This is a genomic window from Bacillus sp. LQ16 (genome assembly GCF_057784645.1).
This window is the reverse complement of sequence record NZ_CM173491.1, coordinates 675,344-733,014: the sequence shown is the minus strand read 5'-3', so window position 1 is coordinate 733,014 and position 57,671 is coordinate 675,344. Positions and strand designations below refer to the sequence as shown.

Here is a 57,671-nt window from a genome sequence, read left to right as displayed (position 1 = left end):
TGATGGCGTTGTACATTACGGATTCCGTTACGGTTTCTTAGCCGCTTCAATCGGAATGATCATTGGACAAATTTTATTTACAACACTCTCAAATCGCTTCCTTGGTAATATCGGTAAAAAACCAACTCGCGATTTACAAACAGCTGCTGGACAACCATCAGTAGGAGATACACCGTTAACAAAAAAAGAAAAACAACGTACCGCAGTTATCGTCATTTTAACATGCTTCGTTGTCTTCTTCTGGGCTGGCTTTGAACAAGCTGGTAGCTCATTAACATTATATACAAACAAATTTGTAGACCGCTCTGTGTTCGGATGGGAAGTTCCAACATCTTGGTTCCAATCGGTCAATCCATTATTTATTATTTTGCTTGCTCCAGTCATTTCTGCATTATGGGCAAAACTTGCAACTCGCAAGCGCGGTGATTTAAAAATCCCAACTAAAATGGGACTTGGGATGATCTTGCTCGGTATCGGTTATATCATTCTCGTTATCGCTACATTAAAAACAGGTAGTGATGAACATAACATTACAGAAAAAGCAAACTTACTATTTATCGTCTTTACGTATCTTTTCCATACGTTAGGTGAGCTATTCTTATCACCTGTCGGACTATCAATGGTTAGTGCGCTTGCTCCGGTAAAATTAGCATCTTTACTAATGGGTGTATGGCTAGCAAGTTCAGGTATCGCCAACATTTTAGGCGGACAACTTGCAAGCTTCACAACTTCACTTGGATACGCTGAAGTATTCACAGTTATTGGCGCTGTGGCAATTGTATTAGGTTGTGTTTTATTATTAATTTCTAAGAAATTAGTGAAATGGATGGATTAAAAAAGATGAGGAATTTCTCCTCATCTTTTTTTATGCTGTTTTACCTTTTTCGATTGCTTGTTCGTACAGCTCTTTATGTTCTTTATATTCACTTGGTACGAAACTCTTATAGAAGAATGAGAACCAGCTGTCTCCCTTTTTATACCCTTCTTCTCGAATTTCCGCTGCTTTTTTATTCGATTTAAATCCTTCAGTAAACCATTTCTTTAACAATTCATTTCTTTCATACTTAGCAGGAACTTTTAAATCATAGTTTTCAAATGCATACTTATAGCCAGCTTTTTCTACTGCCTTTTTTGTAGATTTATAGCCTTTTTCATACGCTGTTTCATATGCCTTCACGTATACTTCTTTCTCTCTATTTCCAGGATTCTTTTCAGCTAATTCTTTCCCTGTCTTTTCCCCTAATTCAGCTTGCTCTTTTTCAATTTTTTCTACTCTTTCTTTATTCCCTACTTTGAACCCGTCTGCAAAGTTTACCTTAAACTCTGGAGCAACTTGACTATCGTCCATCGTCTCTTGCGCTAAACCTTGTTCTTTTCCTTTTTCAAAATGCGTTTTCTTCTGCTCTTCTAAAGACCATGCGGCTGCATAAGTCGCTTTAAACGCTTGTTTATATGCATCAGATTTTCCAGCTACATGCACTTCTGCATCATTTTTTCCTGCTTTAAAATCAGTTTCTCCATTCTTTTGACCTTCAAGTTGACCTTTTTCCATATCAGCTTGGCGCTGCGCTTCCTCTTGTTTACGTGCCTCTTCAGCTTTTCTTTGTTCCTCGGCTACACGTTGTCTCTCTTCTTCAGCTTTACGCTGTGCTTCTGCATTACGTTGTTTTTCAGCCTCAGCGTTACGCTGTGCTTCTGCAGCACGTTGTTTTTCAGCCTCAGTATTGCGCTGTGCTTCTGCTTGTCTCTCAGCTTCTACAGCACTATTATTATTCTGGCTAGGAGCTGGGCTCGTTGCACCACTACTAGAAGCGGGTTTATTGTGATAATGATATTCCCCGTACTGTAATCCCCATTTCTCACAATTTGTACGACACGTATGTCCGCCATTAGCATCTGTACGCCCTGGATGCGCATAAGCTGAAATTGGAGCTACCAATAACGCTATACTCGTTGTTAAAAGAAGTTTCTTCACCTGTTGTCTCACTCTTGTTCCTCCCAAAATATAGAATTCTAACTTTATTATACATAAATAGAAGAATACTTAAATACCAACCAAAATATTCTATTATTTCTCAACATTAGTAAAAAAGAAGGTGAACTCTTTAAAGAGTTCACCTTCTTTTTTTACTTCTTCGCCTTCGTTCCTACTAAATCACCAGCAACAACATAACGCTTAGAATTATCCTTTACAGATACACATGTAATAAGTGTTATCTCATCTTTCCCATGATCCTCTACAACTTCCCACTTATCAGGAGTTACTTCAGATACACCAGTAACCGCATACTCATATTCATTTTCATTGTCATACAAATAAATTTTATCGCCTTTTTTCAAAGAAGCTATATCACTAAATAAAACACCTTTTTTAGACATGTTATGTCCTGCTAGTGCGTAATTCCCTTTTCCCATAACTTGATTCTCTTTTACTGTCGCTGCACCTGATAATAAGTTTTTTTCAGTAGAAGCTTTCAAAACAGGCAGTTCTACTGAAACACTTGGAATCGAAATACGACCAATTACTTGTTTCTTATCTAATGATGCATTCGCTACTTCCGCCAAGTCTGGTTGATTAATTTTGGAAGCATCTACAAATTCCGTCTCATGCTTTTCATAATCCATCTTTTGAACAGCCTGCACATTTTCAGTCTGTTTCTTTTCAGCCTGATATCCATCATAAAATGGCTTTCCAATTAACACGCCACCTACAACAAATAGAAGGATTGCTACTATACTATAAATTCTTTGCTTATTCATATACAATTCCTTTCCCTTACAAAATCTTACTCTATATAAAATGATAAAATAATATCGCCATATGTACAAGTATTAGCTAAAAAGAAACCTTCTTGCCGGTGCAAGAAGGTTTCTTTTTAAGCTAATTTATTTCTGTATAGTGATACGTGAAATACTGTCATTTGAATAAAGAAAATCGAAAATAGAATATATAATGGGTATCCAGGAAGATATTCATTAATAATAGGCGAAAAAGTTAAAAATCCAACTGCACAAGGTAACACAAACCATAACGATACAAATGTTGTTCGGCAAGCTTTATCCGTAATCGCTTTTTCACGTTCATCTTCTAGTGGAAATAATAATGGATACATCCAAAAAGATAAATTCTTATATTTTTTCTTTTGAATTCTATAAAAAATTGTAACTATAATTGCTCCAATAAATAATAAAATGAATGGTACTCCATTAACCGCTACTTCAAACGGGAATTTCTCGTTTTTAATTATATCTGCTAACTCTGTAATGACACTATAAAATTCAACAAGTGTCCAGCATGCTAAAGCAGTATAAAGCACGTTTATAATATAAGAAAAAACAATTCTATTCATCCTCTTCCCCCTCCTTATTTAAAACAAACACATCTTCCATCTTTAACTGAAACACATCACAAATCGTAAGTGCTAATAACAACGAAGGAACGTAATCCCCTTTTTCAATTGCTGCAATTGTTTGTCTCGTTACTCCAACCTTTTCTGCTAATACGCTTTGTGTAAAGTTAAAACGAGCTCTTAATTCTTTTACTCTGTTTAAAATGGTCAAATTTACCACCCCTCACCATCATTGTATGCTATCCTTAACAAAATGTAAACTCAACTTAACATTATTCTTACAAAAAAATCCAACTTTACGTATTGTAAAGTTGGATTACGTTTTAGTTTAAAATTGTAAGCTTAACATTTTTTCTGCCCCACTTACTAGACGAAGCTTTATCTGGCATTAAAACATCAATTTTGTGACCTTTAATCGCGCCACCAGTATCTGCTGCAATTGCTTCTCCGTATCCTTCAACATATACACGAGAACCTAATGGGATAACAGATGGGTCCACCGCAATCAACTTCATTCCTGGGTTTGCAGTTAGATTATAGCCTCCCCATGCAGAATATACTTGTTGACCTGGTGCATAGCCATTTTCACCTGGATCTGCTGTATAAGCTGTTGCATGTACATAAAGTTCTTTCCCACCAGCAGTTGGCTTAGAAGATGGTTCAGGTTGTGCAGGTTTTGCAGGTTCTACCTTCGAATTATTATTAGCAACTGGTTCAGCTGGTTTATTAGCTTTTTCTTGCTTTTGCTTTTCAGCAATTTCCGCTTGTGCTTTCGCTAAAGCTTCTTGCTCTGCTTTTGCAGCCGCTTCTGCTTTTGCACGCTCTTCCGCCGCAATTCTTGCTGCTTCTTGTTCACGAGCAATTGTTTCTTGTACTGCCTTCATATTTGATTCAATTTTAGCTTTTTCTTCCGCTGCTAAATTAAGTTGACTTGCAACCTCATTATATTTAGCTTGAACTGTTTGTAAGTTATCTTGACGTTTTTTCAAGTTATCTTGCAGTTCAGCTTGCGCTTTTGCTAATTTTTGTTTGTCTACTACTAAAGATGCTTCTTTTTCGTCAATTGTTTTCTTATCTTCTTCAATTTGACGAAGATCTTGTTCTTGTAGACGTAAAATTTCTTTATCAGCTTCTAGAATAGTAGAAACTGCGTTCATACGTTGTAAGAAGTCTGCAAAGTTTTTTGACTCTACTACAACTTCTACTACTAAACTTGTATTTGAGCTGTTTTGAACAGAAACCATACGTTTTCTCATAATATCTTTACGAGCAAGGACTTTATCCTCTAAAACGACAATTTCTTCCTTTTTTTGTTCAATCTGCTTATGTGTTTCATCGATTTTACGTTGAATAGCAGCTTGATCCTCTTTATTTTTTGCAATTGTATTATTTAAATTATGTAGTTCGTTTTCGATACCTTTAATTTCTTTACTAACAGCTTGCTTCTCTTGCTCTTTCTTTTGCATTTCTGCATCGTTTTGTTGCAATTGCTGTTGCATGTTGTTAAGTTTCTCGTCGTTTGACTCTGCTTTAACAGCGACTGTACTAGAAAGACCGATAATTCCTGCTAATACTAGACAGCTGATTCGCTTAAAATAGTTCATAATCCGACTCCCTTCTTATACAGTTATACATGATTTATTTTACAGTTTGTTTACAAAACGATTAAATACAGTTTATTTTTCGTGACGAAAAAAAGAGAATTATGAATAAAATGTAATAGATTCTTAAATATTTAACAATTCCTATATTTAAAAAATACAAAAGATGCTAAAATCCAAATATAGAGAAAATATAACTTTCGAAGGCGGTTGAAATAAATACATGTTTACTCAAAAAAAATCACTCCAACATACAATTGCTCAATTAGAAGAGCGTATACAAGAATTAGAAGCAGAATTAAAACAAAAAGATATTGAAAAACAAGAGACTATTTCTACTATCCACGATCGTGTACAAAGCGTTGTCCAAGAGCATCAACTTGTAAATAACCAACACAATACACTTCAAAATTTAGTTCAACAATTAAGTTCATGTTTCGAAAATGTTTCAACACGTACGACACATTCCAATGAGTTAAATAATGAAATGTTGCAAAAGGAACAAAGCTTAATTCAGTCTATTGCAGAAATTATTGACTGCTCTAATGAAGGAAAAGAATCCGTTCACCGCTTACTTATTGTAATTAATAAATTAGGTGAACAATCCCAACGCACGTCTAATAGTATGAATCATCTAAGCGAACGCTCAAAGGAAATCGAGCAAATTGTAGAAGTCATTCAAAACATTGCAGCACAAACAAATTTACTTGCTTTAAATGCGAGTATTGAAGCCGCACGTGCTGGAGAACACGGTAAAGGATTCGCTGTCGTTGCCAATGAAGTAAGAAAACTAGCAGAAAGTACAGCAGAAAGTACAAAAAACATAGGCAACTTAACGAAAAAAATTCAAGAAGAAATTGAAAAAGCATACGATAACACAAAAGATAATTTACATTTAGTCGATGAAGGTGTAGAAATGAGCGCCGATACAAACGCTAGAATTGAAAATATTTTAGTTATGATTCAAACGTTACAAAATGGTGCTACAAATGTTATTAAGGCTATTGAAAACCAAAAATCTTGTAATGATGACATATTACGAGAATTCGCTAACACACAACAAATGTTCCAAAAATTAAATACTACTATTATGAATCATATTCATGATGCTGAAAAAGTCGATGTTCAATTGTCTAAAAGTCTTCAAGGAACAGTAAATTCTTAATTAAAAATAAAAATCCCTTATACTGCTATGAGGGATTTTTATTTTATTTCGAATATTTATTTCTTTTCAATATTCATCCATATCTTTGTTATAATGGAAAAGTTGTTTCTTTCAACTAATAAACAAGGAGGTTATTATGGAACAATTTTACTACGTTTTAAAATATTTAATTCTCGGTCTGTTCCAAGGACTAACAGAACCAATTCCGATTTCTTCAAGTGGTCATCTCGTTTTAGCACAACATTTGCTAGGACTAAAAATAGAAGGGTTTAGCTTCGAACTACTTGTTAATTCAGCTTCATTATTAGCTGTATTACTTATTTATAGAAATGATTTAATTCGTCTAACGAAGAATGGTCTCTCTTATATATTTACAAGAGCAGAAGACGCAAAATCAGATTTCTTCTTTATTATTTATCTTGTTATTGCAACCATTCCAGCAGGTGTTATTGGTGTTTTATTTAAAGATTACATCGATCAGTACTTAAAAGGTGTGAAAATGGTTGGGATTTCCCTTCTTATTACTGCTGTCGGCCTTTGGATTATTAGAAATTTACGTGGTCGTAAAAATGATGGCGACCTTTCTATGAAAGATGCAATCATCGTCGGATTAGCACAAGCTTGCGCACTGATTCCCGGAATAAGCCGATCTGGTGCCACAATTGTAGCAGCAATGTTACTTGGTATGAAGCAAGAAACAGCTCTTCGCTTTTCATTCTTACTATACATCCCTGTTAGCTTAGGTGGCTTATTGTTAAGCATTACTGACATTGCAAATGATCCAAATCTAGACACATTATTCGTGCCATATGTTGTTGCATTCATCGCAACATTTATCATGACGTATATTTCACTAAAATGGTTTATGAACATTATGGCAAAAGGAAATTTAAAATATTTCTCTTTCTATTGTATTATCGTAGGTGTACTTACTCTTATTTTCTTATAAAATGAAACTTACAAATTGAAAGCGAGTCATTCTATTACACTAGATGACTCGCTTTTTTATACCTGTATTAAGTTAAAATCTATCATTTACTTTGAATTTTCTGAATAGTATAATATTATTTAAGTTCACTATTATAGTAAAGCTATCTTTCCTACTATTATCGTAAAAGAGGTGTTTATATGTTTATTGTTACTAAACTCATTCATATTAAGTACGGATATGAATGTGAGCTTCTTTATGGGCTTAAACAATATTATCCTTCTCCCGGAACGAACGGTTGTATTAACATAGAGTTTTCACATGTTCATCGTACAAATGATAAGACAGAATATATGATTCGTATGTTATGGAAAACACAACAAGATTACCATACATGGCTTTCGCAAAGAGAAAGAAATGTAACTTTGAAGCGCAAAATACAAGGCTATATCCTTTCTTCCAAATCAAATGCTAGCTATGTACATTAACGCTTCTCTTTTTATTCCTTACGAGGGGCAAAATGATAAAGTGAAACTTTAATCAGCTCTCATCAATCGGGCTGTTCACAAATAACGAGATAAGGCCCCTCTTACTTTTCATACTGTAAGAGGGCTTCTCTTATGCATACACTTTCTTCTCTTGACAATACAAACGAATAACATGTTTATTTTGTTGAAATACATCATGCGTCAGACGAATAATAATAAAGTTTCTTTTTGTTTGATCATCATGAACAAAAATCTGTTCTCCCTCCTGAAAACGCCATGCACTTTCAAAAGTCGTAATATGATCCCCACTTACAGAAAAAAGTTCATATCGCATCTCTTGTACCCTCTCTCAACTTATATAATCATAATATCCTCATATTAAATTTATTATAACTTAATTCCTATAAAATTAGTAATTATTTCTATTTCGAAAGATTTTAACTTTGTATTTAAATATTTTTAGCGCTATAATGATAAACGAATTTTCATTGAAAGGAGTTTTACTTTGACTGCATATTTATTTCCAGTAAAAACAGCATTTATTTTATTTCCCTTTTTAGCAATGTTTCTTTTAATCCCTTTTTTAATATTTAATTATCGAAAATACGGTTATTTAAATAAATGGCGCTCATTTATTTTATACTCATTATTACTTTACTTATTAAATGCCTATTTTCTTGTTATTTTGCCGTTACCACAAACGTTTGATACTTGTAGCCTACAACCAGCTAATACACAACACATGCAACTCTCACCATTTTATTTCATACAAGAGATTAGTAGTCATACATCGGCAGTTTTAACGAAACCAGCTACTTATTTCTACTTATTAAAAGAGTCTGCGTTTTTACAAGTTGCATTTAATGTTCTATTAACTGTTCCATTCGGTATTTACTTACGTTATTATTTCCGACGTAGTTTCTTACAAACAATTTGCATTTCCTTTTTCCTTTCACTATTTTTCGAGCTAACACAAGTGACTGGATTATACGGTATATACAATTGTGCATACCGATTATTTGATATCGATGATTTGTTTTTAAATACATTAGGTGGCGTAATTGGTTTTATCATTGCACCAATATTTACGTACTTCCTTCCGAAGACAAACGAGTTAGATAGTCATATTGATTTGGAAACGAAACCAGTCGGATTCATTCGTCGCCTTATCGCGATGCAAATTGATTGGATTTTCTTATCTATCGTCGTACCTGTCGTTAAAAACAAAGGAAATTCTTTCTTCGTTTCTAATATGCAATCTTACACGAATATGTATGAACTCATTTTCATTACGTGTTCAATCCTTATTTATTTTATTCTTATTCCATACTTTACAAATGGAAAAACAATTGGGAAAGCATTGCTTCGCATTCATCTGAAAGGAAAATCAGATCGTATTACATTAAAAGAACTATTTATTCGCTACGGTATATTTTATTTTGCGTTAGGCGGAATCAATTATATTCTTTCTAGTAGCTCTATGTTAAATCATACAGAACCTTTAGTATTACTCGTTACATTGTTATTCCTATTTATCATTAACGGCCTATTCATTATTCATGTTTTACTGCATGTATTTAGCCGTGATAAACTACTATTTTATGAACATATTAGTCATACAAGAAATGCAATTACACTAAAAAAAGCTGACAAATAATTATTTGTCAGCTTTTTTATATACATAATGTGAAACTTTAATCAGTGGGGGTCTTACTGCCCAGCAAATAGCGGGATAAATAACTTTTCTGCATAAGGATTAAAAAACATTCCAAGTTCATCTAGAGACTTCCTCGCCTGTAAAAACGAATGAAACTCTGGATATATATCTTGTAATTGCTCATACGATAATGTATGCATTTTCCCCCAATGCGGACGCCCTTCATACTTCAGAAAAATTTTTTCCACTTCGCCAAAGTAAGCAGCATATTTCATACCTTTATACATATGAACAGCGATATACGCTGAATCTCTTCCATAGGCTGGACTAAGCCATATATCATCACCTTTCACATAGCGGCATTCGATCGGGAAGTGCACCTTATACTTTTTCTTTTCAATAAGATTTGAGATTTCTTCTACAACCGTCCTCATATACTTTGAAGGAATGCTATACTCCATTTCATAAAATGGTACCGTACGTGATGTAGCAAATACTTCATAGCTCGGTCCAATTATTTTTGTGTTTGGTACAGCCTTAGCTGATAATCGACTCACTCCTTTACTTATAGAAGGAAACCATTTACACCCTTTAGATAGCAAAGAGAACATCCTATTTTCAAGTAACTCCACCTTTAGTTTATGCCATTTCAAATCACTGCCTGTATGCGTTGTTTCGTTCGTAAGTTTTACTTGTACTTCATCAGAATAAGGAAAAACAAAAAATTCAAAGTGACGATGCTTCTTATACTCTTCTAGTTTATTCATTACAGTAGATAATGACTGTTTTTCACTTTCATAAACGAGTGAATACGCTGGAATAACCTTCAATTTTATCTTTACAATGATACCTAACATTCCAAGTGACAACTGAAACGCTCTCCAATATTCTACGTTCTCAGCTTCCGAACAAACTATACTCTCACCATTAGATAAAACGGCCGTAATCTCTATAACTTGTGTTGATAAACTCCCAAAGGTAATACCCGTTCCATGAGTCCCCGTACTAATCGCTCCTGCAATAGATTGTGAATCAATATCCCCTAAATTTTCTTGCGCATAACCTTTTTCCTCAAGTAACTTCCCTAAATCATATAACTTTGTTCCTGCCCACACTTCAGCGACCATCTTCTCTTCATCAATATTCACAATGCCCTTCAATTCATCTAAAGAAACTAAAACTTCTTCGGTTTGCACAAGGGGTGTAAACGAGTGTCCTGAACCAACAACACGAATTTTCCGCCCCTTTTTTCGTGCAAGCCCCACTACTTCTACTACATCTTGTATACTTTCTGGATACATCGTATAATGCGGCGTTCCTTCTACATTCCCTGTCCAATTCCTCCACTTTTGTCCCTTTATAGAAAGCATTGGCCATCCCCCCGATATGTTGAATACTCCCCAACAATCTCTCCTTTTTTGACACGATACAAAAAAGGAAAGCGCTCACATAATTCACCAGCCTTACTATGACGAAACAAAATGGACTCTCCTATATCCACTCGTTCCTCGCCGCTATAAAAAATTGGCGTTTGTACCTCGCCAGCACCTTCTAAAGCTAATAGTTTTGCACCCTTCGGTCTCCAAACTTCAGGCTCTTTATCTTTTCCAACTGCTCCTGAAGCAATATATCCACCACCTAGGCAAGTGTAAATAAACGGGACTGGTTTACGCACAACTGGTAAAGCAAATCCGACCGCTGGATGAAATTTCACCTCTTTATAATAATCAAACAGCTTCGGAGAATAAAAAGCAGAACCTATTGTAATCTCTGAAACTGAATTATCTTTCTCAGTTGTTTTTATGCTTCCTGTTCCGCCTCCATTTACAAACCTTAGCTCAATACCAAGTTTTTGTATTGCTTTTACAATATATTCTCTTCTTTCTTTCACTTCTAGCACTGATTTCTGCTTTAAATACGAAATCACTTTACTTTTCAGCCATTGATTCGGTATATGGTCTCCCACCCCAGCAATTTGAGCTTCATAACCCATCACACCATCTAACATTAAATATGATGACCTTCTCACCTTTTCTACTACTTTCAACGCATCCTGCACATTTTTTACTGGGGATCTTTGTACACCAAAATGAAATTGAAAGAAACGACTACTCATATCAATATCCAAACAAACACGAAAACATCCTTTAGATTTCTCAGCAATTTTTTCTAAATACACAATATGCTCTTCACAATCCACCATACAAGTTATAATGAAACCTTTCTTTGTTAGCAAACTAATTTCACACAAAGCTCTTTCATCATAAGCAGGATATCCGAGCAATAAATCATTAAATCCTTGTTCTATTAAAAATAAAACCTCTCTAGGTGAAAAGCACATAATACCTTGAAATCGATCATTTGCAGCTAAAATCTTTTGCATAATCGGAACAGAACGTAACGATTTACTCGCTATACGAATCTTCTTATTTCCACTTAACTCTATAATCGATTGAATATTTCTATCTAAAGCCACTTCATCCAAAAATGCACACGGTAATGGAACTTCTTTAAAAATTCCTCGATCCACATTTTTCTCTCCTCTTTTCAATATGTCTTATACATATTGGAAAGAAAGTATGATTTTCCTGTTTGTAAATAAAAAAAGTTTCTTCTTTACGAAGAAACTTTTTGAAACTACTTCATAGAAATAGTCGCCTCTACTGGATAATGATCAGAGTAATCATTATACGTATATTTTTGGAACCACGATGTAACAGTCCATTGTGGAGATTTCGGCTGTAACACCTTATTCTCTATATACGATGGGTTCGCATGGTCTTTGCTTGCAATAATATAATCTAAATATTCGGCAGGACTATCAGGAAAATTATATTTTGCAATACTGTTTGTCGTTGCATCCCAAGTCGCTGTATGTCCAGTATAAGATGGTACAGAAGCGTTCAATGTTTTAAACATAGATGCATACTCTGAATCATTATTGTTCTCTGCATTTATCTTATTTACGTTCATATCACCACCAATTAACACATACTCATTATTTGGTATATTTTTATTTTTAATAAAATCTTGAATTTCTTTTAATTGGTTCGTACGTACAGATGCTGGTGAAGTTTTTCCGCACATACTATCTTCAGCCTGCAAATGCGTCCCAATCACGTGAACGAAACGATCATTTTTCTTAATTTTCGTGTATACAAATCCTTTATTCGATAAATTATCTGGCCCGCATCCTTTTGCAAATACATATTGAATCTTTTCAGCGATTGGCCATTTGCTCACAATCGCAACGCCACCATCTTCAGGAGTTGAAGATGAATAGTTTCCTAACGTTTTATCCCATTCGCTTCCACTACTACGACCTAATACTGCTGTTTGATTTGGATATTCTTTCTTCAAATTGCCTAATAAACGATCTGAAGCGCTATTATCAAACACTTCATTTAATATAACAACATCTTGATTCTTTATATAATCTGCCGCCCCGATTAAATCAGCACGCTCAGTTTGTCCCCAGTTCGGATATAAGTTTGTTGATAGCATATATACATTATGCGTCATCACTTTTAATGTATCATTTTGATTTGTAGATGCTTCTGCTTGAGCTGAAGTTCCGCTATATAAAGCTCCTAAACCAACCCCTAAGCTAAGTACACCTTTTAGCAATTTACCTTTCACGTTTCATACCTCCATGTATTGTATAGTAATAAAAAGGCCAAATACTCTATTCTGAGATTTGACCTTTTTCAAATACTTAACGATTTCCGTACGTATCAAACCAAAGCTGAATGTATCCAGCAGTAACACGTTGTGCATCCATTAAACGCTTACCTGTCATTGGTGTAACTTCAGCGCGCCATTTATCTGCATATTCTTGTGATACAGCTGCTCTTACGAACCAATCTTTCGTATTATCATTTACAATGCCAGCGTAATCTTGTTTCGCAACTACTGCCGCTCCATGAATCCAATCTTCTGGATTCGTACCTTTCCAGTTCCAATATCCATTTCCATCCGTTACTTTATAATTATCTTTTATCGTATCTACAAAGTTTTCATATTTAGAATGGAATCCTTGTGGATACGAAAGGTTCGTAAAGTTTGCCGCATGCATCGGTTGGTTTACATCCCCTAAATAATGAAGAGATAAGCCTAAATAGAAGAATGCTTGTTTCATATCTTTATTTTTGTAAGACTCACCAGCTAATTTAAAATATTTAGCTCCAGTTTCCTTTGCCTGCTTTGCATACGGAATATAAGTTTTCCCATTGTCAGGGTCATAGAAATGTGAAGCAAATGTGCTATTATCATAATAAGGATTTTCATAGTCAGCAGCATAAATACCGTTCTCTAACTCAGTACGCCATTCATTTAATAGTGCAACTCGATCTTGTTTTACAAGTGTTGTATTACGAGACATAATATCAATTGCACGGTTTACAATCCATAAATGAGAATTCACGCCTTCTTTATGTTTATCTTCAGCAGACCAGCGTGGAATAACTCCAAATCTCTGTCCCCCATCATTTTCATGAGCAAATGCAACACTTTGTAATGGAGCAACTAATGTAATAGCTGCCGCTAAAGCAAGTACTTTCTTTTTCATATAAAATCCTCCATTTTATAATTGAATTATTGTAAACATTTTGTTAGGATCCTATGATGTCGTCCGGTTAACCTATGACTAGAATATCCCACCTTTCACGAAATTTCTATCACTAAATTAAAATATGCAAATGTTCATATCATTATAACTTTATACACAGTGAATATAATGAATGAATACACTTTCATTTTAATAAACTATTATTAAGGCTTGTCTAAACTAATGTAAAAAAAAAGTAAAGCATCTGAATGCTTTACTCTTTTTTTCTATTCGATAATATACTTGGCAATTGTACATTAACTGCTAACTTATGAATAAATCCAAACACTAGTCCAATCCCTATAAATATGTATAATATCGTAAATATCTTTCCGAAGTCAGTTTGGGGACTAAATTGCCCATCACCGACAGTAGTCAGCGTCACAACGCTAAAATATAAAGCATCCAGAGGACGTAACCCCTCCACTGTACTATAAAAGATTGTACCAGATATTAATGTCAAAATTGTTAATACGAATAACACTTGAAATTCTTTATCTTTCCATGCTCGCAAACAAGCTTTTAGCATCCGTTTCAATGTCAACATAAATGAAAGCATTAGACTTCCCCTTCCAAACAAAATACCTTTAGTTACAGGAAAGTCTATCACCTTTCTGTACAGAAAAAAAGTAGCCCTCTTCTATTTCTAGAAAAGGGCTACTTTTTTCGATTCTATCTTATTTAGGTGAAACAAGAATTTTCACTTGGGTTTTATCTTTTACAAGTGCTTCAAATCCTTCTTCAACAACTTGATCGACTGTAATTTTTTTCGTAATTAATTTCTCTGCTTGAATTTGACCAGAGCTAATTAATTTAATAACAGCTGGGAAGATGTGACGGTATCCTAAAATACCAATAACTTCTTTTTCTTTTAATACTAAGTTATTTGGAGTAATTGTTGCGTCTTTTTCCCATACACTAACAATTACAGTTTGTCCTTCGAAGCTTGTACTTTCAATCGCTTGGCGTAGTACAACTTCAACACCTGTTACTTCAAAGCTAACATTTACACCTAAACCATTTGTTAAGTTACGAATTTCAGCTAACACATCTTGAGTTGCTGGATTTAATACATAATCCGCACCTGCTAATTTCGCTAACTCTTGACGTTCTTTAGAAAGTTCAACTGCAATAACAGGAGTTGCTCCTGCTGCTTTAGCTGCTTGGATAACAAGAAGTCCAATTGGACCGCAACCAAATACCGCTACAGCTTCCCCTTCTTTTAATTTACTTTGACGTACTGCATGAACTGCTACTGCTGCTGGTTCTACAAGCGCACCTTGTTCATACGTCATTTCATCTGGAATGTGATGAACCATATCTTCTGGTACTACTGTATATTCAGAGAAACCGCCGCCTTCTCCGCCAAGACCGTGGAAAACAAGTTGTTCACAAACATTGTAATGTCCATGTTTACAAGCTTCACATTTACCACAAGAATAAATTGGCTCTACAACAACGCGGTCTCCCACTTTATGAGATGTAACTCCTTCACCAATCTCTATTACCTCACCACTAAACTCATGACCTAAAATAACAGGTGCTTTCACATGTGTTAATGGATGTTCTTCTGTTGGAATAAAAATAGGCCCTGCTAAATATTCATGCAAGTCTGTCCCACAAATACCACACCATTTAACTTTGATTTTCACTGTTCCTGGTTTTACTGTTGGTTCTGGTACTTCTTCTACTCGTACATCACGTTGATTATGCCAAAGTAGTGCTTTCATTTTATACATCCCTCTCTATGTATATACTTAACCTGGTGAAGTTTACAATTCTATTATAATACTTCTATCCATATATTTCAAAAAAACAATCACATTCCCACTAATTTTTTACAAATAACGTTCAATATTTTGTCACTTTGTACTTTTTTCCACATCTGTTAATTCAATTTCATTGCAGGTGAAATTAGCATTGTGCCATAATAGCATAGGAGAGGTGAATATCGCTTGAAATATTTTATTTACTTTATCGTTATCGTGGCATTTTTAGATACATTTTCACAATTACCTATTATGAGTACTTTCGCTCAAAGCCTTGGAGGAACTCCTCTTATTATCGGGCTAGTTGTCGGTATGTACTCATTCGCTAATATGATCGGTAATATTATTGCTGGAGCCGCTGTCGATAAATTTGGTGCAAAAAAAATCCTTTATATAAGCATGGGAATTACGAGTTTCATAGTCTTGTTATACACCGTTGTTCAAAGTGGTGAACAACTATTAGTTGTGCGCTTTATGCATGGATTTAGTGATGGCTTTTTAATTCCTGCTGCCTTTACATTTTTATCAAAACAAACAAATGCAAAAAGACAAGGAAAAGCAATGGCTCTATCTGGTGCTGCTGTTGGAACAGCCGCAATCGTAGGACCTGCTTTCAGCGGTATTATGAAAGCAACAGCTGGCGTAGAGTGGGTCTTCATTACTATTTCTATTTTAATGGCTCTTGGTACGATCGTATCTCTATTCTTCTTACCAAATAACGTATCAAGAAAAGATACATCAAGAACGCAAATGATGAACAAAGAAGATATGGTTGAACTTTTAAAATCAGAACCGTTATTACAAGCATATATTGGTGCTTTCACATTAATGTTTTCACAAGGGATTGTCACTTATATGTTACCAGTAAAAGTTGAGGCATTAGCGCTTAAAGCATCTACAACAGGCATGATGTTAAGTGTATTCGGTATTACTGCTATCCTCTTCTTCTTGCTTCCAACAAATCGTATTTACGATCGATTTAATCGTTCGAAACTAATGCTAATCGGAATTGCAGTTATGGCATTCGCATTATCTTTACTCGGATTATTTGCTACAAAAGGTATGCTCTTTATCGTAATGATGATTTATGGAATTGGATTCGCAATCCTCTTTCCGTCTATTAACGCTTTACTCGTTGAAAATACTACAGACGATAATCGCGGAAAGGCATTCGGATTATTTTATGCCTTCTTCTCATTAGGAGTTGTTGCTGGCTCCTTTACAGTCGGCGCAATCGGAGCATCACCTAGCATCAGCTTCATTATCGGGACAGCATTTTTATTAACATTTGCTGGGATGATTTATGTAAGAAGCAAAGTAAAAAAGACAATGATGGGATAATCCATCGTTGTCTTTTTTAAAATGCATATTGATATAATCCGTAATATAATGGAAGCGTTGGAATAATGCCAATTAATTTAAATATAAAAGGTAATGGCTCATCTCGCTCTTCATATAAACGAAAAACAAAAACTGCAGTTAAAGTCCAAATGACGCTAAACAAGAAGATACATTTCCAAACAATTGAGGTTAATATTTGTATATCAAATACAAAACCAAAGAGCCCTATCCACGTAATAATAGATACTACAAAGTCAAACTTTTGAATTGGTGTTTGAAACATACCCCTTACTAACGAAATAATAGCTAACATTGCTACAATAACTAAATATATTTTCCAAAGCATAATGATAATCTCCTATTCAATTTAACTTTTAACTTTCAGCAAACCATATTTAATAAACAATATAGCATTATATTTTTCATAGAAATAATACAATGGATAACAAAATAAAAAGAAAATAAGTACAGTTGGTACATTGTCTACAATAGAAAAATATTTTACTAGTAATTCCTTAATACTCTCTCCAATAATAATAAACAATGGAATTATACAAATCATCGCTAATATTAAACATGGGGTTACCCTTATTTCTTTCAACTTCACCTTACAATGTGGACACCTTAATGAAAAAGGATGCGGGAGATCAATAATATGCTGTACAGTAATATCCCCTTCACACTGTGGACATCCAATTACTTCTTTCATTTATCGCTTACTCCTTTCTATCTATAAAAAGAGCCCTATCGAATAGAACTCTTTTTGCCCAATATATTACTTTTGTGTATAACCAAATAACAATGTAAATAAATTGAGCCGTAAAGGCAATAATACATCTCTTCTTTTAAACAGAAAGTTTATAAATACTGACGATACTTCGACAATTTCCTCGGAAATATTTCCTTTCCTCACATAATTTGATACACTACACATGAATAAACACTTGTATTACATAAACTAAAATAATAACTTACTGTACAAATTAAAAAGCACACTCTTCATATGAAGAATGTGCTTTTATGTTATTAACGTTTAATCCAAACAGCGCCTGCCGATTTATCTTCTGCCTGTCCAACAACTTGGAATTTAAGTCCAAGGTTTGGAACTTTTCTTCCTGCATCTGCAATTTGCTTGTTACTATATACTTTTGAATCATCAAAAGTTGTAACACCTTGTAATCCAGAATAGTTAAACTGACCACGTGTTAATGAATTTACACTCCATGCTGGTGTTTTATCAAATGAAAATGCAGCATCTGCAATTTGCATGCCCGTATTACCGTATGCTGGTTTTCCGTTTAAATTACCAACTAGCGCTTCTGGATGAGAATCTACAACACCAAGGAATCCTTCACCTGGATGCACCCCAACCCAGTTATCTTTGAAACTATCATCTGCATACCAAACGACAAGACCTGTATTATACACTGGACCTTTTCCTGCTTTTAAACCATTATCTGATCCCGCATAGTTTCTCCACTCTAAGTAGTAATAATGAGCTTTCTTCTCTGTCCCATCAGAAACAACAAAACCATTTAAATTCATTTTAGACTGTCCTTCTGCATCATCAGAAAATACAACTTGTCCATCAACAGTTACATTTACATTGTCCATCGCAAAACCTTTATATGTTACAGCTGGATCTGTAATATAGTCTAATTGTAGTTTCACTTTTTTGCCTTTAAATTGACTTAAATCATATGATTTATCAATCCATTTCCCATCTGTTGTATCTTTATCTCCTTGGACTACTTTTTCTCCAAGTCTATCAATTAACGTCTTCGTTCCATCTTCTGTTACTGCATGTACTTCGATGAAATCGCACTCTGCTTCTAACTCATAATTTGCTTTATAATCGAATTTTGCATTTGTTCCTTTTGTTAAATCAAAGAATGGTGTCTCTAACGTTGTATGCATATCATCGCCTCTTGTACTATAATATGCATGCTTTCCAAACTCCGGTTTAATCGTTTCAACACTTTTACCTGGTAAGTTAACACGTACAACGCCTGGACGATTTGATTTCGTAACACTTTGATCAATATAGGTAGGAACTCCCACACCACTCTTAATTTTATCGTAATCTACTTCTAATATTTTTGCCCAGTTGCCACCCATATTCTTTTGTAAGAAGTCTTTATTTTGTGGTGAAAAACTTGTCGGCTCCGTTCCTGCGATTTTTCCTGTCCAACTACCTCCACTCATTAATGACCAAGCTTCGACAGGTGAACCATTTCCAGTATATTTCGTGTCATATTCATCTGGTAATCCAAGATCATGTCCAAATTCATGCGCAAACACACCTACAGCTCCATCTTCTGGTTCAATTGTGTAATCATGTGCTGCTACTTTTCCACCAAAGTAATCTACTTTTGATTTTGTACCTTCAATCGCTACTGGATCTACTGCTAATTTTGAACGATGTGACCAGATCGCATCATCACCTAATTTACCACCACCTGCTTCTTGACCAACACCAGCATGGATTACCATTAAATGATCAATTACACCGTCAGGTTCATTTTGATTCCCATCCCCGTTTGTATCATACCTATCAAACTGATCAAACTGAGATAAATCTAGTCCTTTCTCAGCAGCTGCATGCAAAGCTTCTTTCACTAAATCACGTGCACCTTTCGGACCTTTATTATCATGACCACTGCTACCATCAGCTCCATAATCAGATGCTTTTCCTGGAACTGTTAGCCACTCCGTTACATATCCGTCTGTCGTATAACTACCACCAGACTGCTCTTCATAGTATTGTTTAAACGTTTTTACTTTTGAACCATCAAATAATGTATAAGGCTCCTTACCGAACAACATCTTTTGATAATGTTCTCTACTAAAGTCTTTCGAATACATATAACCTGGTGTTTGATCAATATTATTATGTTTATAATCACTAAATTCAACGAGTAGCACTAATACTTTATCCGATCGAACAGATCCTTTATATGGAGCTTGCTTTGCTTTTGAAGTTGGAACTTGCCCATTTAATTGCTTTTTATTTGGTTCTGGCTTTTGCTCAAGATTAATATTTTTTTCAGTCTTTTTTACATTTTCCTTTTCTTCCATCTTTTTCTCTTTTACTTTTTTTGTGAAATCAGACGTTTCTTGTGAGTGAGCATCTGGAAGAATTTCTTTGTTCGCCTGATCTCCTTGTTTCTTTTCAATATATTGCTCGACAGCCTTTTTCGTCTCTTCTTTAGAAGATGCTGGATTAATTGTTCCTCTTTCTTTCAAAGCTTCCGCTAAACGATCTTCTTGAATTAAATTGTAATCAATTGGCGTTGTAGACACATTCTCTTTCTCTTTTGCTGGCGTTTCTGCATATGCTAACGGCGCACTCATTACAGATGTGCATCCGATAATTGCTGCAATTGCTAATGATGACAACACTTTAAATGGGGCTTTTCTTCTCATTCCATTTCTCTCCTTTTATAAAACTTAAAATTCAGATAAATCGGTGCGTTTTTGTCGAAATCTCTGTTTACTACCCCCCTATATAAAAAGACATAATTCTATAAACATTAAACTTTCTGTTATAGAATCATGCCCTCCAGTTTTCTGGTCAGACCCTCTATCTGTTTATCCCTTGGTTCAACTAATAATCAGTGTGCTGATGAACAAAGCCCCCACTGATTAAAGTTTCACTTTATATCGAAATATGAAAAATAAAGAGTTATGTGATATATATTAAATATCTTATATAAAAAATTTAAAAGACAATATGCAAAATTGCATGAAAATTCTTTTAAATAAAAAAGAATCCTAGTCAATTAAACTAGGATTCTTGATTTTCTATTATTTCTCTTGTGTTTTTTCCCAATCAGCTAAGAATTTCTCAATTCCTTGATCTGTTAATGGGTGCTTCACTAATGAAGCAATTACGTTTGCTGGGATTGTTGCAATATGTGCACCGTTTAATGCTGCATCAGTTACGTGAACGCTGTGACGTACAGATGCTGCAATGATTTCTGTTTCGATGCCATGAATTGCAAAGATTTCTGCGATTTGACGAATTAAATCCATACCGTTATGACCGATATCATCTAAACGACCTAAGAATGGTGAAACATATGTTGCACCAGCGCGAGCTGCAAGTAATGCTTGAACTGCTGAGAATACTAATGTAACGTTTGTACGAATTCCTAAATCTGAGAATGCTTTTACTGCTTTTAAACCTTCTGTTGTCATTGGAACTTTTACAACAACGTTTGGAGCAATCTTCGCTAATTCTTTTCCTTCTTCAATCATTTTATCAGCTTCTAAGCTAATTACTTCTGCACTTACAGGTCCTTCTATAAAGCTGCAAATTTCACGAATACGCTCATGGAAATCTACGCCTTCTTTTGCTACAAGTGATGGGTTTGTCGTTACTCCAGCTACTACGCCTAATGCATTTGCCTCTTTAATTTCGTTAATATTTGCTGTATCAATAAAGAATTTCATTTGTTATTCTTCCTTCCTAATTTTCATTTTATATTTATTTATTTTTCTTAATAAGCTCTAATTCAATCGGAATAGATTTGTCCACTTTTTTACCTTGTGTTATCTCTTTTGCTGTTTGCATCGCCTTCTCTCCGATTAATTCCGGTTTTTGAGCGACTGTTGCAGCCATACGCCCATCGTTAACCGCTTTCACAGCATCTTCTGTTGCATCAAATCCAACAACTACCACATCTGTTTTTCCAGCAGACTTCAATGCTTCAAGTGCACCTAATGCCATCTCGTCGTTATGCGCAAACACGGCTTTAATATCACCATTTGCTTGCAAAATGTTTTCCATAACAGATAATCCTTTCGCTCTATCAAAATCAGCCGCTTGTTTGGCAACTACTTTTAAAGACTTATCGGCTACGTTATGGAATCCTTTCCCACGTTCACGAGCAGCAGAAGATCCAGGGATTCCTTCTAACTCAGCAACGTTTGCTCCTTCGCCGACTAATTCACGAATGTAATCACTAGCCATTTGACCACCTTCGATATTATTAGATGCAATGTGAGAAACAACCTTACCTGAATTCGCAACGCGGTCTACTGTAATAACAGGAACATTTGCTGCATTTGCCGCACTTACCGCTGAAGCAACAGCATCTGAATCGGTCGGATTAATAACAACTACATCGACACCCTTTTGAATTAAATCTTCAACATCGTTCGTTTGCTTCGCTGCATCATTTTGTGCATCAACAGCAATCAATTCGATGCCGCTATCTTTCGCTTTCTTTTCTGCACCCTTTTTCAAAGTTACAAAGAAGGGATTATTTAAAGTTGAAACAGAGAATCCAACTTTAATAGTTTTATTTCGACCTTTATCGCTAGAATCCTTTGCCCATTCTGGTGGTTCCATTGAACAACCAGCAGTAATGACCATAATACATGCAACGAGTATAAGTAACCATTTCTTCATGAACTGTCCCTCCATTACGCTTCTTTTCGGCGATCAATTAATACAGCTAGTAAGATTACAAGTCCTTTTACAACTTGTTGGAAGAAAGAAGATACACCTAATAAATTTAAACCGTTATTTAGTACACCGATAATTAGTACACCGATGAATGTACCAACAATCCATCCTCTTCCCCCAGAAAGACTTGTTCCACCTAATACAACTGCTGCAATTGCATCTAATTCGTAAGAAGTACCTGCAGTCGGCTGTGCAGAATCTAGTCTTGATGTTAAGACAATACCTGCAAGCGCTGCCAAAATTCCGGAAAGACCGTAAATCATTACTTTAATTCTCGTAACATTAATACCTGATAGTGCTGCTGCTTCTTCATTTCCACCAATTGCAAATGTACGACGGCCAAATGTCGTTTTCTTCAAAATGAAGTACAGTACTGCGAAAGCGATCATCATTGTAACAGCTGGTACCGGAATACCAAGAAAATAACCGCGGCCAAACATTTGGAACATTAAATGATCACCAAGACCAGTGATCGGACGTCCGTCCATATAAACAAGCGTCAACCCACGAAAAATAGTCATTGTTGCTAAAGTTGCAATAAATGGAGCTACTTTTCCTTTCGCAATGATGATACCGTTTACAATTCCCATTACAAGACCTGCTAATAGTCCAACTGCCATTGCAAGGAACGGATCCATGCCACTTGCCATCATTCCAGCAACAAGTGCACTTGATAATGCTAAAATAGAACCTACCGATAAGTCAATACCCCCTGTTAAAATTACAAAGGTCATTCCGAATGCAATAAGCGCATTAATCGATACTTGACGCAGTATATTAAATAAATTTGGAATTTCAATGAACGCTGGATTTAAAGCTGTAATTACGACGATAATTAATACTAAACCGATTAAAGAACCGAGTTGTTGTAATACATTCCCCTTCTTAGCCATCCTTACTCTCCCCCTGTAGCTAGTGCCATAATAGACTCTTGTGATGCCTCATCTTTCCCTAAAATGCCGCCGACTTTTCCTTCATGAATAACAAGAACTCGATCACTCATCCCTAAAACTTCCGGAAGCTCAGATGATACCATAATAACGGCATCGCCTTGCTCTGTAAGCTTATTCATGATAGAGTAAATTTCTTTTTTCGCTCCAACATCTACACCTCTTGTTGGCTCATCTAAAATGAGTAATTGCGGATGAATGCCTAGCCATTTTGCGATTACAATCTTTTGCTGATTTCCACCAGAAAGAGATTTCACTGCCTGCTCTCCGCTAGATGCTTTCACATTAAGAAGCTTCATCATATCTTCTGTAAACTGTTGTTCTAGCTCGTTGCTCAGAACACTTCCCTTTGAAAGACTTTCTAAATTCGGTAACGATAAGTTTTCTCGAATTGAGAAATCTAACACTAACCCTTCAGATTTTCTATCTTCTGTAATGAAAGCAATTCTTTGTCTAATTGCATCTATCGGACTATCAATCTTTACTTCTTGTCCATTTATAAAAATTTGTCCAGAATCTAAAGGTTCATAACCAAATATCGCTTTCATAATATCAGTGCGACCAGCCCCCATCAAACCAGCTACACCAAGGATTTCACCTTTCCTCACTTGAAACGAAACATTTTCAAATTTCCCTTTCTTCGTTCCGTTACGCATTTCAAAAATGACATCACCAATTTGACTATTTCGCTCTGGGTAACGTTCACCAATGCTGCGCCCCACCATCATACTCACTACTTCATCAAATGATGTTTCTGGAATTAATCTCTTTCCGACGTATTCTCCATCACGCAAAATCGTAATGGCATCACATATTGAGAAAATCTCTTCCATACGATGCGAAATGTACACGAATGAAACACCTTCTTTACGTAACTTATTGATTACTGTAAAGAGCGTTTCGATTTCACGATCCGTCAGTGCCGCAGTAGGTTCATCCATAATAATAACGCTCGCGTTTGTCATTAACGCTTTCGCAATTTCGATAATTTGCTGTTGTCCAACCGATAGTTCCTCTGCTAACATAGCACCTCTTACATGCAATCCTAGCTCTGCTAGTTGCTGCTGCGCAATCGCGTTCATTTGTCGAGTGCGTAAAATACCTGTTTTCCCATACATTAACTCTTTACCAAGAAACATATTTTCAGCTACTGTTAAATTCGGCAATATATTTAGTTCTTGATGTATAAATGCGATGCCGTACTCTTCAGCTTCTTTCGCATTTTTAAAGGTGCGCTCTTGCCCATCAATCGTGATTGTCCCACCATCTTTTTTGTATACACCTGTTAAAATCTTCATGAGCGTTGATTTACCCGCTCCATTTTCCCCCATCAATGCATGGACTTCTCCTGTTTCAATCATAAACTGTGCATTCTTCAAAACAGGATTGCCATTGAACGCCTTTGAAATGTTTTTCATTTCAATATGCATTCCCATCACTTCCCTTTATTAAAAAATCACGCCTGCATGTAAAATTACATTTGCATAAGGCGTAGCCTCGCCTGTACGAATAATCGCCTTCGCTTTCTTTGTATGCTCTTTAAATTGTTCATGAGATACATACTCAAATGCTGGCTCTATTAATTTTTGCTCAATCTCTTTATTTACTTCCGCATTATTTATAATGACTTCTTCTGCTAACGTCACTTTTTCGATTGCCATATCATCAGCTACAACTTGTAACACCTCTAAAAAACTCGGTTTTCCAATCTCAACAGCTAAATCAATTCGTTTTACTCCATCCGGAATCGGTAACCCGCAATCAGCAATTACAACCGTATCTGTATGCCCAAGTGAAGCAAGGACTGCCGCGATTTCACTGTTTAATACACCATGCTTTTTCATCCAACAATCACCTGCACTTCACGTACTCGATCTCTCGTTGGCATACCGCCCTGTGCTCCAAGTTTCGTTACAGAAAGACCACCGGCAATATTCGCGAAACGAATTGCTTTTTGAAGTGTCTCTCCTTCAGAAAGTGCAACTGCTAACGCACCATTAAATGTATCACCAGCTCCAGTTGTATCCACTACATCAACAGCAATGCTAGGAACATGTACAATCTCCGTGCCATTATGGAAACGAACACCGTTAGAACCTTCTGTCATCAATAATTTATTTGGATACTTCGCCAATAAATCTTCAATTGGTGATGTAAAATCATCTAATACAATGCGGCACTCATGTTCATTTGGCGTAATATAAGTTGCTTTTTCTAAAATTTCTTCTGATAAAACTTGTGCTGGCGCTGGATTCAACATAACAGGAATATTATGTTCCTCACAAATAGCCAATACATATTTTACTGTTTCAAGTGGAATTTCTAGTTGAAGAACAACCATATCCGCTTTTACAAGAAGGTCTTTGGAGCGATCTACAACTGACTTATTTACAAGAGCATTTGCCCCTTGTACGACAACAATACTGTTATCTTCTTCTGCTAAAACGATATGAGCAATTCCTGTCGTTCTATCTGTAACCGGTACCACATAATTGATAAAAATGCGTTCGTTCTCTAAATTTTTTCTAACTACTGTTCCATAATCATCATTTCCTACCGCTCCAACCATTGCTACATTTGCTCCTAACCTAGCTGCAGCAACTGCTTGGTTTGCCCCTTTCCCTCCTGGGATTGTATGAAACGCTTCACCAATTACTGTTTCTCCTGCTTTCGGCCGTTTTTTTGAAACAGCCACTAAGTCCATTGAAATGCTTCCTACTACTGCAATATTTGGCATCTGTTTCATCTCCTTACTTCGTTGTATTTCGTTCTATAATTTCAATCGGCAAACGATAGTGTTTCTCTTCTAATGTATTTCCTTCCATTTGCTCTAACAACAACTCTGTTGCAATTTTCCCCATTTCATATATCGGTTGTGCAACTGTTGTAATAGATGGATACATCATTTCTGTTAAAAAAATTCCATCAAATCCGATAATTTGTAAATCATCTGGAATGGCAATCCCCTTTTGAAGTGCAGCCTTTACAATACCAATCGCAATTAAATCATTCCCAGCAACAATACCATCAATATGCGGGTATTCTTCTAATAATTCCATCGCTACACGCTCACTATTTGCTGGCTCAAACGTACTCTCCGCAATCATATACGAAAGGTTATTTTGCGTAATAACGTCTACAAAACCTTCAAAACGTTCATTTGCAGTACTCACATCACGTGGACCGCGAATATGTGCAATATGTTTACATCCTTTATCTAGTAACAACTTTGTCGCAGCCTGACTTCCTGCATAGTTATCTGCATATACAGTAGGAATACGCTCATTAAACATACGGTCAATCGCAACAACCGGGACAGATAAATTCATGTAATTAACACTATTTTGTGGATTTGTTGCTACAATAAATCCATCTACATTATTTTGTCTAAGTACATCAATGTATTGTTTCTCTTTTTCTAAACTTTCATCAGAGTTACAAAGGACAACTGTGTAACCTTGTTTATGTGCTACATCTTCTACGGCACGTGCAACTTCTGGAAAGAACGGATTCACGATATTTGGAACAACTAAGCCAATTAAACGAGACTTTTTATTATACAGTGAACGCGCTACTGTACTAGGCTTATAATCTAACATCTCAATTGCACGCTCTACCTTTTTTAATGTATCTTCGTGAACATATCCATTTTTATTTAAAACTCTGGAAACGGTCGCAACAGATACTCCCGCTAATTTCGCAACGTCTTTAATCGTACTCATTCTCTTTTCTCCTCATTTCATGTAACCGTTTACAGAAAATAATATAACGTATTTCTAAAAATACGTCAATCATTTCTCACTAAAAAGCTTTTAAGGTTATACTCAAAAAAGCACCGCCATAAGGCGATGCTTCTTCATTACGAGTATGATACAGTTTTTTCTTTTTCTTCAACAGCAGGCTCTTCAGCATCTTTTTTACGATCTGATAGTTTAATTTTTTGTAAGAAAATCGTAAAGATGGCACCTACTACGATAAATACTAATCCTGTTAAGAATACAGTATGAAGCGAGTCTACTAAAGAGTTTTTCAAAATAGGTACAATGCTGTTAGCAAACGCTTCTGGCATTTGTTTTAATGCCTCTGGGCTAAATAGCATCGAATATAAACCTTGTGGATCTGTGTGAATCATATCTTTAAATTTCGTTACCATTTGTCCCGCTTCTTTCGGGAATGTATCTAATACAGGTACTAATTTATTTGTTAACGTTGTACCTGAAGTGTTATTCATAATTGATCCTAAAATTGTAATACCAAATGTTCCACCAATTTGACGGAAGAACTGACTTGATGACGTTACGACACCAAGGTCTTTTTTCGGGAAGCTTTCTTGTAACGCTAATGTTAATGTCGGCATTACAAGACCCATTCCTAAACCGATAACCATCATATAAGAAGTAGCTGTAAGCTTCGTTGTGTGCATATCCATCGTTGTTAATAACCAAAAACCACCGGCCATAATAAGCATACCTACGATAATTTGTGGTTTTACACCAACTTTTAATACAAGTTGCCCACCGATAATACTCATTACAATCATTGTAATCATCATTGGAGTCATAATTGTTCCTGATTCAGCAGCACTTACTCCTACAATACCTTGCATGAAGAATGGTACGAACATAATCGCGCCGAACATTCCAATACTCATAAAGAATCCAATCGCATTCAGTATTGTAAATGTGCGATTTTTAAAGAAATGCATTGGTAAAATCGGCTCTTCAGCTTTCGTTTCAACAATAACAAAGCTAACGATACCAATTACAGCTAGTGCGAATAAACCGATAATTTGCCAAGAATCCCATGCATAATCTTTTCCACCAAACGTTAGCGCAAGTAATAAACTTACAACACCTAGAATCATCGTAAAGATTCCAGCGATATCAATTTTAATTGGTCCTGTTTGTTTATGTGATTTTAATCCCATTGCAATAAAGATTGTTGCTAAAATACCAACCGGTAAGTTAATGTAGAATACCCATCTCCAGTTCACTGCATCTACAATCCAACCACCAACTTGCGGTCCAATTACAGAAGCAAGACCGTATAACGCACCAAAAATACCTTGCCATTTCGCACGTTCTTTTCCCGTGAACATATCTCCAATAATAATCATAGCCATTGGCATCATAATACCGCCACCAAGACCTTGAATACCACGGAAAATAATTAATTCTGTCATACCATTCGCCATACCACATAACGCCGAACCAATCATGAAAATAACTAGCCCTGTTATATATACGTTACGACGACCAAGTAAATCCGCTAATTTACCTGCAATTGGTACAACTGTCGTTGATGTTAACATATAAGCTGTCGTTAACCATGTCATTAAACTTAATCCGCCTAGGTCACCGACGATACGTGGCATTGCTGTACCAACAATTGTTCCATCTAATGCAGCAAATAGCATCGCGATTACTAAACCGATTAACAACAACTTTCTATTTTGATTTTCTTGTTGCTCCATGTAATCTCCTCAATTCCTCTTAGTTATTCTCTTTTTTCTCTTGTGTCCCGCAAATAATGGTTTCTAACTTCTCAAAGAGACGTAATAAATCTTCTCTTTCTTGCAACTCTAAATGTGAAAAGTATTTTGCAATATGCTCGTTGCGAGCTGTCATTGCCTCTTCTACTCTAGCTTTCCCCTTTTTCGTTAACTCGATGATGACAACACGACGGTCATCTTTGTCGTGATAGCGTTCTACAAGTTCTTGATCGATTAGACGATCAATCATCACTGTAATCGCGCTAGGCTTCACATACATCTTTTTTGCTAATGTTGTCGCTCTTGAAGCCCCATAATGATCTAAAATCTTTAAAATATAAAACTGCGGTGGTGTAAGTCCTGTTGCTTGCATTTGTTCTAATAACTCCGTCTGCATTTTCTTTCCAATCGAAAAGGCAAGAGCTTGAATTTTATCGATATGCGTCATATCATTTGGCATGTTATCCACCTCTTATTTAAACAATAAAATATTTAACGTATTTAAATATTAATCCCGCGAACAAAATCCGTCAATACTTTTATTCATAAAAACGTTTACATTTTTGTCACAAAGTTGTATAATTTTCGACGAAGTTAATATTGACAGTCACGGAGAAACGGAGTACACGGCTATGAATCATAAAAAAGGAAACTTTTTTATATTTCATGGCCTTTTTATATTCTCTGTCTTAAAACGCTTCGAATTAATTAGGGGAGGATTTTCATTTTATGTTTTTCACACAATTATTTAAACCTGCGCCCCACGCGGAACGCTTACCAGCTGATCGCGTTGATAGCGAATACCGTAAATTACGTTTACAAGTATTCTTAGGTATCTTCATCGGTTATGCAGGTTACTACTTTGTTCGAAAAAACTTTTCACTAGCAATGCCATACTTAATCGAACAAGGCTTTAGTAAAGGGGAACTTGGGGTTATCCTTTCAGCAGTATCTATCGCTTACGGATTAAGTAAATTCTTGATGGGTATCGTATCCGATCGTTGTAATCCTCGCTACTTTTTAGCAGCTGGGCTATTTTTATCAGGTATCATTAATATTATTTTCGGCTCATTTTCTTTCATTACAACGAGCATTATACTTATGTTTGTACTTCAGTTTTTAAATGGATGGGTACAAGGTATGGGATGGCCTCCTTGTGGTCGTACGATGGTTCACTGGTTCTCTATTAGCGAACGTGGTACAAAAATGTCTATTTGGAACGTCGCTCATAATGTCGGCGGCGCGCTCATGCCTTCTCTTGTAACATTAGGCTTATACTTCTTTGCAAATGACTGGAAAAGTATTTTTTACTTCCCAGGTATTCTTTCAATTTTAGTTGGTATTTATGTATTAATTACGATGAAAGATACGCCTCAATCTTGTGGACTACCTTCTATTGAAGAGCATACTGGAGAATATCCACCAGATGAGAAAATAAAAGATCGCGAACGCGAACTTTCGGCAAAAGAAATTTTATTTAAATACGTACTAAACAATAAGTTTTTATGGTACATCGCTATTGCGAACGTTTTCGTATATTTCGTACGTTACGGCGTTGTAGACTGGGCTCCTACTTATTTAGTAGAAGAAAAAAGCTTTACTCATAGTAGCTCACGTACTGCTTACGCTCTATATGAATGGGCTGGTATTCCAGGTACACTTCTTTGCGGATGGATGAGTGATAAACTATTTAAAGGACGTCGTGCACCTGCTGGTATTTTATTTATGGTTGGTGTATTTATCGCAGTTCTTGTTTACTGGTTAAACCCTCCTGGTAATCCAATGGTTGATAGTATCGCACTTGTCGCAATTGGATTTTTAATTTACGGACCGGTTATGCTAATTGGTCTACACGCTCTAGATTTAGCACCAAAGAAAGCTGCTGGAACTGCAGCAGGCTTAACTGGATTCTTCGGTTACTTAGGCGGAGCTGCTTTCGCTAGTGCCGCTATGGGCTTTATCGTAGATGCATTCGGATGGGATGGCGGATTTATCTTATTACTTGCATCTTGCATACTTGCAATGTTCTTCCTTGCCCTTACTTTAAATACAGGATCAACAAAACAAAAGCAAGCTTAAGTACAAATATTATACTTATCAAAAAAAGAGAGATCATTCTTTCCAGAATGCCTCTCTTTTTTCTACATATAATACTTTTTTCCTACAAAAGATTTATTTCCCTCTCACATATATGTTAACGCTTTCAAATAACTTCACCTACCACTACAACTGCATTCAATTTTTGTATAAAAAGATTTTTGAATATTTTCTCAACTTATACTTGTCAAACATTGTCAATTTATATTAAAATAACAACAACATACAAAATATTTAGTCTTTTCTGAAAAGATGGAGGGATAGCCATGAAGAATCCACTTCTTCGTATTGAAAACTTGCAAACTTCCTTTCGTATACAAGATCAATATCATGCAGCAGTTGATGATGTATCCTTAACTGTTCATGAAAATGAAATTGTTGCTATCGTTGGTGAGTCAGGATGCGGAAAAAGTGCACTTGCCCTTTCCATTATGCGATTGCATAATGAAGCAAATACAAAATTACAAGGGCAGCTTTACTATAGAGATAAGGACTTACTGACTATGTCAGCCTCAGAGATGAATAAAGTGCGCGGATCAAATATGGGAATGATTTTCCAAGAACCCCTTACAGCACTCAACCCTCTTATGACGGTCGGCAAACAAATCGAAGAAAATTTAAATTACCACACAAACCTTTCAAAAACAGAAAAAAAAGAACGCACCTTAGAACTACTCCATCAAGTTGGTATTCCAAAACCAGAACTTACATATAAACAATACCCACACGAATTATCTGGCGGAATGAGACAAAGAATTGTTATCGCAATTGCAATTGCTTGTAAGCCAGGGCTCATTATTGCAGATGAGCCAACAACCGCTCTAGATGTAACAATTCAAGCTCAAATATTAGACTTACTAAAATCCATTCAAGAACAAACAAAAATGGGCATCATCTTAATTACACACGATTTAAGCGTCGTTGCCGAAACCGCCGATCGTATTGTCGTTATGTATGCAGGACAAGTTGTAGAAACAGGAACAGTAGAAGAGATTTTTAATAATCCTCTTCATCCATACACTCGTTCCTTATTAAATTCAATCCCGTCTGCATATGCAGAAAAAGAAAAGTTACACGTGATTCAAGGGGTTGTTCCTTCGTTGGCGAAGATGCCTCGCACGGGTTGCCGTTTCCAAGCTCGAATTCCATGGATTAGACCTGATCACCACGAGGAAAATCCAATTTTGCATGAAGTAAAGCCAGACCATTGGGTACGTTGTACTTGCTACAAGCATTTCAACTTCCAAGATAAGAAAGGAGATGACGTAACTCATGGCACTGCTTAAAGTAGACGATTTAAAAGTACATTTCCCAATTAAAGGTGGTTTCTTCGGACGCACATTAGATTACGTGCGCGCTGTCGATGGCGTAAGTTTTGAATTACAACCGGGTGAAACATACGGAATCGTTGGTGAATCTGGTAGTGGTAAATCAACAACAGGTAAAGCAATTATGCATTTAACGAAAGCGACAAATGGTAGCATTCATTTTAACAATAAAGACTTAACAAAGTTAAGTCGCTCTGAGCTACGTGAACAACGAAAAGATATTCAAATGATTTTCCAAGATCCCTATTCATCATTAAATCCGAAAAAACGTGTTCTCGATATTATTGCTGAACCTCTTCGAAATTTTGAGAAGCTCTCACCTGATGAAGAACGTAGAACCGTTCAAGAGTATCTTAGTATAGTTGGATTAAACCCAGAATCTGTTTATAAATATCCACATGAGTTTTCTGGTGGACAAAGACAGCGAATTGGTATTGCACGGGCACTTACATTAAAACCGAAGCTTATTATCGCGGACGAACCTGTATCTGCACTTGACGTGTCGGTACAAGCTCAAGTTTTAAACTTCTTGCAAGATTTACAAGCTGAACTCGGACTAACATACTTATTTATTAGTCATGATTTAGGCGTAATTCGCCATATGTGTGACCGTATCGGTGTTATGTATCGCGGACGCATCGTTGAAGAAGCAACAAGTGCAGAAATTTATAATAATCCACAACATATTTATACGAAGCGCTTAATATCAGCTATTCCTGATATTCGTCCTGAAAACCGCGAACAACAACGTAAATTACGTCGTGAAGTAAGCGCTGAATACGAAAAATCATACGAAAACTATTTCAACGAAAATGGTCGTGCTTACGATTTAAAAACAATCTCGCCAACACACCGGGTGGCATTACCTTAAGGGAGTGATAAAACATGTGGAAGTTTATATTACGGAGATTTTTAGTGATGATCCCGCAATTATTCGTGTTAAGTATACTTGTCTTTCTACTAGCTAAAGCAATGCCAGGCGATGCCTTAACCGGCAGAGCAATGAATCCAAAAGCGGATCCAAAAGTAATTGAAGAACAACGTGAAAAGCTTGGATTAAATGACCCAGTTACAACACAATATGTTCGCTGGATTAAAAATGCAGTCCAAGGTGACTTCGGTATTTCCTATGCACACAAAATGAAAGTAACCGAGTTAATTGGAGAACGCCTTGGAAATACAGTATCTTTAGCACTTGTTATTCTTATTCTTACTTATTTAATTGCCATACCACTAGGAGTTATAAGTGGGCGGTGGAATGATACATGGGCTGATCGACTCATTACCATTTACAACTATCTAGGTTTTGCTACACCACTATTTATATTTGCACTCGTTATGCTCTTCCTATTCGGATTTAAGTTTGCAATATTCCCAACCGGCGGTAGCGTAGATCCTCAAGTTGCAACAGGAACATTTGCTTACTATTTAAGCAAATTAAATCACATGCTACTACCAGCTTTATCAGGGGCATTAATTGCAACAGTTGGTACTGTTCAATATTTACGAAGCGAAATTATTGATACGAAACATAAAGACTTTGTGCGTACAGTAAGAGCAAAAGGTGTTCCAGAATCAAAAATCTATTCTAGACATATTTTACGAAATTCATTCTTACCAATTGCAGCCTTCTTAGGCTATGAAATTACAGGATTAGTTGGCGGTGCCATCTTCTTAGAAAGTATTTTTAGCTATCCAGGAATTGGACAACTATTTATACAATCTATTTCTCAACGTGATTTTAGTGTAATAACTGCACTCGTTATGTTTACTGGATTTGCAACGTTACTTGGAACTCTCCTTTCAGATATTATTCTAAGCATCGTCGATCCACGTATTCGTATTGATTAATGGAGGTGAAGAAACATTATGTTAGCAAAACCCGAAAAACAAACTGAAGTTATTCATTACGAAAAAAGCCCTTCCGGTTTCTCTATTATGTGGCGAGAACTTCGTAAAGATAAATTAGCAATGTTTTCACTTTTTTTCCTAGCAATTTTATTACTAGCAGTCTACGCAACATCTTTTATTATGAAACAAGAAGATATTGTACGAGTTGATTTATTCGCTATTTATGCTCCTCCCTCTGCTGAACATTGGTTAGGAACAGATTACGGAGGACGCGATATTTTCGGTCAACTTATTATTGGTACACGTAACTCATTTACAATTGGATTAGCAATTACTATTCTTTCTTGTTTAATTGGTCTTTCAATTGGATTAATTGCCGGTTATTTCGGAGGAACTATTGATAATATCATTATGCGCGTTATCGACTTTGTTATGGTTTTACCATTTTTAATGCTTGTAATTGTATTTATTACACTTGTTCCTACGTTCAATATTTTCACTTTCATTTTAATTATGAGCGTGTTCTTATGGACAGGAAAAGCCAGATTAATTCGCTCAAAAGTATTAACTGAAAAAGAACTCGATTATGTCTCTGCATCTAAAACTTTAGGAACACCAAACTGGAAAATCATTCTTTTCCAAGTACTACCTAACTTAAGTTCAATTATCATTGTTAGCATTACATTAAATCTTGCTGGAAACATCGGTATTGAATCTGGTCTAACTTTCTTAGGATTTGGTCTACCAGAAAGTACACCAAGCCTTGGTACACTTGTTAGTTATGCTAGAAATCCAGATGTATTACAAGAGAAATGGTGGATTTGGTTACCCGCATCAATCATGATTTTAACATTGATGCTGTGTATAAATTTTATTGGTCAAGCGCTACGCCGTTCGGCCGACGCAAGACAAAGAAAGGGATAAGGGGTGGAAGAAATGACAAATAAGCCAAAGTTTTTCAAAGTATTAAGTACACTTGCAGTTTCAACATTACTACTTTCAGCATGTGGGGGCAGTGGTGGTAGTGAAAAAACGAGCAGCACAAAAAAAGTAGATACAAATAAATTTAGTGCATCTGTTAAAAATGATAAAAAGGAAATTAAAGATGGTTCATTAACATATGGTCTTGTTTCTAACACACCATTTGAAGGACTTTTAAATTTCGCTGTATATGAAGGAGATCCTGATAACCAAGTCATTACAATTTTCGATGAATCTTTATTATCAAATGACGAAAACTGGGAATACACAAATGATGGCGCTGCTACATATGAAATTTCTGCAGATAAAAAGACAATTACACTAAAAATCAAAGATAATGTAAAATGGCATGATGGAAACCCTGTTACTGCTGAGGATTTAGAATACTCTTATCTAGTGATTGGTAGTAAAAAATATGCCGGTTCTCGCTATGACACTCAAATGCAAATGATTGAAGGTATGGAAGATTACCACAATGGAAAATCCGAAAAAATTTCAGGTATAAAGGTAACGGATCCAAAAACAATTTCGATTACATTTAAAGAGCCGAATCCTTCAGTGAAAACTGGGCTTTGGGCATACCCTCTTCATAAGAAATATTTAGGAGATGTACCAATCGATAAATTAGCAGAATCTGACAAAATCCGTAAAAACCCAATTGGTTTCGGACCTTTTAAAGTGAAGAAAATTACTCCAGGAGAATCTGTTGAATTTGAACGTTTTGATGATTATTATGGTGGAAAACCAAAACTGAAAAGTATGGTTTTAAAAGTTGTTAACCCTTCCGTTGTTAACGCGTCCTTAAAAAATGGTGATATTGACATTGCTGAAGTAAGTGCAGATCAGTATCCAAATGTAAGTAAATTAAAAAATGCACAATTAGTCGGTAAAACCGATTTATACTATAGTTATATCGGCTTTAAATTAGGCCATATGGATAAAGAAAAAGAAGAAGTAGTGATGGATAAGGAGAAATTTAAAGATGTTCGTGTACGTCAAGCGATGGCGTATGCTATTGATCGAAAAGAAATTGGCGAAAAATTATATCACGGCCTACGTTATCCGGCTAACTCACCAATCCCACCATCTCTACCAAAATATCATAACAATAAAATTGGTGCCTATGATAAAGATGTAGAGAAAGCTAAAAAGTTATTAGATGAAGCTGGCTATAAAGATACGAACGGGGATGGATTCCGCGAAGACCCGAATGGTAAAGAATTTAAAGCTAATTTCTTATCAATGAGTGGTAGCGATGTAAGTGAACCACTTGCAAAATTCTTTATTCAGTCTTGGAAAGACATCGGTCTAAAAGTAGAGCTTCTTGATGGTCGCTTACATGAATTCAACTCATTCTACGATATGATTAAAAAAGATGATCCAAAAGTTGATCTTTTTGCGGCAGCTTGGGGAACTGCATCTGATCCAGATCCTTCTGGTATTTGGGCTAAAAATGCAGCGTTCAATTACACACGTTGGGCTACTGACAAAAACACAGAATTATTAAAACAAGGTATTTCTCCAAAAGCTGCTGATGAAAAGTACCGTAAAGATGTCTACGATAAATGGCAAAAATTAGTTCATGATGAAGTACCATTAATTCCACTTCATTATAAATTTGACCTAAAAGGTGTAAATAATCGCGTAAAAGATTACAAATATACACCAGAAGATCAATATAAGTGGGGTAAAGTTAGCGTAACGAGCGATAAAGCAGAAACAGAGAAATAATAAAATAGCTCCTGGCACTGAGATACATGCCAGGAGCTATTTTTTATTTACAATCCTTTTCTTACTATTTATAACAACCAATTCCTTCCCTACTCTAATATTAAAAGATTTGATGAAATACCTTTATTAAAACAGCTAACGTAACAGATCCAGCAAATCCTCCTAGACAAATTAAGCTTACCCCTTGACTATATGACAAATTTTGAAATGATTTCATTGCTTCCATCCTCCCTATCTCCCCTTTGATACTTTTATTTTACCAATGGGAAAAATTTCATAACATCGATTTCTCTAACAACTAACTTACAAATTTGTAAGTTAACATCTTTTCAACTTATATATCTAGTATTTCCACAAATGAGAGTTATTTATACATAAAAAAGACCTCAGCTATACTAAGGTCTTTAGTTACATTTTATTTTATAATCATCACCGGACATTTCACTCGTTTTGCTATTTTATGACTTACACTACCAAGTACCATTTCTTGCAGTGTATTTAATCCTCTACTTCCCGCTATAACAAGATCTATATCTCCTGTATTTACATATTGAACAATTGTATCTCCAGGATCACCATGTAATATCGTAATTGTATAAGATATGTTCTCTTTCTTTAATAAAACTTCAATCTCTTTTAATTTATCTTTTCGACTAGCCGATATTGTTTCTAAATCTGTTTGACCTTGTATAATATCTGATTTTGCCGTTCTATTATCTACTACGTACACAACTTCAACATTTGTTTCTTCGCTACATTTCGCAATATATGTTGCATGTTCCGCTGCTCGAAGTGCATGTTCAGAACCGTCACATGCTAATATAATTTGTTTGTACATATGCTGAATCCCCTTTTCGTTATCCTACTCGTATTATATAATAAAGCCTCCTAAAAAGGAGGCTTTTAACTAGCAATTCTTTTATTATAAGTAGCTAAATTTGCAACAAGTTTTGAGCTACGTTCATTTAATCCTGTTATACTTACTTTCACACCACTTTGTTCATACTTGATGATAACTTTATCAATTGATGCCACTGCTGAATCATCCCATACGTGCGCATGAGTAAAATTCATTTCAATTTCTTTTACATCTTCATTAAATGAAAAATTAGTTATGAAATCGGCTGTAGATGCAAAGAAAAGTTGACCGTAAATTTCGTATATTTTCTTATTTTCAATATATAAATGTTTCACGTGAATCTTTGCCATATTGAATGCAAATAAAACCGCACTAATTACTGTTCCGATAATTACACCTAGTCCCAAATTATGAGTGATAAGAACGACCACGACTGTTACGATCATGACGAATGCGTTCCCTTTTGGCACTTTATGAATCGTTGCTACAGAATTCCAATCAAAAGTTCCGATTGAAACCATAATCATAACCGCAACTAAAGCTGCCATCGGAATATGAACGACATAATCTCCTAAAACGAATAGTAATACGATTAAAAATCCGCCCGCTACAAATGTTGATAGGCGACCTCGTCCACCTGATTTAATATTAATAACAGATTGACCGATCATTGCACATCCTGCCATTCCTCCGAAGAAACCAGCAACAATGTTTGCGATCCCTTGTCCGCGTGCCTCTTTATGCTTATTACTTTCCGTATGCGTCATATCATCTAAAACTGAAGCTGTTAATAATGATTCTAGTAAACCGATAATTGCAAGCATAACCGCATAAGGTAAAATAATCCCTAATGTTTCTAATGTAAATGGCACATCAGGAATACTAAAGAACGGTAATTCTTTCGGCAGGCTTCCCATATCCCCTACTGTTTTCAACTGTAATCCGCTCATAAGTGCAATACTCGTCACAATAATAATTGAAATAAGCGTAGAAGGTACAACCGTTGTAATACGCGGAAATAAATATATAATTGCAAGTCCTAATACAACGAGTGCATACATTTGCCAAGTTGCATTTTTAAAATGCGGTAATTGCGCTGTAAAAACTAAAATTCCAAGTGAATTTAAAAAACCAATCATAACAGATTTCGGAACAAACTTCATAAATGAGCTCAGTTTGAACACGCCAAAAATAATTTGGACGATACCTGTTAATATTGTTGTAGCAAATAAATATTGCAAACCATGATCTTTAACAAGCGTTACCATTAATAATGCCATTGCACCTGTTGCAGCTGAAATCATTCCAGTTCTTCCGCCAACAAATGAAATGGTAACCGCAATACAAAAGGCTGCGTATAGTCCAACTGTCGGATCCACGCCTGCAATAACAGAGAAGGCTATCGCTTCAGGGATTAATGCTAAAGCAACGACAATTCCTGATAACACGTCCCCTCTCACATTAGAAAACCAGTCATTTTTTATCGTTTGAAACAAAATACCACTCCTCTACTCCTTTATAATTTGATTTTCTCCATAAGAAAATCTAGCCGACTGCACGAAAGCTATTATATAACGAGTAGAAGATTTTTTGCTATGTAAAAGTTTCCTAAAGAAAAAGACGCTACCTTAGTAGCGTCTTTTCTCATTTCGTTAATGTCCACCGTGTCCTTGACCACTTTCCTGAACAATTTCTAACCTCTCATCTAGTATTCCTTGTGTTTCAAATGAAATATCACTCGTACTTCCTAATAAGAAGCCATGATTATATGGTCCAAGTGTTGGATCATCTTTAAACTTCGGCTGAATATTAGCAAGGAAGTCATACACTGGTTGTGAAGCTTTCCCTTCTTCTAATAAGACAACAGGTGCGTGTTTACCCATATGTGAAAAAGGTGCCCCAGCAACTGCTAAATCTGGTGTTTTGCTTGAAACAAATGATACACCGTGACCAGGTTTTGTGAATCCCCAGCCAAATTTTGTTTTTTCATCTTTAAACTTCGCAAATGCGATAGAATTTTCTGTTGGAGTCTCACCGCTAATACGCGTTACTTTCCCGTATTTGCTTAACTCTTTTTCTACTTCTTTTGAAACGATTTTTTCTGGTCCTAGTAAATATATATTTGCTTTATCTTTTCTCATCTTTAATGCCTCTATTGTCGCTTCTGGCACTTTATTCTTTTCTGTATAGAGTAGTGGTTCCGGCATATGAGAAATCCAGTTTACAGCGGGGGTTGTATATAAACGTCCTTCTTCTGCAGACGAACCGATAATAACACTATTTGGATAGCTTCCTGTTATATCGGCATACTCCTTATCAACATCTTTCGCAAATATAGCTGGGTTCGTTTCTTTTATTCGTTTTACTTTATAACCTTTTAATTGTTCAAGCGCGCTAGTACCTACATCCCCCATCACCATAATTTGTGTTCCATCTTTCGTTCCGATTGGATTTAATCGTTTTATTTCTTGTAACGTCATTTCTGGTATCTTTTCTTTTTCTATAAATAAAATCGGTCCGTTATTCGGATGATGAATAAGGTCTGCACTTGCAATACCTAATTGCCACTCGCTCACTGGTACTAAAATAACAGCACCTGGCTGGTTCTCTTTATGGGTTGCTGGCCATATCGTTTGCGAAGTTAACACTGCCATTTTTAGGGGGTCATTTGTATTTAACCTCGTCACATTTTTTAAACTTGTCGTTAATAAATCATTCGATGCCCCTTGGTTCATTTCTTTTGGCGCGGTTACTTCCTGATTCATTTTCATTTCCTTTTGCTCTGTTTTCTTCTCTTTTGTAGATTCATGGTTTTTATGGTCTGTATTCGTTTGCCCACATGCAGCAAGACCAACTGCTGTAATTATTGTTATCCCAAAAATTCGGGTCATTTTTTTCACTATACCGCCTCCGTATTAATCATTTTTGAGCCAATATGATTACCTAAAATGTAATTTCAACTCCACAATAACAAGCAATTCTGAAGAAATTATGCAGACACATCATAATCTGCACCATTTCTTCATGATTTTGCATTACACTTTAAGTAACGATTATAAATATGGAGGGCTCTCTATGATTGATATACTGCTCGTAGACGATGAACCGAGAATGCTTGAATTATTAACGCTTTATCTTACTCCAATTGGATATAACTGCGTATGTGCGACTTCAGGAGAAGAAGCTATTTTACATATAGAAAATCGAAACTTTAAATTTGTTTTACTCGATATTATGATGCCAAAGATGGACGGATGGGAAACGTGCAAAAAAATCCGATCTTTTAGTAACATTCCTATCATTATGGTTACAGCTCGTGATCAAACAGTAGATGTCGTTCAAGGATTAAAACTCGGAGCCGATGATTACGTAACGAAACCTTTCCATGAAGAAGAACTTTTCGCAAGAATTGAAGCCGTTTTAAGACGTACAAATGAACATAAACAAATCCAATATCACGGTATTGTATGGGATGAAACAAAACACTTCGTTTCTGTCCATAATGAAGAACTCCTTCTCACACCAATTGAATTTTCTTTACTCGGATTATTTTTACGCCATGTGAACTACGTATTAAGCCGTGATCAGCTCATCGAACGAATTTGGGGGTTAAACACAAATACAGAAGATCGCACAGTCGATTCACATATTCGTAATTTACGTGATAAATTGCGAAAAGCACATTTCCCTATTGATCATCATTTAAAAACCGTGTATGGAATAGGTTATCGATGGATTGATACTGAACAGTAAGGGGCAAAACGATGAAACGAATTTCAATTCAATTCGGATTTTATTTTTTAATTGTTACACTTTTAATTGAAAGTGTTCTCTTTATTTTGCTCTATTATAGTCTTGTAAATACTAGAGTAAATGAAGAAATGACGGCTTTATTAAAGCGAGGAAATAGTCACCGGGATGTACTTGAAAAATATTACGATGAGCAAACCATCTCTCACGTAGCATTAATGGAATCGGAAGCTGAAACAACTGTCGTTATTACAAATGCAAATAAAGAAATACTAGCTAAATCTAACGAAATAAACACGACTATAAACGATCATATTAGTAAAATGCAAACTCGAACAGACCATAATGGAGCGATTATAGAAAATCATTGGAAAACATCTAATTATATATGTACAGTTAGCCCCATTGTAGTAGATGGAAAACATGAAGGCTATGTGTACATGTTTCTTGGAACAGAATCAATTGAAAAGTTGGTTAATGGATTAACGAAACAATTCATTATTGCTGGTGCCATCACGTTTCTACTCACAGTCATCACAATTTTCCTATTATCACGTTTATTAACAAAACCATTGTTACACATGAAACATGCAACTGAAAAAATGAGTAACGGCGATTTGTCCGTTTCGTTAACGACTACTCGTAATGATGAAATTGGTGAACTAGCATCATCTATTCAAACGCTCGCAAATGATTTACATTATATGAAAACAGAGCGAAGTGAATTTCTAGCAAGTGTTGCTCACGAATTACGAACACCATTAACATACGTAAGAGGTTATGCTGACATTGCTTTAAAAGAAAGCACCCCTCCTGAGCAACGTTTGCGATATTTATCAATTATAAAAGATGAGTCTGATTACATTACAAACTTAGTTCAAGATTTATTTTCACTTGCACAAATGGAACAACATAACTTTTCTATTCAAGTAAAGGAAGTGCATTTACACACCTTCCTTACTCGTATAGCTGAAAAAGTAAACGCCATGTATAAAGAAAGATACATTAAAGTTTCTTTCTCTTGTCCTCCTACACTGCTAGGAAACTTAGATGAGCAGCGATTTGAACAAGTTATAGTAAACATGTTAAATAACGCTTATAGACACTCAAAGGAGCATTCTTATATCAATATTTCTGTAATAGAGGAACATAAACGTGTTTCCATTAAAATTGAGGACGAAGGCGAAGGTATCCCGCCTGAAGACCTCCCTCACATTTTTGACCGCTTTTACCGTGTTGATAAAGCAAGAACACGATCTACAGGCGGAACTGGTTTAGGACTCTCTATCGTGAAGGAAATTGTAGAGCTACACGGCGGGAATATTACAGTAACGAGTGAAGTCAATCACGGGTCTTGCTTTATAATTTCATTACCATCTATAAAGAAACACGACTATCATCAGTAGTCGTGTTTCTTTATCCCGCATTAACGGGCAGTACGACCCCTACATCAAAATTCAGCGGAAGCAAAGAAGTTAGGTGGGGGATCAACTGCCCGTAAAAGCCCGATTGGTTCAACTAATAATCAGTGGGAGATGAACAAAACCCCCACTGATTAAAGTTTCACTTTATCATTTTACTTTATAATATAAATTTACAAATTGCCCAAAACGTTTCGTATCCGTTAAAGTTAAATTAATTTCTGGATTCTTTTCTTTAAATAATGGGACACCTGAGCCTAATATGTGAGGGGTAATCGTGACAACATATTCATCAATTAGATTATTTTTAAAGAATTCTCTCAGTAGACTCCCTCCACCGACCATCCATATTTTAGATCCTTCTTGCGATTTTAACCTTTTTGTAAACTCCACTACATCTTCATTTACAAATTCCACGTTTCCGTCTGAACCTTTTTCTGAACGAGAAAAAACATAACATGCTTTATCTAAGTACGGGAATGTTTCCGTATGCTCTACTACATAATCGTACGTTTTCTTTCCCATAATTATTGTATCAATCGTTTCGTACATTTCTGTATAACCGTTATCTCCCTCTCCTTCCGTTTCCATTAACCACTCTAAATCATCATTTTCTTTCGCAATATACCCATCTAAGCTCGCCGCTATAAATAAAACTATTTCACGTGACATATCTTTTCCTCCTTGCATCTCATCTTGATAACATATGATGTAAACAATATACTAACAATAAAACACGACAATTTATGTCATGTTAAAAAGAAAAAAGGTGATACATTTGTCAAAAGCTAAACGCTTATTAGATATTCTTATATTTGCTTCTACAAAAAAAGCATTTACAGCGCAAGAAATAGCTGATGAATTTAATATTTCCGTTCGTACGGTTCATAGATACATTTTAGATTTAAGTGATATGGGATTACCCATTTATGCTGAACAAGGTCGTAATGGAGGATATAAAGTATTAACGAATAAAGTCATTCCCCCTATTTTATTTACCGAAGAAGAAGCAGTATCCATCTTTTTTGCTTTTCAATCTTTAAGTTACTATCGAGACTTACCTTTTAACACAGAAATCAATTCCGTTACGCATAAACTGTATAGCTCTCTACAACATGATGCGAAAGCGAAAGTTGATAAAATACGCTCTTATATTGCCTTTTGGAATCCGAAGAGAGCAATTGATACACCCCTTTTAAACGAAGTGCTAACCGCGGCTATTGAAAATAAAAATTTACACTTTCAATACGAATCTAAATCGGGGATAAAAACAAAACATGTTCACCCTATCGGTGTATATTCTCATGACGGGCTATGGTACTTACCGTCCTATGACTATGGCAGGAAAAAAGTATTACTGTATCGCATCGATCGTATTCTTTCTATATTATCAACGGAAGAAAACGAGGATACATTCATGAATTTAGAAGAGTGGTTTGCCTCTAACTCTAACGTAGTACACAGTCCTACTCAGTTACATGTTTTACTGACAACAGAAGGCGTACGCCAATGTAAAAGCGTTCCTTATCTTGAGGAATTCGTTATAGTAAACGAGGATGGGACAGGATATATACATTCAACAATTGATAAAGGTGAAATTAATTTTATTATGCCTTTATTTTATAGGCTTGGAAAAGATGCAAAAGTTTTAGAACCGAAAGAATTGATAGATGGTTTACGTATACGCGCAAAAGAAGTTTTACATATGTATGAAGACGAAAAAAGCTGCTAAATATAAGCAGCTTTTTTGTTCAGTTGTTACTATTGACGAATATCAAACCACCAACGATGTTTCGCATTCATATTTTCAGTGTCGCCAGTCCCTCTGTAATTGAAAGCATCCAAAAAGATTGAATCTATTTTATCCTCATCTACAAAATAACCTAGATTAACCTTTACAGTTTGTCCTGGTGTGATACTGCCAATATTGTAAAAGCTTTTTCCATCTCCGTGAGGTTCTAAATAATCCACTTCACCCGTCATAATACGCGTTGCATCCATTCCCTCTTCTTTAGCGTATTTCCATGCATTCCCTTCAAATTTAAGCTGCTTTATGGATGGATGCATATAGATTTCTTCTGTCGCCTGTTTACCAATATTTCTCACTGTTGTTGTCAAGTAGACAAATTTAACATTAACTAATTGCGAATCTACTAATGTATCAATTGAATCTTTACCATTCCCTAATTTATATACATCCCGTCTGTACGATAGCAGTTTTCCCGTCTGATCTAAAGCCTTCTTCTTGCTTAATATCCCTAGGCCAAGTTCATTAAAGTTCTCTTGTTTAAAATCTTTAATCGAATCAAAAACTTCAACTTTTTCTATCACATATTCAATTTGGCTGTTATCCATAGATATCGTTACTGGAACCTTTTGCCCTATATGAAATAGTCGTTTGCTATCTTTTTTCAAAGGAATCACTTTAGGTTTTTTAGGTTCATCTGCTTGGCTAAAATACTTTTTATCATAATTTGATATATGTGATGCCTTTTCTTTTGACGTGGGCTCAAGTGAAATATTCCCTAAGACATCTATCATTTGTTCTTCATTTATATCTGATCCAATAAAACTTTCTAACATAATCCCTTCTTTCTCAAAAAAGAGAAAGACCTTCCTATCAAACATTACATTGTTGTTTCCAGTTTCTTTATGAACAATTACTGCTTTCTTGCCACCTATCTCTTTTTCTTCGTAGCTTTTTGAATATAAAGTTTGAAAGTCCGCATTTTCCCCTACTCTCCAAAGACTAAATGAAAAGCCTCCATTTGCGTCGTTATCTTTAAATGAATATTTCATAGCAGAGTCATCAATTGCTTCCATATTTTCTGGTAATTTATCGATTTTTAGCTTATACCACTTATCAGCCTTTTTCGTGTCCTTATTTGTTACCGACACATTTACTTCATAATTTTGTTTTTGAACAATCATATTATAGACTTTTACTGCACCAAAAACGGTTGTCGGCATACCAATCAATAAGCAAGCAGCAGCGATTAACATACGATGTCTTTTACTCTTTTTCTGTGGTTGCTCGCCCTTCAACTTCATTTCTTCCATAAACAATTTCTTTTTGCGCGTATATGTATGTGAAAATTCATGTTGTTCTTCGAGTTTATCAAAATCATCTAAAGCAATCTTTTCGGAAAGATCATACATTTCTTTGGAGTTCTTTGAATTCGTCATGTTGTATACCTCCTATCATATTTTGAACTCGTTTTCGAGCGCGCTCAAACTGCTTGCGGACAGTAGCCTCGGTTATCCCCATGACACTTGAAATTTCTTGATACGTTAAGTTATAGAAGACTTTGTACTTAAACACCTGTCTATTAGACTCATTTAACTCTTTTAGCAATGTATCAATTTGAACCTCAGACATTTTACGTTTTTCCCACTCTTCAATATTTTCATCTACTGCTTCTATTGATTCTCTTTCATATTCTTCTAAAAATGTTTCATGTCGTTTATTTTTCCGGTAACTATCAATCGCCTTATTTTTCGCGATCCTCAAAATATAGCGTTTAAGCTCTTGCGTGTTCAAGCTATGAAGTTTTTCCAAGTTCTTATAAAGAGTAATAAACGTCTCTTGAACCGCATCTTCAGCCTGCTGAATATTATTTAAAATAGAATACGCTACATAATAAATTTTTTGTTCATACAACTCATATAGCTCTTCCATCTTTTCATAATCGTTATTTATAACTTTCATATAATTCCTCCTCTCACTCTATATAACGAATGAGCGCTATACTTTGTGACACTGCAAAATCTTTTTATATATAAAATTTAATAATAGAATAAACAAAAGCCCAATTTCTCTATTGTAACTGAGAAATTGGGCTTTTATTTATTAGAATTTTCCTGACTGTTCCATTAAGAACATCCCTCTTACGCCTTTTCAGTAAGCAGTATTTGCTCTATCGCTTCTTTTAACAAATACTTTGTCTCTTCCAAGTTATGATTCTGCTTTTCTCCCGGTTGTACCGTATAAAACTCAGCAAACGAGCGCTCTTTATATCTCGGTACGACATGCATATGATAATGTGTTAACTCGTTAAAGATTCCACCATTTTGACAAATTGTAATTCCATCTGGTTTATATAATGACTTAATCGCTTTTGCAATAATCTTAGACGCATCCATAATCGATTTTGCTACAACATCATCTAATTCATCTACCTCTAACACATGCTGCTTTGGCACAATTAAAGTATGCCCTGGGTAGAAAGGCGCATGATCTAAAAAGCAAGTTACATAATCATCTTCATATACTTTATATATTTTTTCCTCTTCGTTTGCTAATTTACAACCTAAACAGTCCATTACACTTTCCCCTCTTTCTAAAAACATAAAAACGTGAGAATACGGCTCTCACGTTTTTATGTTTCATTTTATTAGTTCAATTGTTTCCGTAACTTTTATACTATCTTTTACAGATTGAACAATCGTGCAATTTTTCACTGCAAGCTGTAATGCTTTGTCCAACTGCTCTTCTGTAATGTTTTCCGCTTTAATTTTATAGTGCAAATGAACACTTTCAACTGGTTTTGATAAAGCTTGACTTCTACCAATTTCAGTTTCAATTGTAAACGTATCGTATGTAATACGTTTCTTTTCTAAAATTGTTCGAAAGACAATTGCACTACATCCTGCGATAGAAGAAACGAGTAATTGTAACGGTGAATACCCGTTTTCTTTTCCAATCGCTAATTGACCGTACGATAAATCTGCCTTTATATCATCGTGTTTGATTGTTAGTTTCATTTGTTTTGTCCATCTCCACTTTCATCGGTTTCTGCCGTTTCTTACTCATATAATAATAATATATATAGCAGAAAATGATAAATGGAATACCACAGTATAACGCCATTCTTTGTTCAGGAATAAACGCTAAACTAATAACAACGATGCTATTTGTAATTAAAGCTAAAATTGGAACAATCGGGTATAGTGGTGTTCTATACTTTAAGTCCTCTAACTTTCCTCCGCCTTTTATATACTGACTTCTAAAGCGAAGTTGCGATAGAGCAATAATGATCCAACTTGAAACAGCCGATAAACCAGCTATCGATAATAAGTACATGTATACTGTATCTTCTGCAAGGAAACTTGTGAATAGGGATAATCCAGCTACCGCAATCGTTACGACTAGCGCTATAATTGGAATACCACGTTTATTTACTGTCTTGAAAGAAGTTGGTGCCATTCCTTCATTTGCAAGTGACCATAATATACGTGTCGCTGCATATAATCCAGAGTTCGCTACAGATAATAACGCAGTAATAATAACGAAGTTCATAATATCAGCTGCATATGGAATACCGATTTTATCAAATACAACTACGAATGGACTTTCAATTACGCCTGCTTCCTTCCAAGAAATTAATCCTACTAAAATTGTCATTGTTAAAATGAAGAATAACATAATACGCCATACTGTATTACGGATCGCACGTGGAATTGTTTTTTCTGGATTTTCACTTTCTCCCGCTGCAATTCCGATTAACTCTGTTCCTTGGAACGAGAAGTTAACTGTAATCATTGTAAGTAATACGGCAGCTAGTCCATTTGGGAAAAGTCCACCATCGCTTACAAAGTTAGAGAAAAGAGGTGCTGCTTCTTTTCCGTCATATGATATAAATCCTAATAATGCACTACCACCAAGAACAACAAATGCAAGGATTGTAATTACTTTAATACTAGAAAACCAAAATTCTAATTCAGCGTAGCTTTTCGCTGAGATAGCATTTGACGCATATAGAATAACGCCGAATACAAGGCACCATACCCAAACATCAACATTTGGAAACCATCTTTTCATCATTAAACCGATTGACGTTAATTCTAGTCCTACTGTTACTGCCCAGCCAAGCCAGTATAACCAGCCAATCATAAAGCCCGTTCCTGGTCCAATAAACTTCGTTGCATACTTTTGGAAAGATCCCGAAACCGGCATTGCTACCGTTAACTCTCCAAGACAAAGCATTGTTAAATACATAATAAATCCGCCTACTAAATATGAAAGGATGGCTCCCCCTGGTCCAGCCTGATTAATAGTGTAACCTGAACCTAAGAAAAAACCAGTTCCGATTACACCACCTAGTGCGATCATAAATAAATGTCTACTCTTCATCGTACGATGTAATTTCTCATTCGTTGGTTGCTGCATCTAAATCCTCCCCCTACCATACCCCTATGTCTTATTAAAATTTTCTGATAATAAAAATATACACGAAAGCGATTACATTTTCTATATAAAATTAAAACTTTTCTGATAAAATAATATAAAAAATCTAATTATCGCAAGATTTAGATTCTATTTAGAGGAAAATAAGGATAAACAAGGAAAAAACTCTTACATATATTGTAAGAGTCAACGAAGTTCTAACCTTCTCGATAAAATTGATAAACTATAATTTACGATAAAATACATACAAGCAACTACTATAAACGTCGGAATCATATAATTTACATTTTGCCCGCTAATAATTTGAGCATTATGAATAAGCTCTGGTAGTGATATAACGACTGCTAGCGCTGTATCTTTCAGCAATGAAATAAACTGACTGACAAGTGGCGGGACCATTCTTCTTAATGCTTGTGGCAAAATAATATGCCACAGCGCTTGAACATACGTTAATCCGGAAGACCTCGCTGCTTCGATTTGCCCTTTTTCGATAGATAATAGACCACTTCGAACAATTTCAGATATCATTGCAGCTTCAAATATTGTTAAAGCAACAATTGTAGCTGTTATAATTTCTAATTTCAAGCCTGCTTCTGGAAGTGCAAAATACGTGAAAAATATAATTAACAGTAGTGGTAAGTTTCGAATCACTTCAACGATAATTCCTAATATTTGTGAGACGACAGGTATTTTCGTGTAGCGCAATATTCCTATTACACTACCGATAATAAAGCTAAGTACAATTGCTACGAGCGCTACCTCTAACGTTATAAGTAATCCTTTTAATAAAAATAGAATATGATCCCCTGTAATTGCTCCCTTAAAATCCATTTACACCGCCTCCTTTGCCAAGCGTTTTTCTAAATAACGCACTAGCATACTGAGCGGAATTGTTAATATTAAATAAAACATCCCGACAAATATATAAACATCAAACGTAACAAACGTCTTCGTTGAAATTAAATCTCCTTGATACATTAAATCAGTACCAGCAATAATCCCGAGTATTGAGGAGTTTTTAACTAAATTGAGAAATTGATTTCCTAAAGGGGGGATTACAATTTTCATAGCTTGAGGTAAGACAACATAATACATTCCTTGCACATACGTTAATCCTGAGGAACGCGCGGCTTCCATTTGCCCTTTCGCAACTGATAAAATACCAGCGCGAATTACTTCTGCAATAAATGCTGCAGTATATATCGTAAGCGTAACTGTTCCTGCTACAAAACCATTTAACGTAATTCCTATTACAGGTAAAGCGAAATAGAATATAAATGCAATTAATACGAGTGGAATATTTCTTACAAACTCTACAAAAGCGGATCCCATCCAATTTAAAATACGAATAGGTGCAATACGCATTACTGCCAAAATTACTCCCAAAATAAAACTGCCTATTAATGCAATTACACTAGACATAACTGTATATTTAAACCCTTCTAAATACATATCAATGTTATTCGTTAATATAGAAAAATCAGGCACATATTCTCCCCTCTTTCTTTACAAGAAGAGGATGAGTACTCTCATCCTCTCACTCTTACTATTTATCAAGAAAAATAAAGTTTCACTTTACTTCTCTTGTTTTTGACCGATCCATTTTTCATACAATTTATCGTATTCCCCGCTCGCCTTCATATCTTTTAGTAAGTTATTAATCTCTTTCGTTAAATCGTCTGCACCTTTTTGCACTGCAATTCCGTACGGTTCATCTGTGAAAATTTTCCCTACTACTTCATAATTAGCATCTTGTTTTGCCATTCCATAAAGAATCGCATTATCTGTCGTTAACACATCACCTTTACCTGCCTTTAACGCTGTAAATGCCTCACTATAATTTTCAAATTCTAATACAGTCGCTTCTGGTGACTTTTGACGAATGTTATTTGTAGATGTTGATCCTTTTACAGCTAATACTTTAACGCCTTGTTTTATATCATCGACGCTCTTAATATTGCTTCCTTTTTTCACAAGTAACGATTGTCCTGCTTTAAAATATACATCTGAAAAATCCACTTCTTTTTTGCGTTCTTCCGTAATTGTCATTGTCGCAATAATTGCATCAATATCACCATTTTTCAGCATTGGAATACGTGTTTTAGACGTTACTTCTTTCAACTCTAGCTTCTTTTCATCTCCAAGAATCTTTTTCGCAAGTGCCTTCGCGACATCAACATCGAATCCTTCTACCTGCCCTGTTGAAGGATTTTTCAATCCAAATAAATTCGTATCATTCTTCACCCCAACTACTAATTTCCCTCGTTTCTTAATTTGCTCAACAGCCCCGCCTTGCTTCGTATTTGTTTCCTTTGCCTCATCTTTCTTACTTCCGCATCCAGCAACAACAAGCACGAATAAACATGAAAATACGATTAAAGTAAATAACTTTTTCATTTTAAGCATGAAATTCCTCCTCTAATGATTTAGCACCCGACTTAAAAATAAACGAGCTCTTTCTTGTTCAGGATTTGCAAAAAATTGCGCCGGTGTTGTATCTTCAATAATTTGACCATCATCCATAAATAAAATCCGATCTGCTACTTCTCGCGCAAATCCCATTTCATGCGTGACAACGACCATTGTCATCCCTTCTTTAGCTAACGTTTTCATAACATCAAGTACTTCCCCGATCATCTCCGGATCAAGAGCAGACGTAGGCTCATCGAACAGCATAATTTCCGGTTGCATCGCAAGTCCTCTAGCAATTGCTACCCTTTGCTGTTGTCCTCCGGATAATTGATGCGGATATACATTAGCCTTCTCCGGGATTCCTACTTTCTCTAAATAAAACATTGCTGTTTTCTCTGCTTCTTCTTTGGAAACTTTATTTACTTTAATCGGTGCTAGTGTAATATTTTGCAGAACTGTTTTATGTGGATATAAATAAAAATGTTGAAAGACCATCCCAATATTTCGCCGCAATTCATTCATGTCCGTTTTTTTATTGTGTACCTCTGTATTTTGTACAATTAATTCTCCATCTGTAATTGCCTCTAATTGATTTATACATCGAAGCAATGTACTTTTTCCTGATCCTGAAGGCCCGACAACTACTACCACTTCGCCTTTTTTCACTTGCACATTAATATTTTTCAAAACTTGAAAGTTACCATAATATTTATTTACATTACGAAATTCTATCAACATACTCCCCCTTCCCCTAACAACGCATGTACATTCTTTTTATATTCAAAAATAGTCCCAAAAATAACTTTCAGCTTCAATTTGTCCATAAAAAAAGCAAAGGGTTTCCCCTTTGCTTTTTTCATTTCTATTCTATTAAGATACTTCTTCTTTCTTATCTTTCCCGTATTCATGCTCCCAGAAATCAGCATTTTTAATTCCTAATTCCTGCGGATCAAATACTGGATCTTTACCTTCTTTTTTCTGCTTTTCATAGTCTTTTAATGCGATCAATGCTGGTTTTTGTAGTAGTAAAATCGCGATAATGTTAACCCATGCCATAATCCCTACACCAATGTCACCTAAAGCCCATGCTGTTGCAGCTGTTTTTACACAACCATAGAATACGACTCCTAAGAATACAAATTTTAGTACGATGGACATCCAAGGACGGTCTTTATCACGATTTAAGTATGCAATATTCGTTTCTGCAATGTAGTAATACGCCATAATTGTTGTAAACGCGAAGAATAGTAAAGAGATTGCAACGAAACCATTTCCAAATCCAGGGAAAACAGATTCTACCGCTGCCTGTGTATAACCAGGACCCGGCTGTGCACCATTTAATTTATTGACGATAAAGTTTTTTCCGCTTGCATCAAATACGTTATACATGCCTGTAATAATCATCATAAATGCTGTTGCTGAACAGACGAATAATGTATCAATGTAAACGGAAAATGCTTGTACTAACCCTTGTTTAGCTGGATGTGATACTTCAGCAGCTGCCGCCGCATGGGGCCCAGTTCCTTGCCCTGCTTCATTGGAATAAATACCACGTTTTACTCCCCAAGAGATTGCTAAACCAATAATTCCACCAAAAGCTGCTTCTAATGCAAATGCACTTTTTAAAATTAACATGAAAGCATCTGGTAATTTTTCAATATTCATAGCAACAATGACGCAAGCTACTAAAATATAACCAAGCGCCATAAATGGCACTACAACTTGCGCTACGTTAACAATTCGCTTAACTCCACCAAAAATAATAAGCGCTAATGCCGCTACTAATACCGCTCCAGATACAGAAGTATTAATACCGAAAGCTGTTTCCAAACTTACAGCAATACTATTTGCCTGAACACCCGGTAACAGCATCCCCGTTGCAAGAATTGTTGCTGCAACGAATACTAATGCATACCATTTAACCCCTAACCCTTTTTCAATGTAATAAGCTGGACCACCACGGAATTGGCCTTGATGCTTCGTCTTATATATTTGTGCAAGTGTCGATTCTACATAAGCAGAACCTGCTCCTAGAAAAGCTACCACCCACATCCAAAAGACAGCTCCTGGACCACCAAATGCAACAGCCGTTGCAACACCCGCAATATTTCCTGTTCCAACGCGCCCTGATAAAGAAAGTGCTAACGCCTGGAACGAAGAAACACCAGCATCCGATTTTTCTCCTTGAAATGTAAGCTTCACCATTTCTCCTACATGCCTTACTTGTAAAAACCTCGTTCGAATGGAAAAATATAAACCTGCTCCTAAACATAAATAAACAAGTGCTGGACTCCAAACAATATTATTGATCCAACTTACGATAGCTTCCAACATTCCCCCTCCTTTTTTATAAAGAATATTCAGAATATATATAAAATTATAAGTGTATACCGAATCTAGGACAATATTATTTTAATAAAGTAAACATATTTTTGTATAAAAAAACAAAGTATATATTTGTTTTATATACTTTGTTTTGAACTAAATGTATTATATATTCACAATTGCTTCTTTTTTGATAATTCTTCCGTATAGCTCTTCCGATAATTTCAAGAAATTATCAGGCATATCTTTCCCTTTAAACTTCTTTTGAAGCGTTCCATATAAACCTATATCACGTAAACGTAAAAATAGTGGTAACGATTCATACCAACTATCCGCCAGCCTGTGCTCATATTCGTATCCCTTTCTTAACACTTGTAACTGTTTATGAGCGAACGCCGTCTTCTCCTCCACTGTCCACGGTGTAAATAGAACAGAGTAGTATAGAACCATCGCTAAATCATGTATAAAGTAATTATATGCCGCATCATCAAAATCAAAGATTGTTAGCTCTTTACCATCATAATGAAAATTACCTGGATGAATATCACCGTGCATAAGACCGAACGTTTCTCTTTCAACTGGAAGAGCCTTAATTTCATCCATTAATACCGCTGCAATCTCTTTCACTTGACCATCTTCTAATTCATTAACAATTCCACTTTCGTCTTCTTCCCACGTTTCACGGTAGTCTGTTTTAGGATAATCCATTGTAAGGCGATGCAGTTGTCCAATCGCTTTTCCCCACGCTTCAAAATAAGCATTTCCCCAATAAGGCGATTCTTCTCCTTTTACTTGCTCACCTTTTGCATATGTAAATAAGGAAGCGAAAAAGAAAGTCCCATCCTCTGCTGCGATTTCTTCTACAAGATTTTGAGACGTTGAATAAAGAGGTCCTGCTACCTTTGCCCCATTCTCCGCAACATATCGTAAAAAATCTAGTTCAGCCTCTACCTCTTGTTTAGAGCGATGAGAAGAATGTGTTAAACGTAATACGTAATCTTCATCATTATCACCCTTCGCCTTAAAAATATAATTCTCAAAATCTCCAAGTGGCTTTTCTTCCACTGTTACATGAAACAAATTCGCTGCTGTTTTTAAAATCTCTTTTGTAAAAACACGTTCTACAGCTATTTCCATATGTATCCCTCCTATATATCTTCTTAATTCGACACAAAGGTGAGAAGTACTGCTATGAAATTGAATAATGCACAAAAGACAATGTAACGTAACTTTCAATCCTCTTTTTTTTAAAATAATTCAAGCATAAATTTCTCACAAACGACAAAAATTAACAGAAACAATTGCACTTTAAAAGAGGTGGAAATTATGACAGAGAAAAAAGAACAACAAGAGAGTAAAAACCAAAAGCATATGTTTCCATCACTTCCGGAGAACATTAATTACATTGAAAATAAGCTTTCTCATTCTGATGATATAAAAAAATTAGATTTCCCTTTTCAAAATGGAAAAGGAACAATCTTATATATCGAATCTTTAGCAGATCCAAATCTAATTCATCAGTTAGCTCTTGAGCCTTTATTGACACGATCAGACTTAGCTTTAGATAAAGCTTTTTCTACATTAAATATGAAAAAAGAAACGAATTTAAATTATGGTGTGCAGCTTTTATTACAAGGTAAATCATTATATTTCCATGAGCAAGTCGAAAGCTTTTGTATTTTTGAAACAGCTCTATCTTTAAAAAGAGATATAACAGAGCCTGATAATGAAGGTATTGTACGTGGACCGCATACTGGTTTTGTAGAAGATTTAGCAACGAATTTAGCCTCTATTCGTAAACTCATTAAGAGTCCAAATGTAGTTGTTAAATATTTTACACTCGGTGAAGAAATGCACACGAAAGTAGCTATTGCTTATATGCAAAACATAGCTAATGACGATCTCGTTACTGAAGTAAAAAGAAGGTTAGAAACTATAAAAACCGATTCCCTTATGGCACCAGGTTATATACAAGAATTTATAGAAGATAATTCTTTCTCACCATTTCCACAACAATTAAATACAGAGCGACCAGATAGAACTGTCGCTAATTTAATGGAAGGCCGAGTTGCTATTTTATCTGACGGAGATCCAACAGCACTTATCGTTCCTGTTACGTTATTCGCTTTCTATCAATCACCAGATGATTATAATAACCGCTGGATTGTTGGATCTTTCGTCCGAATGATTCGCTTAGTGAGTTTCTTAATTGCTTTTCTCTTACCAGCTATATATATCGCAACCGTAGCCTTTCATCCTGATGTATTGCCGCTTGAACTTGTGTATACAATTAAAGCTTCATTAGAGAAAGTACCACTTCCTCCTATTTTTGAAGCTCTCTTAATGGAATTAATCTTTGAATTATTACGGGAAGCTGGTATTCGCTTGCCAAGCCGAGTTGGACAAACAATCGGTATTGTAGGTGGTTTAGTAATTGGTGATGCGATTGTAAAAGCTGGACTCGTTTCTTACACAATGATTATCGTTGTAGCTTTAACTGCAATCTCATCTTTTCTCGTTCCATCAAACGATATGAGTTCAGCAGTTCGAATTCTTCGTTTTCCATTAATGCTCCTTGCTGCCATATTTGGATATGTAGGAATATCATTCGGTCTAATTATAACTTTCGTTCACCTATGTCAGCTTCATTCTTTCCATACACCATATCTTTCTCCTGTTGCACCAATGCGGATTAAAGATATGAAAGATTCTTTTGTAAGACTACCAATTTGGTCATTTTGGGAACGACCACATGATCCAAAACCGAAAAAAATGCAACGCCAACATGTAACGAGAGAGGATGAGGACGGTGACAAACACGCAAAGTAAAATTTCACTTGTTCAATTTACCTTTTTCGTTATTCAATGCCAAATTGGGGTCGGTATACTTTCTTTACCTAACCGTCTTCACCCAATAGCAAAAGGTGGCGGATGGATTTCTGCTCTCATCGCTGGGTTTGCGATTCAGCTTATTATTTTACTTATGTGGCTTTTCTTAAAACGATTTCCTGATGCAGATATGTATGAAAGTGTTTGTATGCTATTTGGTAATAAGTTTGGAAAACTATTAGGCTTTGCTTATGTTTTTTATTTTACACTTATCGGTATGACCGTTATGTTAAATGCTTGTAATGTCATTAAAGTATGGGTTTTGCAAGCAACCCCTTGGTCTGCAATTCTCATACTATTTACAATAGCTTGCTGCTATGTAGCCTATAATACATTTAAAGTAATTGTAAGATTTTATGTCATGGCTTCTATTCTCATTTTGCCCATGGCTCTTTTAATTGCACTAGGGTTTTCACGAGCTGATTTTTCTTATATTTTTCCAATTACAGAAGCCGGATGGTGGAATATTATTCAAGCTTCAAAGGAAACCATTACAGCTATGTATGGTTTTGAAATTATTCTGATCGCTTTTCCAAAAGTAAATGGGAATCCTGTTGCACGGCTAAAGGCCATTTCTATCGCTAATGGATTTGTAACTCTTTTTTACACTTTTACCGTTTGGATTTGCTTTATTGTATTTAGTCCAAAACAAGTTGAGCTTATTCCGGAACCAGTTGCTTACTTATTACGCTCTCTCCATATTGGGATTATAGACCGAACAGACCTAATTTTCATTCCAATTTGGATGATAACTGTTGTAGCCTCCATCGCTAGTTATTATTGTGCTGCTTCAATAGGAATTGGACATATATTCAATCTTGCTAATCATAAAAAAGCTGTTCCAATCGTTGGTATTATTGCTTTTAGTGTAGCCTTATTTATAGATACACCTGAGGAGCTTAAAGTACTTGCTACATTTACTGATAAATTCACCTATATTTTTATAGTAATTCTACCTTTTTTATTTCTTCTCTATTCCTTATTCAGAAATAAGAAAGGAGCTCCATATGCACAAAAAAAC

At 35.5% G+C, this 57,671-nt stretch carries 57 protein-coding genes and 1 pseudogene (3 of these 58 only partly in view); 18 read left to right on the top strand and 40 right to left on the bottom strand.

The window, feature by feature from the left end:
• On the top strand, nucleotides 1-835 hold the 3' portion of the coding sequence (locus AC3EMB_RS03640; RefSeq protein ID WP_029441641.1) for a peptide MFS transporter. Its footprint begins 551 nt before the window's first position; the window shows 835 of its 1,386 coding nt (coding positions 552-1,386); its start codon lies beyond the left edge, outside the window; the stop codon is at nucleotides 833-835.
• Between the two features lie 30 nt (nucleotides 836-865).
• Here AC3EMB_RS03640 and AC3EMB_RS03635 read toward each other — a convergent pair whose 3' ends face one another.
• The 5 genes from AC3EMB_RS03635 to AC3EMB_RS03615 form a co-directional block, all read right to left on the bottom strand.
• A complete protein-coding gene (locus AC3EMB_RS03635) occupies nucleotides 866-1,987 on the bottom strand; it encodes a YHYH domain-containing protein (protein ID WP_098126223.1) in 1,122 nt (373 codons plus the stop codon).
• Nucleotides 1,988-2,127: 140 nt separating this feature from the next.
• Nucleotides 2,128-2,760: a class A sortase gene (locus AC3EMB_RS03630; protein WP_001041724.1), complete on the bottom strand. Its 633-nt coding sequence runs from the start codon at nucleotides 2,758-2,760 to the stop codon at nucleotides 2,128-2,130.
• A 116-nt stretch (nucleotides 2,761-2,876) separates the two neighbouring features.
• The gene (locus tag AC3EMB_RS03625; protein ID WP_053565231.1) at nucleotides 2,877-3,350 is read right to left on the bottom strand and encodes a DUF2178 domain-containing protein; all 474 of its coding nucleotides are present in this window, start codon (nucleotides 3,348-3,350) and stop codon (nucleotides 2,877-2,879) included.
• On the bottom strand, nucleotides 3,343-3,561 hold the full coding sequence (locus tag AC3EMB_RS03620; protein ID WP_000154019.1) for a helix-turn-helix transcriptional regulator: 219 nt from the start codon (nucleotides 3,559-3,561) through the stop codon (nucleotides 3,343-3,345). Before AC3EMB_RS03620 ends, AC3EMB_RS03625 begins: the two co-directional genes overlap by 8 nt.
• Nucleotides 3,562-3,673: 112 nt before the next feature.
• On the bottom strand, nucleotides 3,674-4,954 hold the full coding sequence (locus tag AC3EMB_RS03615; RefSeq protein ID WP_059304140.1) for a 3D domain-containing protein: 1,281 nt from the start codon (nucleotides 4,952-4,954) through the stop codon (nucleotides 3,674-3,676).
• 631 nt (nucleotides 4,955-5,585) lie between these two features.
• On the opposite strand from AC3EMB_RS03615, the pseudogene AC3EMB_RS03610 reads away from it, so the two are divergent.
• The 3 genes and pseudogenes from AC3EMB_RS03610 to AC3EMB_RS03600 form a co-directional block, all read left to right on the top strand.
• Nucleotides 5,586-6,116: pseudogene (locus AC3EMB_RS03610) on the top strand (methyl-accepting chemotaxis protein); the annotation flags it as partial.
• Nucleotides 6,117-6,252: 136 nt separating this feature from the next.
• Nucleotides 6,253-7,065 (top strand): undecaprenyl-diphosphate phosphatase, encoded by an 813-nt coding sequence (locus AC3EMB_RS03605; RefSeq protein WP_000434794.1) that lies wholly within the window; start codon nucleotides 6,253-6,255, stop codon nucleotides 7,063-7,065.
• Between the two features lie 179 nt (nucleotides 7,066-7,244).
• Nucleotides 7,245-7,532, top strand: a complete 288-nt coding sequence (locus AC3EMB_RS03600) for a hypothetical protein (protein WP_000471243.1) — start codon at nucleotides 7,245-7,247, stop codon at nucleotides 7,530-7,532.
• 130 nt (nucleotides 7,533-7,662) lie between these two features.
• On the opposite strand, the gene AC3EMB_RS03595 is transcribed toward AC3EMB_RS03600, so the two are convergent.
• On the bottom strand, nucleotides 7,663-7,866 hold the full coding sequence (locus tag AC3EMB_RS03595) for a hypothetical protein (protein WP_001268332.1): 204 nt from the start codon (nucleotides 7,864-7,866) through the stop codon (nucleotides 7,663-7,665).
• A 171-nt stretch (nucleotides 7,867-8,037) separates the two neighbouring features.
• Between AC3EMB_RS03595 and AC3EMB_RS03590 the strand changes: the two genes are divergently transcribed.
• A complete protein-coding gene (locus tag AC3EMB_RS03590) occupies nucleotides 8,038-9,189 on the top strand; it encodes a VanZ family protein (RefSeq protein WP_000128025.1) in 1,152 nt (383 codons plus the stop codon).
• Between the two features lie 53 nt (nucleotides 9,190-9,242).
• Here the strand turns inward: AC3EMB_RS03590 and AC3EMB_RS03585 are convergent, their stop codons facing one another.
• From AC3EMB_RS03585 to bdhA, 6 genes are all read right to left on the bottom strand, one after another.
• Nucleotides 9,243-10,559: a D-arabinono-1,4-lactone oxidase gene (locus AC3EMB_RS03585; protein ID WP_000948958.1), complete on the bottom strand. Its 1,317-nt coding sequence runs from the start codon at nucleotides 10,557-10,559 to the stop codon at nucleotides 9,243-9,245.
• On the bottom strand, nucleotides 10,547-11,719 hold the full coding sequence (locus AC3EMB_RS03580) for an amino acid deaminase/aldolase (RefSeq protein WP_000373756.1): 1,173 nt from the start codon (nucleotides 11,717-11,719) through the stop codon (nucleotides 10,547-10,549). Before AC3EMB_RS03580 ends, AC3EMB_RS03585 begins: the two co-directional genes overlap by 13 nt.
• Nucleotides 11,720-11,826: 107 nt before the next feature.
• Entirely contained in the window at nucleotides 11,827-12,828 is a 1,002-nt protein-coding gene (gene sph / locus AC3EMB_RS03575; protein WP_000676799.1) for a sphingomyelinase C, read from the bottom strand.
• A gap of 76 nt (nucleotides 12,829-12,904) precedes the next feature.
• Entirely contained in the window at nucleotides 12,905-13,756 is an 852-nt protein-coding gene (cerA, locus tag AC3EMB_RS03570; protein ID WP_000730997.1) for a phospholipase CerA, read from the bottom strand.
• Between the two features lie 253 nt (nucleotides 13,757-14,009).
• Nucleotides 14,010-14,354, bottom strand: a complete 345-nt coding sequence (locus AC3EMB_RS03565; protein WP_000948244.1) for a potassium channel family protein — start codon at nucleotides 14,352-14,354, stop codon at nucleotides 14,010-14,012.
• A gap of 118 nt (nucleotides 14,355-14,472) precedes the next feature.
• On the bottom strand, nucleotides 14,473-15,525 hold the full coding sequence (bdhA, locus tag AC3EMB_RS03560) for a (R,R)-butanediol dehydrogenase (protein ID WP_000645827.1): 1,053 nt from the start codon (nucleotides 15,523-15,525) through the stop codon (nucleotides 14,473-14,475).
• Between the two features lie 225 nt (nucleotides 15,526-15,750).
• On the opposite strand from bdhA, the gene AC3EMB_RS03555 reads away from it, so the two are divergent.
• Nucleotides 15,751-16,905 (top strand): MFS transporter, encoded by a 1,155-nt coding sequence (locus tag AC3EMB_RS03555; protein WP_000873271.1) that lies wholly within the window; start codon nucleotides 15,751-15,753, stop codon nucleotides 16,903-16,905.
• A gap of 16 nt (nucleotides 16,906-16,921) precedes the next feature.
• Here AC3EMB_RS03555 and AC3EMB_RS03550 read toward each other — a convergent pair whose 3' ends face one another.
• From AC3EMB_RS03550 to AC3EMB_RS03495, 12 genes are all read right to left on the bottom strand, one after another.
• Nucleotides 16,922-17,251 carry a hypothetical protein gene (locus tag AC3EMB_RS03550; RefSeq protein ID WP_000964465.1) on the bottom strand — a complete coding sequence of 110 codons (330 nt, stop codon included), beginning with the start codon at nucleotides 17,249-17,251 and terminating at the stop codon, nucleotides 16,922-16,924.
• A 21-nt stretch (nucleotides 17,252-17,272) separates the two neighbouring features.
• Complete coding sequence (locus tag AC3EMB_RS03545) at nucleotides 17,273-17,614, bottom strand: hypothetical protein (RefSeq protein ID WP_000665760.1); 342 nt, start codon at nucleotides 17,612-17,614, stop codon at nucleotides 17,273-17,275.
• A gap of 317 nt (nucleotides 17,615-17,931) precedes the next feature.
• Entirely contained in the window at nucleotides 17,932-20,331 is a 2,400-nt protein-coding gene (gene inhA2, locus AC3EMB_RS03540; RefSeq protein WP_488517471.1) for a M6 family metalloprotease immune inhibitor InhA2, read from the bottom strand.
• A 381-nt stretch (nucleotides 20,332-20,712) separates the two neighbouring features.
• Nucleotides 20,713-21,360 carry a fructose-6-phosphate aldolase gene (gene fsa / locus AC3EMB_RS03535; protein ID WP_000667666.1) on the bottom strand — a complete coding sequence of 216 codons (648 nt, stop codon included), beginning with the start codon at nucleotides 21,358-21,360 and terminating at the stop codon, nucleotides 20,713-20,715.
• Between the two features lie 34 nt (nucleotides 21,361-21,394).
• A complete protein-coding gene (gene rbsB, locus AC3EMB_RS03530) occupies nucleotides 21,395-22,321 on the bottom strand; it encodes a ribose ABC transporter substrate-binding protein RbsB (RefSeq protein ID WP_000758975.1) in 927 nt (308 codons plus the stop codon).
• 14 nt (nucleotides 22,322-22,335) lie between these two features.
• A complete protein-coding gene (locus AC3EMB_RS03525) occupies nucleotides 22,336-23,271 on the bottom strand; it encodes an ABC transporter permease subunit (RefSeq protein ID WP_001074641.1) in 936 nt (311 codons plus the stop codon).
• A 2-nt stretch (nucleotides 23,272-23,273) separates the two neighbouring features.
• A complete protein-coding gene (gene rbsA, locus AC3EMB_RS03520; protein WP_088022994.1) occupies nucleotides 23,274-24,758 on the bottom strand; it encodes a ribose ABC transporter ATP-binding protein RbsA in 1,485 nt (494 codons plus the stop codon).
• Between the two features lie 18 nt (nucleotides 24,759-24,776).
• Nucleotides 24,777-25,172, bottom strand: coding sequence for a D-ribose pyranase (rbsD, locus tag AC3EMB_RS03515; RefSeq protein ID WP_000716151.1), 396 nt, complete (start codon nucleotides 25,170-25,172; stop codon nucleotides 24,777-24,779).
• Complete coding sequence (gene rbsK, locus AC3EMB_RS03510) at nucleotides 25,169-26,065, bottom strand: ribokinase (protein WP_064532053.1); 897 nt, start codon at nucleotides 26,063-26,065, stop codon at nucleotides 25,169-25,171. Before rbsK ends, rbsD begins: the two co-directional genes overlap by 4 nt.
• 13 nt (nucleotides 26,066-26,078) lie before the next feature.
• On the bottom strand, nucleotides 26,079-27,050 hold the full coding sequence (rbsR, locus tag AC3EMB_RS03505) for a ribose operon transcriptional repressor RbsR (protein ID WP_488517470.1): 972 nt from the start codon (nucleotides 27,048-27,050) through the stop codon (nucleotides 26,079-26,081).
• A gap of 137 nt (nucleotides 27,051-27,187) precedes the next feature.
• Complete coding sequence (locus AC3EMB_RS03500; RefSeq protein WP_488517469.1) at nucleotides 27,188-28,801, bottom strand: MDR family MFS transporter; 1,614 nt, start codon at nucleotides 28,799-28,801, stop codon at nucleotides 27,188-27,190.
• A gap of 19 nt (nucleotides 28,802-28,820) precedes the next feature.
• A complete protein-coding gene (locus AC3EMB_RS03495) occupies nucleotides 28,821-29,279 on the bottom strand; it encodes a MarR family winged helix-turn-helix transcriptional regulator (RefSeq protein WP_001132365.1) in 459 nt (152 codons plus the stop codon).
• Between the two features lie 269 nt (nucleotides 29,280-29,548).
• On the opposite strand from AC3EMB_RS03495, the gene glpT reads away from it, so the two are divergent.
• The 6 genes from glpT to opp4A all read left to right on the top strand — a co-directional run bounded on the left by glpT (nucleotide 29,549) and on the right by opp4A (nucleotide 36,807).
• A complete protein-coding gene (gene glpT, locus AC3EMB_RS03490; RefSeq protein WP_000466388.1) occupies nucleotides 29,549-30,898 on the top strand; it encodes a glycerol-3-phosphate transporter in 1,350 nt (449 codons plus the stop codon).
• A 284-nt stretch (nucleotides 30,899-31,182) separates the two neighbouring features.
• On the top strand, nucleotides 31,183-32,202 hold the full coding sequence (locus tag AC3EMB_RS03485; protein WP_488517468.1) for an ABC transporter ATP-binding protein: 1,020 nt from the start codon (nucleotides 31,183-31,185) through the stop codon (nucleotides 32,200-32,202).
• Nucleotides 32,189-33,115, top strand: a complete 927-nt coding sequence (locus tag AC3EMB_RS03480) for an ABC transporter ATP-binding protein (protein ID WP_090978408.1) — start codon at nucleotides 32,189-32,191, stop codon at nucleotides 33,113-33,115. Before AC3EMB_RS03485 ends, AC3EMB_RS03480 begins: the two co-directional genes overlap by 14 nt.
• A 14-nt stretch (nucleotides 33,116-33,129) precedes the next feature.
• A complete protein-coding gene (opp4B, locus tag AC3EMB_RS03475; protein WP_064532045.1) occupies nucleotides 33,130-34,095 on the top strand; it encodes an oligopeptide ABC transporter permease in 966 nt (321 codons plus the stop codon).
• An 18-nt stretch (nucleotides 34,096-34,113) separates the two neighbouring features.
• The gene (locus tag AC3EMB_RS03470; RefSeq protein ID WP_064532043.1) at nucleotides 34,114-35,019 is read left to right on the top strand and encodes an ABC transporter permease; all 906 of its coding nucleotides are present in this window, start codon (nucleotides 34,114-34,116) and stop codon (nucleotides 35,017-35,019) included.
• A 12-nt stretch (nucleotides 35,020-35,031) separates the two neighbouring features.
• Nucleotides 35,032-36,807: an oligopeptide ABC transporter substrate-binding protein gene (gene opp4A / locus AC3EMB_RS03465; RefSeq protein WP_098235138.1), complete on the top strand. Its 1,776-nt coding sequence runs from the start codon at nucleotides 35,032-35,034 to the stop codon at nucleotides 36,805-36,807.
• A 100-nt stretch (nucleotides 36,808-36,907) separates the two neighbouring features.
• On the opposite strand, the gene AC3EMB_RS03460 is transcribed toward opp4A, so the two are convergent.
• The 4 genes from AC3EMB_RS03460 to AC3EMB_RS03445 form a co-directional block, all read right to left on the bottom strand.
• The gene (locus AC3EMB_RS03460; protein ID WP_002094283.1) at nucleotides 36,908-37,024 is read right to left on the bottom strand and encodes a DUF4027 family protein; all 117 of its coding nucleotides are present in this window, start codon (nucleotides 37,022-37,024) and stop codon (nucleotides 36,908-36,910) included.
• A 198-nt stretch (nucleotides 37,025-37,222) separates the two neighbouring features.
• Nucleotides 37,223-37,645 (bottom strand): universal stress protein, encoded by a 423-nt coding sequence (locus tag AC3EMB_RS03455; RefSeq protein ID WP_000278001.1) that lies wholly within the window; start codon nucleotides 37,643-37,645, stop codon nucleotides 37,223-37,225.
• A 65-nt stretch (nucleotides 37,646-37,710) separates the two neighbouring features.
• Nucleotides 37,711-39,162: a SulP family inorganic anion transporter gene (locus AC3EMB_RS03450; RefSeq protein ID WP_488517467.1), complete on the bottom strand. Its 1,452-nt coding sequence runs from the start codon at nucleotides 39,160-39,162 to the stop codon at nucleotides 37,711-37,713.
• A 156-nt stretch (nucleotides 39,163-39,318) separates the two neighbouring features.
• Nucleotides 39,319-40,566 carry a cell wall-binding repeat-containing protein gene (locus tag AC3EMB_RS03445; RefSeq protein ID WP_488517466.1) on the bottom strand — a complete coding sequence of 416 codons (1,248 nt, stop codon included), beginning with the start codon at nucleotides 40,564-40,566 and terminating at the stop codon, nucleotides 39,319-39,321.
• 175 nt (nucleotides 40,567-40,741) lie between these two features.
• On the opposite strand from AC3EMB_RS03445, the gene AC3EMB_RS03440 reads away from it, so the two are divergent.
• Nucleotides 40,742-41,419, top strand: a complete 678-nt coding sequence (locus AC3EMB_RS03440; protein WP_029441565.1) for a response regulator transcription factor — start codon at nucleotides 40,742-40,744, stop codon at nucleotides 41,417-41,419.
• Between the two features lie 11 nt (nucleotides 41,420-41,430).
• The gene (locus AC3EMB_RS03435) at nucleotides 41,431-42,822 is read left to right on the top strand and encodes a sensor histidine kinase (protein WP_366988142.1); all 1,392 of its coding nucleotides are present in this window, start codon (nucleotides 41,431-41,433) and stop codon (nucleotides 42,820-42,822) included.
• Nucleotides 42,823-42,987: 165 nt separating this feature from the next.
• Here the strand turns inward: AC3EMB_RS03435 and AC3EMB_RS03430 are convergent, their stop codons facing one another.
• Entirely contained in the window at nucleotides 42,988-43,509 is a 522-nt protein-coding gene (locus AC3EMB_RS03430; RefSeq protein WP_366988143.1) for a dihydrofolate reductase family protein, read from the bottom strand.
• Between the two features lie 79 nt (nucleotides 43,510-43,588).
• Here AC3EMB_RS03430 and AC3EMB_RS03425 point away from each other — a divergent pair, with 79 nt between their 5' ends.
• On the top strand, nucleotides 43,589-44,569 hold the full coding sequence (locus tag AC3EMB_RS03425; RefSeq protein ID WP_423098125.1) for a helix-turn-helix transcriptional regulator: 981 nt from the start codon (nucleotides 43,589-43,591) through the stop codon (nucleotides 44,567-44,569).
• A 29-nt stretch (nucleotides 44,570-44,598) separates the two neighbouring features.
• Here the strand turns inward: AC3EMB_RS03425 and AC3EMB_RS03420 are convergent, their stop codons facing one another.
• The 11 genes from AC3EMB_RS03420 to AC3EMB_RS03370 form a co-directional block, all read right to left on the bottom strand.
• Nucleotides 44,599-46,023 (bottom strand): anti-sigma factor, encoded by a 1,425-nt coding sequence (locus AC3EMB_RS03420; RefSeq protein ID WP_488517465.1) that lies wholly within the window; start codon nucleotides 46,021-46,023, stop codon nucleotides 44,599-44,601.
• Nucleotides 45,989-46,546: an RNA polymerase sigma factor gene (locus AC3EMB_RS03415; RefSeq protein WP_423098123.1), complete on the bottom strand. Its 558-nt coding sequence runs from the start codon at nucleotides 46,544-46,546 to the stop codon at nucleotides 45,989-45,991. The genes AC3EMB_RS03420 and AC3EMB_RS03415 overlap by 35 nt, the downstream gene beginning before the upstream one ends.
• A gap of 179 nt (nucleotides 46,547-46,725) precedes the next feature.
• The gene (locus AC3EMB_RS03410; protein ID WP_366987453.1) at nucleotides 46,726-47,187 is read right to left on the bottom strand and encodes an HIT family protein; all 462 of its coding nucleotides are present in this window, start codon (nucleotides 47,185-47,187) and stop codon (nucleotides 46,726-46,728) included.
• Between the two features lie 36 nt (nucleotides 47,188-47,223).
• Nucleotides 47,224-47,601: an OsmC family protein gene (locus AC3EMB_RS03405; protein ID WP_488517464.1), complete on the bottom strand. Its 378-nt coding sequence runs from the start codon at nucleotides 47,599-47,601 to the stop codon at nucleotides 47,224-47,226.
• Nucleotides 47,576-49,006 (bottom strand): amino acid permease, encoded by a 1,431-nt coding sequence (locus AC3EMB_RS03400; RefSeq protein WP_488517463.1) that lies wholly within the window; start codon nucleotides 49,004-49,006, stop codon nucleotides 47,576-47,578. Before AC3EMB_RS03400 ends, AC3EMB_RS03405 begins: the two co-directional genes overlap by 26 nt.
• A gap of 204 nt (nucleotides 49,007-49,210) precedes the next feature.
• A complete protein-coding gene (locus AC3EMB_RS03395; protein WP_000345978.1) occupies nucleotides 49,211-49,855 on the bottom strand; it encodes an amino acid ABC transporter permease in 645 nt (214 codons plus the stop codon).
• Nucleotides 49,856-50,512, bottom strand: coding sequence for an amino acid ABC transporter permease (locus AC3EMB_RS03390; protein WP_016083541.1), 657 nt, complete (start codon nucleotides 50,510-50,512; stop codon nucleotides 49,856-49,858).
• An 87-nt stretch (nucleotides 50,513-50,599) separates the two neighbouring features.
• On the bottom strand, nucleotides 50,600-51,430 hold the full coding sequence (glnH, locus tag AC3EMB_RS03385) for a glutamine ABC transporter substrate-binding protein GlnH (protein ID WP_029441558.1): 831 nt from the start codon (nucleotides 51,428-51,430) through the stop codon (nucleotides 50,600-50,602).
• A 12-nt stretch (nucleotides 51,431-51,442) separates the two neighbouring features.
• Complete coding sequence (locus AC3EMB_RS03380) at nucleotides 51,443-52,171, bottom strand: amino acid ABC transporter ATP-binding protein (RefSeq protein WP_002162934.1); 729 nt, start codon at nucleotides 52,169-52,171, stop codon at nucleotides 51,443-51,445.
• A 135-nt stretch (nucleotides 52,172-52,306) separates the two neighbouring features.
• Nucleotides 52,307-53,767 (bottom strand): alanine/glycine:cation symporter family protein, encoded by a 1,461-nt coding sequence (locus AC3EMB_RS03375; RefSeq protein ID WP_488517462.1) that lies wholly within the window; start codon nucleotides 53,765-53,767, stop codon nucleotides 52,307-52,309.
• Nucleotides 53,768-53,926: 159 nt separating this feature from the next.
• Nucleotides 53,927-54,898: a phosphotransferase enzyme family protein gene (locus AC3EMB_RS03370; RefSeq protein WP_098126268.1), complete on the bottom strand. Its 972-nt coding sequence runs from the start codon at nucleotides 54,896-54,898 to the stop codon at nucleotides 53,927-53,929.
• A 189-nt stretch (nucleotides 54,899-55,087) separates the two neighbouring features.
• Here AC3EMB_RS03370 and gerKA point away from each other — a divergent pair, with 189 nt between their 5' ends.
• A complete protein-coding gene (gene gerKA / locus AC3EMB_RS03365; RefSeq protein WP_088022959.1) occupies nucleotides 55,088-56,590 on the top strand; it encodes a spore germination protein GerKA in 1,503 nt (500 codons plus the stop codon).
• Nucleotides 56,571-57,671 carry the 5' portion of a GerAB/ArcD/ProY family transporter gene (locus tag AC3EMB_RS03360; protein ID WP_088022957.1) on the top strand. It continues 6 nt past the right edge of the window, so only the first 1,101 of its 1,107 coding nucleotides appear in the window; it begins with the start codon at nucleotides 56,571-56,573; its stop codon lies off the right edge, out of view. Before gerKA ends, AC3EMB_RS03360 begins: the two co-directional genes overlap by 20 nt.
• Nucleotides 57,658-57,671, top strand: the beginning of a protein-coding gene (locus tag AC3EMB_RS03355) for a Ger(x)C family spore germination protein (RefSeq protein ID WP_488517461.1). The gene runs 1,111 nt beyond the window's last position; 14 of the gene's 1,125 nt are visible here — the first part of the coding sequence; its start codon is at nucleotides 57,658-57,660; its stop codon lies off the right edge, out of view. Before AC3EMB_RS03360 ends, AC3EMB_RS03355 begins: the two co-directional genes overlap by 20 nt.

What these genes read in the sequence shown, in the direction of transcription:
- AC3EMB_RS03525 (WP_001074641.1), bottom strand. Translation starts at nt 23,271, where the DNA reads ATGGCTAAGAAGGGGAATGTATTACAACAACTCGGTTCTTTAATCGGT.
- AC3EMB_RS03485 (WP_488517468.1), top strand. Translation starts at nt 31,183, where the DNA reads ATGAAGAATCCACTTCTTCGTATTGAAAACTTGCAAACTTCCTTTCGT.
- AC3EMB_RS03480 (WP_090978408.1), top strand. Translation starts at nt 32,189, where the DNA reads ATGGCACTGCTTAAAGTAGACGATTTAAAAGTACATTTCCCAATTAAA.
- AC3EMB_RS03615 (WP_059304140.1), bottom strand. Translation starts at nt 4,954, where the DNA reads ATGAACTATTTTAAGCGAATCAGCTGTCTAGTATTAGCAGGAATTATC.
- AC3EMB_RS03495 (WP_001132365.1), bottom strand. Translation starts at nt 29,279, where the DNA reads ATGCCAAATGATATGACGCATATCGATAAAATTCAAGCTCTTGCCTTT.
- AC3EMB_RS03430 (WP_366988143.1), bottom strand. Translation starts at nt 43,509, where the DNA reads ATGTCACGTGAAATAGTTTTATTTATAGCGGCGAGCTTAGATGGGTAT.
- AC3EMB_RS03395 (WP_000345978.1), bottom strand. Translation starts at nt 49,855, where the DNA reads ATGGATTTTAAGGGAGCAATTACAGGGGATCATATTCTATTTTTATTA.
- AC3EMB_RS03460 (WP_002094283.1), bottom strand. Translation starts at nt 37,024, where the DNA reads ATGAAATCATTTCAAAATTTGTCATATAGTCAAGGGGTAAGCTTAATT.
- opp4A (WP_098235138.1), top strand. Translation starts at nt 35,032, where the DNA reads ATGACAAATAAGCCAAAGTTTTTCAAAGTATTAAGTACACTTGCAGTT.
- glnH (WP_029441558.1), bottom strand. Translation starts at nt 51,430, where the DNA reads ATGCTTAAAATGAAAAAGTTATTTACTTTAATCGTATTTTCATGTTTA.
- AC3EMB_RS03425 (WP_423098125.1), top strand. Translation starts at nt 43,589, where the DNA reads ATGTTAAAAAGAAAAAAGGTGATACATTTGTCAAAAGCTAAACGCTTA.
- glpT (WP_000466388.1), top strand. Translation starts at nt 29,549, where the DNA reads ATGTTTTTCACACAATTATTTAAACCTGCGCCCCACGCGGAACGCTTA.
- AC3EMB_RS03400 (WP_488517463.1), bottom strand. Translation starts at nt 49,006, where the DNA reads ATGCAGCAACCAACGAATGAGAAATTACATCGTACGATGAAGAGTAGA.
- fsa (WP_000667666.1), bottom strand. Translation starts at nt 21,360, where the DNA reads ATGAAATTCTTTATTGATACAGCAAATATTAACGAAATTAAAGAGGCA.
- AC3EMB_RS03440 (WP_029441565.1), top strand. Translation starts at nt 40,742, where the DNA reads ATGATTGATATACTGCTCGTAGACGATGAACCGAGAATGCTTGAATTA.
- rbsA (WP_088022994.1), bottom strand. Translation starts at nt 24,758, where the DNA reads ATGCATATTGAAATGAAAAACATTTCAAAGGCGTTCAATGGCAATCCT.
- AC3EMB_RS03370 (WP_098126268.1), bottom strand. Translation starts at nt 54,898, where the DNA reads ATGGAAATAGCTGTAGAACGTGTTTTTACAAAAGAGATTTTAAAAACA.
- AC3EMB_RS03630 (WP_001041724.1), bottom strand. Translation starts at nt 2,760, where the DNA reads ATGAATAAGCAAAGAATTTATAGTATAGTAGCAATCCTTCTATTTGTT.
- AC3EMB_RS03605 (WP_000434794.1), top strand. Translation starts at nt 6,253, where the DNA reads ATGGAACAATTTTACTACGTTTTAAAATATTTAATTCTCGGTCTGTTC.
- rbsK (WP_064532053.1), bottom strand. Translation starts at nt 26,065, where the DNA reads ATGCCAAATATTGCAGTAGTAGGAAGCATTTCAATGGACTTAGTGGCT.
- AC3EMB_RS03565 (WP_000948244.1), bottom strand. Translation starts at nt 14,354, where the DNA reads ATGCTTTCATTTATGTTGACATTGAAACGGATGCTAAAAGCTTGTTTG.
- AC3EMB_RS03415 (WP_423098123.1), bottom strand. Translation starts at nt 46,546, where the DNA reads ATGAAAGTTATAAATAACGATTATGAAAAGATGGAAGAGCTATATGAG.
- AC3EMB_RS03410 (WP_366987453.1), bottom strand. Translation starts at nt 47,187, where the DNA reads ATGTTTTTAGAAAGAGGGGAAAGTGTAATGGACTGTTTAGGTTGTAAA.
- AC3EMB_RS03470 (WP_064532043.1), top strand. Translation starts at nt 34,114, where the DNA reads ATGTTAGCAAAACCCGAAAAACAAACTGAAGTTATTCATTACGAAAAA.
- AC3EMB_RS03545 (WP_000665760.1), bottom strand. Translation starts at nt 17,614, where the DNA reads ATGAAAGAAGTAATTGGATGTCCACAGTGTGAAGGGGATATTACTGTA.
- AC3EMB_RS03625 (WP_053565231.1), bottom strand. Translation starts at nt 3,350, where the DNA reads ATGAATAGAATTGTTTTTTCTTATATTATAAACGTGCTTTATACTGCT.
- AC3EMB_RS03435 (WP_366988142.1), top strand. Translation starts at nt 41,431, where the DNA reads ATGAAACGAATTTCAATTCAATTCGGATTTTATTTTTTAATTGTTACA.
- inhA2 (WP_488517471.1), bottom strand. Translation starts at nt 20,331, where the DNA reads ATGAGAAGAAAAGCCCCATTTAAAGTGTTGTCATCATTAGCAATTGCA.
- rbsD (WP_000716151.1), bottom strand. Translation starts at nt 25,172, where the DNA reads ATGAAAAAGCATGGTGTATTAAACAGTGAAATCGCGGCAGTCCTTGCT.
- AC3EMB_RS03600 (WP_000471243.1), top strand. Translation starts at nt 7,245, where the DNA reads ATGTTTATTGTTACTAAACTCATTCATATTAAGTACGGATATGAATGT.
- gerKA (WP_088022959.1), top strand. Translation starts at nt 55,088, where the DNA reads ATGACAGAGAAAAAAGAACAACAAGAGAGTAAAAACCAAAAGCATATG.
- rbsB (WP_000758975.1), bottom strand. Translation starts at nt 22,321, where the DNA reads ATGAAGAAATGGTTACTTATACTCGTTGCATGTATTATGGTCATTACT.
- AC3EMB_RS03550 (WP_000964465.1), bottom strand. Translation starts at nt 17,251, where the DNA reads ATGCTTTGGAAAATATATTTAGTTATTGTAGCAATGTTAGCTATTATT.
- rbsR (WP_488517470.1), bottom strand. Translation starts at nt 27,050, where the DNA reads ATGAGTACGATTAAAGACGTTGCGAAATTAGCGGGAGTATCTGTTGCG.
- AC3EMB_RS03500 (WP_488517469.1), bottom strand. Translation starts at nt 28,801, where the DNA reads ATGGAGCAACAAGAAAATCAAAATAGAAAGTTGTTGTTAATCGGTTTA.
- AC3EMB_RS03405 (WP_488517464.1), bottom strand. Translation starts at nt 47,601, where the DNA reads ATGAAACTAACAATCAAACACGATGATATAAAGGCAGATTTATCGTAC.
- AC3EMB_RS03420 (WP_488517465.1), bottom strand. Translation starts at nt 46,023, where the DNA reads ATGACGAATTCAAAGAACTCCAAAGAAATGTATGATCTTTCCGAAAAG.
- AC3EMB_RS03455 (WP_000278001.1), bottom strand. Translation starts at nt 37,645, where the DNA reads ATGTACAAACAAATTATATTAGCATGTGACGGTTCTGAACATGCACTT.
- opp4B (WP_064532045.1), top strand. Translation starts at nt 33,130, where the DNA reads ATGTGGAAGTTTATATTACGGAGATTTTTAGTGATGATCCCGCAATTA.
- AC3EMB_RS03585 (WP_000948958.1), bottom strand. Translation starts at nt 10,559, where the DNA reads ATGCTTTCTATAAAGGGACAAAAGTGGAGGAATTGGACAGGGAATGTA.
- AC3EMB_RS03595 (WP_001268332.1), bottom strand. Translation starts at nt 7,866, where the DNA reads ATGCGATATGAACTTTTTTCTGTAAGTGGGGATCATATTACGACTTTT.
- cerA (WP_000730997.1), bottom strand. Translation starts at nt 13,756, where the DNA reads ATGAAAAAGAAAGTACTTGCTTTAGCGGCAGCTATTACATTAGTTGCT.
- bdhA (WP_000645827.1), bottom strand. Translation starts at nt 15,525, where the DNA reads ATGAAAGCACTACTTTGGCATAATCAACGTGATGTACGAGTAGAAGAA.